Here is a 56,629-nt window from a genome sequence, read left to right as displayed (position 1 = left end):
CGGCTCCGAAGAACGGGAACACCAGCGGTTCGCCGTCGGTGCCGGTCACGGGGTTGTCGGCATCGGAGCAGTCGACCAAGCCCCAGAGGTCTACGACCAGCACTCCGGGCTCTCCTGGTACGGGCACCACTCTGTAACGCCGCCGGGGCACTGTCGGCATGGGCCGCTCCTCCGTCCGTACGATCCGCTTCCGCGCCCACACTGGCGCGTGCTCTCGGACGAAAGCGGCACGTACGCAGGACAGTTGGACTGTCGCGGCAGTAGGTTCGGGAAAGGTCCAAACGTCCCTGGGGGAAGTCTTGAACGCTGCCTTACGATCGGCTATGTCCGCCGCCGGTCTTTCACCGCGTCAGTTGGCGGGCCGGGTAGGGGTGTCGGGCAAGACCGTTGAACGGTGGCTGTCCGACAGCCGACTGATCCCCCACGCCCGCAATCGCGAGGATGCCGCCGAGGCGCTGGGAGTTGACGCAACGATGCTGTGGCCGAAGGCCGTCCGGGACGCACTCAAGACCGGCCCGGACCGGGAGATCATCCGTAGCTACCCGTACCGGTCCTCCTGCCCCTCCACGGTGTGGGGGGATCTGATCAAGAGCGCCCGGACGGATCTCTACTTCGCCGGCTACACCAACTACTTCCTGTGGCTGGAACAGCCCAACCTGGTCGAGAGCCTGCGGCGGAAGGTGGAGGCCGGGTGCCGCGTGCGGTTCCTGCTCGGCGACCCCGACGGTGAGGTGACCCGGCAGCGGGAAGCGATCGAGGACGTGGCCCTGACGGTCTCCACGCGCATCAGGATCACCCTGGAGCACCTGGCTCGCCTCGGGCCCCTGGAGGGCTTGGAAGCCCGCTTCTCGGCCCCGCAGGACGCCATGAACCACGTCAGCCTGTCCGTGTTCCGGTTCGACCGTGACGCCCTGGTCACGCCGCACCTGGCCCGGCTGGTGGGCCACGACTCCCCGCTGATGCACCTGCGCGGGCAGGAGAAGGACGGCATGTGGTCCCGGTTCACCGACCACGCCGAAGAACTCTGGGGGCGGGGCACGCCCGTTTCGCCGGTCTGACGGACGGACGGCCGGGCGAGACAGCCGCACCGACAGTAGATCAGCGGCTAACATGCGCATCAGGCTTGATCGCTTGCACGATCAGCGGTCCGTCCACGCTGTGCATCCCCTTCCGCGCGGGCCAAACCTCCAGTGTGCCGCATCGGCGCGGCAGGTGGCGGGGCGGTCCCGGGCCGGGCGACGGGCCGGGCGGGGGAGTGACCTGCGGGGGGTTCGCTCGTTGGGCAGGGCATGATCAAGCCCAACCGATTCCTGGCCGGCCTGGCGCTCTCCGGCGCGGCCCTCGCCACCGCCCTCGGGGCGGCACCCGCCCACGCCGCGGACACCGAGGCCATGGCCCTCGACCAGGTCGCCGACATCGGCCAGCCCGGTGGTCTGATCGGCACCGTCGCCTTCACCGGCACCGGCCTGCTGACGGGCGTCGAGCCGAAGATGCCGGACCCGCACGCGATCGTGGACGAGGCGAAGAAGCAGAAGGCGGAGGAGGACGCGAAGCAGGCCGCCGGCAAGTAGGCGGGCGCGGGGCGGGCTACTCCTCGACCTCGGCGACGCCGGTGATCCGGTGCAGCGCGAAGGTGCGGACCTCGTCGGAGAGGTGGTCGTAGGCGGTGACGAAGCCGCCCTCGACCTTGACGGGGTCGATGACGCGCTGGGAGGAGAGTCCCTCGGCGTTGATGTAGCCGATCCACGTGCGTTCGCCGAGCAGGACGGCGGTCTGCAGGGCGGCGAGGGTGTCGGCGGCGGCGGTGCGCGGGACGGCCGCGCTCGCCGCGGGGCCGGCGACGGCGTCCTTGCGGACGGCGGTCGCGGCCCGGTCGCCGGCCCGGATGGCGCGGACGGCGGCGGCGAGCAGGGCGTCGTCGGGGCGGGCGGGGCCGTCCGGGACGGGCAGGGGCGGGGTGCGCGGCGGGGTGCGGCGGCTGTCGGGGCGGGTGATCACGACGTCGCCCTCGGCGGACTCCGCGGCGGGCGCGTAGCCCATGGTGCGCAGGACGGAGAGCAGGGTCTCCGGCCCGGCCTGGGCGGCGAGCACGGTGGGGGCGAGCAGCCGCAGGCGCAGTTCGGCGGCGCGCCGGTCGGCGAGGACCTCGTCGAGCAGCCGGGGGTCGTCGCAGCGCAGGTAGGAGGAGGCGGCGCCGACCCGGAGGATGCCGTGCCGGCGGGCCACGTCGTCGATCAGGTAGGCGAGCGGCTGCGGGACGGGCGTGCGGGAGTGCTGGGCGAGGAACGCCCGCAGGTCGGCGGCGGTGCGTCCGGCGTCGAGGGCGCGGCGGACCGAGTCGGGGGTGAAGCGGTAGACGGTCGCGCCGCCCTTGGACTCGATGTCGGCGGCCAGCGCGAGGGCCTGGGCGAGCGGGGTGAGCAGCGGGCCGGGGGCGATCGCGGTGAGGTCGGGCTGCAGGATGACGTGGTCGAGCGGTTCGGGCAGCAGCGGGGCGAGGGCGGGCGCCGGGTCGGTGCCGGCGAGCAGGGCGCGGGTGTGGGCGGCGAGGGCGCCGCGGCCGGTGGCGCCGAGCAGCTCGGCCTCGTGCAGGGTCCACTCGGCGAGCTGGTCGCGCAGGTCGCGGCCGTCCGCGCCGACCGGGCCGCCGCGCAGCGGGCGGTGCCAGCGCAGGGCGGGCAGCAGGGCGTCGGCGCCGGCGGCGGTGCCGGGCGGGAGTTCGGCGAGCCGGGTCAGGACGGCGCGGCGCACCGACGGGGCGAGGGTGCGGTCGAGTTCGGGGCCGAGGGCGGCGCGCGGGCGGCCCTTGCCGTCGGGGGTGCCGGTGAGGCGTCCGACCCGGGTGGCGGCGAGCCAGGCGCGGGCGAGCACGGTCCAGCGTTCGGCGGTGTCCTGCTGGAGCCAGGCGTCGTACCCGGGGGTCGGCGCCCAGACCTCGTCCGCCTCGCCGTCGGGGGCCAACAGGCCCGCGGTGTGGGCGAGTTCGATCCAGAACGCGGCGTCCGGCTCGGAGCTCTCCAGCAGGGCGGCGGCCCGCTTGAGGTCGCGCACGCCCAGGCCGCCGGCCCGCAGGGTGGGCGGCGGGGTGAGGCTCCAGGCTTCGAGGAGTTCCTCGACCACGCGGACGGCGGTGCCGGCCTGCCCGGCGGCGGTGCGGTCGGCGGTGGCCGGATCGCGCTCGACGACGGGGGCGACGGCGGGCGGGGCCGGGTCGACGCCGCGGTGGGTGCGTCCGCCGCGCAGGTGCAGGGCGAGTTCGCGGGGCAGCACGACGGAGCCGGGGCTGGAGGGCAGCAGCAGGCCGCGGGCGAGCAGCCACTCGACGGGGCCGCGGGCGTCCTCGGCGGTGACCTGCCGGGCGGCGTCCGGGACGGTGCCGGTGGGCGGGCCCCAGACCAGCCGTTCCAGCAGCCCGAGGGCGGCGGGCGGGGCCTGGTCGAGCAGCGCGCCCAGCCGCTTGCGGTCGCCGAGCAGGGCGGTGAGCGCGGCGACGGCGGTGACCGGGTCGGGGGTGGGCGGCAGGCCGGTGCCGGCCAGCAGCTGCTGGAGGCGGGCGGGCGACATGCCGACGGTGGCGTCGGCGAAGGTCGGGCCGAGGCCGGTGCGGCCCGGGTTGAGGGCGCTGGGGGCGAGCGCCTCGCGGACGGCGAGGACCAGGCGCAGCGCGGAGTCCGGGCCCCACAGCAGGGCCTGTTCGCGCAGCCGGGCGAGCGCGGCGGGCAGCGCGGCGGTGACGGCGGCCCGGTCGACGGGTGCGGCGCCGGGGTGCGGCTTGACCCGGGCGGGCCCGGCCAGCAGGTTCCGCACGGTGGCCTCGGACGCGCCCTCGGGGGCGGCGGCCAGCGCCTCGGCGACCTGCAGGGTGAACCGGTCGAGCCGCTCCAGGGCGCGCAGCACGGACGCCCGGCTGGAGAGCCGCGCGGACAGCTGGGTGAGGTCGGTCGGCACCGGGTTCAACAGGTCGGGGCGGGCCCGGAGCAGCGCGGCGACGGCCCCGTCCTCCCGGCCGCGGAGTTCCTCGGCCAGGGTGCGGGGTGCGGCGGCGCGGGTGCCACGCGGCGCGCTCTGCGGTGCGGTCATCCGGTCCAGACTAGTCAACGCCCCCCGTCGCGGCCCAGAACGGCGGTGGAACTCGGGCTGAACCGGTCCCCGCTCAGCGGTGCGGGCCGCACCGGGCCCGGGCGTCCGGGGTCCGGCGGGCCGTGCGCCCGGGGGCGGGCGTGGCCGGGCGGGGCTCGCTTCCGGCGGTCCGGGGTGGGTACCGTCTCGGTGGGCGGCGGGTACGTGGACGTGAGGGCGGGTGGCGGGGCGATGGCGGACGGCTCGTGGTGGCGCGAGGGCGGATCGGCGGACGGCTCGACGGACGGCCCGGAGGGCGGGGGGAGCGTGTACCTGCCCCGGCCGGCGGCGACCGCGCCGCCCGTCCCCCCGGCTCCGCCGACCCCTCCGGCGGTGCCGGCCCAGGCGCCGCCGAAACCGACGCGGGCACCGGCACCCGCACCCGCGCCCGCCGCGCCCGCCGAACCGGACAAGCCGAATCCGCCGACCGCAGCGGGCGGGTCCGGCGGGTCCGGCGGGTCCGGCGGGGCGTTCCGGGCCGGGTCGTCGTCGCTGTCCGAGGCCGAGTGGGCCTTCGCGTACTCGGAGAACCCGGACGCCCCGGACTTCGGGATCGGGCAGCCCGGCTGGACCGCGCAGTACTTCGACCTGGCGGAACCCGAGCCCGAACCGGACCCCGAGCCCGAACCCGAGGCGGACCCCGGACCCGAGCCGCCCGCGCCGGAGGCCGGACGCCCCCGCCCCGGCCTGGGACGCCTCCTGCTGGGCGCGCTGTTCGGCAGGCCCCCGGCCGCGCCCGAGGCCCCGCCCGCCCCCGCGGTCGCGGCGGGTGCGGCGGGTGCGGCCGCCGGGGCGGCGGGCGCCCGCAAGCCCGCGCCGCTGCTGCTGCTCGGCGCGGGGCTGCTGCTGGCCGGGGCGGTGACCGGCCAACTGCTGGTGATGCTGCTCGGCTGGGCGGCGGCGTACCTGTCGAAGGGCTGGACCGACCTGATGAAGAAGTTCGCCGTGCTCGGCATCCCGCTGATCACGGTGACCGGCCTGACGGTGTGGAACTGGGGCCGCGAGAAGGGGCGTTGGGGCAGCGCGCTGGCCCCGGGCAGCGACGCGGGCGCCACCACCTGGGCCGCCGCGCCGACCGTGCTGCGGGCCGCGGCGGTGCTGTCGGCGCTGTTCGTGCTGGCGGTGACGCTGCGCCGCCGCAAGGGGTAGCGCCGGGGCGGACGGCAGCGCGGGGCCGGGGCGGTGACGGCGGGTCGGGTGCGTCCCGGGCCGCTCCCCGCCTCTCGGTCCCGCCCGTTCCGCCGGGTCAGTTCGCGCCGAGGACGTGCAGCAGTTCGGCGATCAGGAAGTGCGCGCCGGTGTAGCCGATGCCCTGGAACCACAGCTGGTCGTCGACCCGGAAGGCGCGGTGGGCGCGGACGGCGCCCAGGGCCCGCCAGGCGGGGGAGGCGAGGGCGGTGGCCAGGCCGTTGCGGGCGGGGTCGCCGTAGCCCGCGTACAGCAGCAGGTCGCCGTCGGCCGGGGCGAGCTGGTCGGGGGCGGCCCCGGTGTCGAAGCGGTCGGCGTCCTGCGGGCCGGGGCGGGGCAGGCCGAGGTCGGCCAGGACGCTGCCGGGGAAGTTCTGCCGGGCGTACAGCCGGACGGCGGGGGAGCCCTCGACGAACCGGACCAGGCTGATCCGCTGCCCGGCGGCCCCGGCCGCGGAGAGCGCGGCCTTCGCCCGGTCGACGTGCCGGTCGTACGCGGCGACCACGGCGGCGGCCTGCTCGCGGCGGTCCAGGGCGGTGGCGTGCAGCTGGAAGTTCTCCTTCCAGGGGGCGCCGGTGGTCCGGGTGGCGACGGTCGGGGCGATCGCCCGCAGCGCCTGGAGGTGGTCGGTGTCGCGGGCCAGGTTGGTGAGGATCAGCTGCGGTCGCAGGGCGGTGACCGCGGCGGTGTCGGGCGCGGCCCCGATGCCGCCGACCACGGCGACCCCGGCGAGCCGGGAGGCGGGCCAGTAGCCGGGCGGCCCGGCGTCCAGCGGGGCCTTGGCGGCGCCGACCGGGGTGATGCCGAGCGTCATCGCGGAGTCCAGCTCGGCGGTGTCCAGGGCGACCACCCGGCGCGCCCCGCCGGGCACGGTGACCGGCCCGTCCGCGGCGTCCACGGTGACGTCGGGGCGCGGGACGGGGCTGGGCGGCACCGGTGTCGGTGTCGGCGTCGGCGGACCCGTGCGGACCCCGTCGTCGTCGGCGGTGGGCAGCGGCGAGGCGGTGGGCAGGACGTGCGGGCCGCAACCGGTGAGCAGGGCGGCACCGAGCCCGGCGAGGGCGGCCCGGCGGGACAGCGGGGGTGGCACCTGGGACCTCCTCCGGCGGCACGGTCGGATGCCAGCCAGTATGTCCGCGATGCGGCTCTCCTCCCGGCTTTTGCGACCGGAAACCCCGCCGCTACCCCGCCCGGGTGGCCCCGGCCCCACCACCGGGCCCACCACGAGGACCGGCACCGGCCCGCGGGGGCCCGCCCGCCGCAGCCGGGCGCACCCGGGCGGCGGAGGGGCCCGCGGAGTGCTGGTTAGGCTGGCCGCATGGCTCTCACCGTCGGTTTCGACCTCGACATGACGCTCCTCGACACCAGGCCCGGCATCAAGGCCACCTACGACGTGCTGGCGGCCGAGACCGGGACGGTCATCGACTCCGACCTGGTGGTGAGCCGGCTCGGTCCGCCGCTGGTGCGGGAGTTGGCCAACTGGTACCCGCCGGAGCGGCTGGACGCGGTGGTGGCGCGGTACCGGGAGCTGTACGTCGAGCACGCCATCGCGCCGGCGCGCGAGCTGCCGGGGGCGCTGGCCGCGGTGGCCGCGGTGCGGGCGGCGGGCGGGCGGGTGCTGGTGATCACCGGCAAGTGGGAGCCGAACGCCCGGCGGCACCTGGACGGCATCGGGCTGGAGGTGGACGCGCTGGTCGGCGACCTGTGGGCGGAGACCAAGGGCGAGGCGCTGCGGGCGCACGGCGCGGACGTCTACGTCGGGGACCACCTGGGGGACGTCCGCGGGGCCCTGGCCGCCGGAGCCGTCGCGGTCGGCGTGGCCACCGGCCCGTACGGCGCCGCCGAGCTGGCCGCCGCCGGGGCGGACGCGGTGCTGGGCGACCTCACCGAGTTCCCGGCCTGGCTGGCCGGGCACCTGGGCTGAGCGGCCGGGGGACCGGGGGCCCGGGGGGCGCTACCCCGCGGTGGCGGCCTCCCGGGCGCGCCGCCGCCGGGTGTTGGCCCGGGCGGTGACGAACAGGCCGGCCAGGGCCACCAGCAGGCCCAGCGGCATCAGCATCGACAGCCAGTACGCGAACGTGGGCAGCCTGGTCAGGTCGAGGAAGAGCGGCACGAAGGTGGCGACGGTGGCCAGCATGCCGACGCCGAACACGACGCCGCCGACCCGGACCAGCAGGTCACCGGGGTCGCCCGGACGGTCGCCGGGACGGACACCAGGACGGTCGCTCACTCTCACCACTCCTTCGCGCGGACCACTCCCCCCGATTGTCCCACCGCGCGCCCCCTCCGATCGGCGGGGGCGCGGCGACACACGTTCCGACTGAACGCTCAGGATTCCCAGGAATCCCTCAGGCATGCTGAGGGAAACGGCATCCGGAACGGGCGAGCGGGGGCGTGCGGGCACATGGGTCTGACCAGTCACAAGGTGCTGGCGCTGTCCGCGCTGCTGTCGGCGCTGGCGGTGGCCGGCACGGTGTGGCTCTGGCCCCGGCTGGCCGGGCGCGGCTGGCGGGCGGTGCTGGGGCGGCTCGCCACCATCGTCGGCACCCAGCTGGCGGTGCTCTGCACGCTGGCCCTGCTGGCGAACAACTCCTTCGCGTTCTACAGCAGTTGGGACGACCTGCTGGGCACCGCCGAGGACGGCCCGGTGACCATCCAGAACCAGCTGCTCGGCCGCACCCCCGGCGTGCAGCGGCTGGCCACCGAGAACGTCCGCGACACCGGTGCGACCGGCCGCGCCCCCGAGCAGGCCGGCCGGCTGGAGCGGGTCCGGCTGCCCGGGGCGAGCACCGGGCTGGCCACCGAGGGCTACGTCTACCTGCCGCCGCAGTACTTCCGGCCCGAGTACCGGGACAGGCGCTTCCCGGCGGTGATCGCCATCACCGGCTTCCCGGGAGACGCCAAGAACCTGGTCACCAAGCTCAACTACCCGTCCGTGCAGCTGAAGCTCACCGAGCAGGGCCGGGCCAGGCCGACCGTGCTGGTGCTGATGCGGCCCTCCCCGGCGATGCCCCGCGACACCGAGTGCGAGGACGTGCCGGGCGGCCCGCAGGCCGACCGGTACTTCAGCGCCGACGTGCCCGCCGCGCTGCGCACCTCGTACCGGATCGCGGACGGGCCGGGCAGCCTCGGCGTGATCGGCAACTCCACCGGCGGGTACTGCGCGTTGAAGCTGGCGATGCGTCACCCCGGCGTGTTCGCCGCCGCGGTGTCGCTGTCCGGCTACTACCGGGCCGCCGAGGACCCGACCACCGGGGACCTGTTCGGCGGCGACCAGGGCCGCCGCGACCAGGCCGACCTGGAGTGGCGGCTGGCCCACCTGCCGGCCCCGGCCACCGCGCTGCTGGTCGGCGGCAGCCGGGAGGGCGACGGCGACTACCACGCCCAGACCGAGCGGTTCCTGGCCGCCGCGAAGGGCACCGCGACCAGGGTCTCGGCGATCACCCTGGACAGCGGCGGCCACAACTTCACCACCTGGTCCCGGATGCTCCCGGCCTCGCTCGGCTGGCTCTCCGACCACCTGGCCGACCCCGTCTGACCGGCCCGGCGTCACAGCGCGCAACTCCGTGCGCGCAAGGAGTTTCGACCCGCGCCGGCCCCGGGTATGCAGCCATCGCGCGGGCGGACCTGACGGATGGTCCACGAACGCCCGCCCGGTACCGATCGGGGGTGTGAGCCAGTGGGAGGCGCAGCAGACGCGGGGCACGGCCGCGCCCCGGTCCGGAATCCCGTCGCCGTTCCGGTGAACGCTGAGGGATCATTGCTCGACTGAGCGAAACCGGCCGCCCGCCCAGGGCGTCCGCCGCACATCCACCCGCGGCCCGACGGGGGCCGCACGCACCCGATACCGAGGACTGTTCGAGATGCCCACCGGCCAGGTCAAGTGGTTCAACGAGACGAAGGGCTACGGCTTCCTGTCGCGCGACGACGGCGGCGAGGTCTTCGTCCACACCAAGGCGCTGCCCGCGGGCGTCACCACGCTGCGGCCGGGCCAGCGGGTCGAGTTCGGCATCGCCGCGGGCCACCGCGGCGACCAGGCGATGAGCGTGACGCTGCTGGACGCGCTGCCCTCGGTGGCCGCCGCCCAGCGCAAGAGCGCCGACGACATGGCCCCGATCGTCCAGGACCTGATCACCAAGCTGGACAGCGTGCTGCCGGGCCTGCAGCGCGGCCGCTACCCGAGCAAGCCGGAGGGCCAGAAGATCGCCATGGTGCTGCGCGCCATCGCCGACCAGTTCGACGTCTGACCCGGGCTCAGGGGAAGGCCAGCGCGCCCGGGTCGACGGCGGGGACGAGTCCCTGCCCGGCGGCCCGGGTGAGCAGGCCGCGCACCGCCGCGTAGCCCTCCTCGCCGAGGTCCGCGGTGAACTCGTTGACGTACAGCCCGATGTGCTGCTCGGCGACGGCCGGGTCCATCTCCTGGGCGTGCGCCAGCACGTACGCCCGGGACGCCGCCGGGTCCGCCCAGGCCGCGCGCACCGACGCCCGTACGGTGTCGGCCAGTTCGCGCAGCCGCTCGGCGCCCAGCGAGCGGCGGGCCACGATCGCGCCCAGCGGGATCGGCAGCCCGGTGGCCGCCTCCCACGCCTCGCCCATGTCGGCCAGGCGGTGCAGCCCGTACTCCTGGTACGTGAACCGGGCCTCGTGGATCACCAGTCCGGCGTCCACCTCCCCGGCCCGGACGGCCGGCATGATCTCGTGGAACGGCAGCACCACGATCTCGCCGAACCCGCCCGGCACCGCCCCGGCCGCCCACAGCCGGAACAGCAGGTACGCCGTGGAGCGCTCGCTGGGCACCGCCACCCGCCGCCCGGCCAGCGCCGCCGCCTCCAGCGGGCCGGCCGTCAGCACCAGCGGCCCGCAGCCCCGGCCCAGCGCCCCGCCGCACGGCAGCAGCGCGTACTCGTCCAGCACCCAGGGCAGCTGCCCGTAGGAGATCTTCAGGACGTCCAGCTCGCCGCGCTCGGCCAGCCCGTTGGTGACGTCGATGTCCGCGAACCGCACCTCGGGCGCGTCCGCGCCCGGCACCAGGCCGTGCGCCCAGGCGTGGAAGACGAAGGTGTCGTTCGGGCAGGGCGAGTACGCGACGGTGAGCGGCTCGGCCATCTCAGACCTCCTGGAGCAGACGGGACAGCGGCGGCAGCGCCGCGAAGGCCCGTTCCAGGGCCGCCAGCGCCTCGCCGATCCGCCAGGCCGCGCGGTCGCGCGGCCCGACGGCATTGGACACGGCCCGCAGCTCACCGGCCGCGAGCCCGAACCGGGCGGCCGCCTCGGCCACCCCGAAACCCTCCATCGCCTCGGCCAGCGCCCGCGGGTGGCGCTCCCTCAGCGCGGCGGCCCGTTCGGCCGAGCCGGTCACCGTGGACACCGTCAGCACCTCGCCGACCGCCCCGCCGGTGGCCCCGGCCAGCGCCGCCACCAGCGCGGGCGGCACCGGGTGCCGGACGGTGCCGAAGCCCAGCTCGGTGACGTCCGCGAAGCCGTCCGGCGTCTCGGCGCCCAGGTCGGCCGCCAGCACGGCGTCCGCCACCACCAGCGACCCGACCGGCGCCCCGGGCGCGAACCCGCCCGCGATGCCCGCCGACAGCACCAGCCGGTACCGGCCGCGGGCCAGCGCCGCCGCCGTGCCCGCCGCCGCGGCCGCCGGGCCGACCCCGGCCGCCAGCACCACGGCCCCCGGGCCCGGTCCGAGCCCGCGCCGCACCGCCTCGGCCTCCGCCTCCACGGCGACGACGACGAGCAGCCCGGCGGCGGGGCCGGGCTGCTCGTCGGTGCGCTCAGCGGTCATCGACCGGCGGTTCAGCTGCTCTTGTTGTCCAGGTCGAAGGCCCAGACCGCGTAGTACTCCTGGGACGACTTGTCCTGCGAGACCACCGTCACCGAGGTGACGTCGTTGCTCGACATCAGGGCGCCGGCGCTCTTCGAACCCGAGTAGGTCACCCCGGTGAGGACCTCGCCCTCGGCGCCGCCGGCCAGCGGCACCTGGCCGCTGGAGCCGCCGTTGGTCAGCGCGAACCAGCCCTTGTCGGCCAGCTCCCTGGGCACCCCGACGCCGATCCGGTCACTGGCGCGGACGTCCAGCTTCGGCAGCTTGTCGTCCTTGCGCGCCTGCTTGATGTCCGACAGGCACTTGGTGAGGTAGTCCTCGTCGAGCGGCTTGCCGTCGTTGTAGCAGAAGGGGGCGGCGGTGGTGGTCGAGGTGCCGACGACCATCGTCGCCACGTTCTCACGGGGCTTGCCGGCGTCGTTCGCCCAGTAGATACCGGTACCGAGGGAGGCGGCGCCGACGACGACGACGCCGGCGATACCGGCGATGGCACGGGTGCTGAGGCTCATGCGCAAGAGGCTACTCGCCTTCCGTGATCACATGACGCCGGGGTGCCCGAGTCGCCCGAGGTTACGCCGTGCGCGGGCGCGCCGCGCACCGCCGGGAGCCGGGCCGGGCCCGGGCCGCCGGGCCCGCCGCTCAGGCCACCCGGGGCCGGGCCGCCGACCGGTGCGGCCCGACCCGCAGCAGCGAGCGGAACGTCCACAGCAGCATCAGCGTCATCACCGCCGCCGCCACCGTCAGCCCCAGCACCGGGTTCAGCGGCAGCGAGATGCCCACCGCGCCGCCCGCCACCCAGCTCAGCTGCAACGCCGTCTCGGAACGGGCGAACGCCGAGGTCCGCACCGCCTCCGGCACGTCCCGCTGGATCAGCGCGTCCAGCGCCAGCTTGCCCAGCGAGGCCGACATCCCCGCGACGGCCGCCACCACCGTCACCGTCACCGCGCCGTACCAGAGCGCCGACGCGCCCGCCGCCGCCGTCGCCAGCGCCAGCACCGCCGTCACCGTCACCTCCGAGCCGCGGGTGCGCAGCCACGACCCCAGCACCGACCCCAGCGCGTTGCCCAGCCCGGCCGCCGCCGCGACCAGCCCCAGCGCCACCGTCCCGGGCAGGCCGCCCGGCGGGTCCTTGCGGATCAGGAACGCCAGGAACATCACCAGGAACCCGACCAGCCAGCGCAGCGCCGCCACCCCGCGCAGCGCCATCACCACCGACGGGCCGACCGCCCGCAGCACGCCCTTCGGCCGCGGCTCCTCCTGCGGCCCGGCCAGCAGCTGCGCCCGCTGCTCGCCCCGCGCCGAATCCACCTGGTGCGGCAGGTGGAAGGCCATCAGGGTGCCGATCACGAACACCACGAACGCCCCGCGCAGCGGCCACCCCGGCCCGAGCAGCTGGAGCAGCCCGCCCACCCCGCCGGCCACCAGCGTGGTCAGCAGACCCGCCAGCGTCACCCGCGAGTTCGCCTTCACCAGCGACAACTGGGCGGGCAGCAGCCGCGGCACCACCACGCTGCGCACCACCCCGTACGCCTTCGACGCGACCAGCACGCCCAGCGCCTCCGGATACAGCGCCAGCCCGCCGCCGGTCACCACCCCCGCCATCACCCAGGCCAGCGCCGCCCGGGCCAGCATCGACATCGCCATCGCGGAACGGCGGCCGTTGGGCAGCCGGTCCAGCAGCGGGCCGATCACCGGGGCGAGCAGCGCGAACGGGGCCATCGTGATCAGCAGGTACAGCGCGACCCGGCCGCGGGCCTCGCCGGTCGGCACCGAGAAGAAGATGGTGGACGCCAGCGACACCGTGATCAGCATGTCGCCGAACGAGTTCAGCGCGTGCAGTTCGATCAGCTTCGCCAGGCCGGACTCGCCGGCGCCCTCCGCCGAGGTCGCCCGCCGGATCCGCCGGCCCGTCCCGTTCACCACCCGGCCGGTGCGGGCGCCCACCGCGGACGCGCCGCGGGCCCAGAAGCCGCGGGCCTTCACCGTCGGCTGGTCCGCCGGGCGGTCGGCGTCCGGGGAGCCGGCGTTCTCGGCGCCGGTGTCCGTGGAACCGGTGTCCTCGGAGACGGTGTCCGTGGAACCGGTGTCCTCGGAGACGGTGTCCGCGGCGAGGGTGCTCCCGCCGCCGGTGCGGCCGGTGCACCCGGCGGGCCCGGGGTCCTTCGAGAGGTCCGGGCCCGGCTGACGGGGCGTCGGACAGGGGGCATCGGCCTCCGGCTCACCGGGGGCCACGGGATGCTGCCGCGACACGGCGGACGCTCCCGAACGGCTCTCGGCCTGCTCGGGACGCGGCCCGTGCCGCAGCGGGTTCTCCTCCGCCACACACCCATCCTGCCCGAGAATCGCCGACCTAACGAGTGATTGTCCGGGCGTCGGCGCGCCCGTCCCCACGGCCCGGACTGTGCTGCACCACCGACCGGCGGGTAGCCTGCACTACGCGCATGCCCGGCCTCCCACAGGGGGGCGGCCGACCTGGGCGGCGCGGCCCGGCCACGGACCGGCCCCGGGTCTAGCAGAATGGACCGGCCCCGTGCTCGCGGGGGTCGCCCCCAAGACGTGGCAGCGGGAGCCGACGCGGGCCCGCCCACCGGGTGCTGCCGCGGGACCGCAGGATGACAGGACTGGGAGAGAACCGACGCCGTGAGTGCTGCGATGCGAAGCCGTACCCCTGACCGGCTCTGTGCAGAGGCCGTCGACCTCGCCCGCCAGGCAGTGGTGGACAGCGTCGGGGAGGCCGTCGTCGGCCCCCACGTGAAGGCGAGCGCGGACGCCGAGCGCGTCGTCACCCACACCTTCGAATGCCTCGACCCGGCCTACCGGGGCTGGCACTGGGCGGTCACCGTGGCCCGCGCCCCGCGGGCCAAGAACGTCACCCTCGACGAGGTCGCCCTGCTGCCCGGCGAGGGAGCCGTCCTCGCCCCGCAGTGGGTGCCGTGGAGCGAGCGCCTGCGCCCCGGCGACCTCGGCCCCGGCGACCTGCTCCCCACCGGAGCCGACGACCTGCGCCTGGAACCCGGCTGGACCGGCGAGGACGAACCCGCCCCCAACTCGGTGCTCGTCGAGGCCGCCGAGGACGACGCCCCGGCCGAGGACATCCAGCCGGCGCCCGCCCGCGCCAAGATCAGCGCGATCGCCGAGGAGCTCGGCCTGGTCCGCCCCCGGGTGCTGTCCCGGCACGGCCTGCACCAGGCCGCCGAGCGCTGGGAGACCGCGTACGGCCCGCAGACCCCGATGGCGCAGTCCGCCCCCGCCTCCTGCGACACCTGCGGCTTCCTCGTCCCGATCGGCGGCTCGCTCGGCCAGGCGTTCGGCGTCTGCGGCAACGAGTTCGGCCCGGCCGACGGCCAGGTCGTCTCGCTCGCCTACGGCTGCGGCGCGCACTCCGAGGCCGCCGTCCTGCCGGCCCCGCCCGTCCCCAGCGAGCTGATCCTCGACGAGACGGTCGTCGAACCGCTCCCGCTGCACCCCGACCGCACCTCCGGCTCCGTCGAGCCGGACGCGCCCGCCGAGGAGCTCGGCCACGCGTGACGCCGCGCGCCGAGCGGCGCGTGCGAAACCGGGGGCGCGGGGAACCGCGCGCGGCGTGAGGACGAACGCCGGCAAGGTCGCGGCGACGGGAGTGACCCGACGTCACCTCGCGACCTCGCGGTGCGGGTGTGCCCGTCCGCGCAGTTCCGCAGTCCCCGTGCCCCCCGTCGGGCGCGTCCTGACCGCGCGTCCGTCGCGTACGGCGCCGTCGGGGACGACTGGCAGAATGCCGACTCGTACGCGGACCACACGAAGGGCGGCTCGGCACGTGGAGTCTCGGATCATCGGCAGCGCGGCGTCCCCCGAGGAATCGGACGTCTTCGACACGGCCCGGCTGCGGCACACCGTGCTCGCGGCCTGGACGGCCGCGCCCGCCCGGTTCCGGGAGGACGCCAACGCCGAGGAGGAGCTCGCGCTCGGCGGCTACCGGGACCGGCTCATCGTCGAACTCGCCCAGAACGCCGCCGACGCGGCCGCCCGGGCCGGAGTCGCCGGCCGGCTCCGGCTGACCCTGCGCGACGGCGTGCTGGCCGCCGCCAACACCGGCGCCCCGCTGGACGCCGCCGCGGTCGAGTCGCTCTCCACCCTGCGGGCCTCCGCCAAGCGCGGGGACGAGCGGGAGGTGGTCGGCCGGTTCGGCGTCGGCTTCGCCGCCGTGCTGGCCGTCAGCGACGAACCCGCCGTGCTCGGCCACCCCGGCGGGGTGCGCTGGTCGCTCACCGACGCCCGCGCGCTGGTCGCCGCGATCCCGCGGCTCACCGAGGAGTTGACCCGCCGCGAGGGCCACCTGCCGGTGCTCCGGGTGCCGTTCGCGGCCGAGGGCGAGCCCCCCGCGGGCTACGACACCGTGGTCGTCCTGCCGCTGCGCGACGCCGCCGCCGAGGACCTCACCCGCCGCCTGCTCGCCGGGATCGACGACGCCCTGCTGCTGACCCTGCCCGGCCTCGCCGAGGTGGTGGTCGACACCGCGGAGGGCGTGCGCACCCTGACCCGCACCGCGCACCCGCCGCGCCCCGAGCAACTGCCCGCCGTCACCGTCACCGACGGGGAGCGCAGCACCACCTGGCAGACCGTCAGCGCGGCCGGCACCGCCGCCCCCGAACTGCTGGCCGACCGCACCACCGAGGAGCGCGCCCGCCCGTACTGGACGCTCACCTGGGCCGTCCCGGTCGACGAGCGGGGCCGCTCGCAGCGCCCGCGCACCGCCGCCGTGGTGCACGCGCCCACCCCCAGCGACGAACCGCTCGGCCTGCCCGCGCTACTGATCGCCTCCTACCCGCTCGACCCGACCCGGCGGCACGTCGCGCCCGGCCCGCTCACCGACTTCCTCACCGAGCGCGCCGCCGACGCCTACGCCGAACTGCTGCGCGCCCGCGGCGCCGACCCGGGCTCGCTGGACCTCGTCCCCGCCCCGCTCGGCCAGGGCGCCCTGGACAGCGCGCTGCGCACCGCCGTGCTGGAGCGGCTGCCCGAGACGCCCTTCCTGCCGCACCCGCCCGGCACCGAGGCGGGCACCCCCGCGCTGCGCCCGCGCGACGCCGTCCTGCTGGAGGGCGCCGACCACGAGGTGGTCGAGGCGCTCGCCCCGATCTTCCCCGGCCTGCTCCCGGCCGGCCTGGAGCGCCGCACCGAACTGCGCACCCTGCGGGTGCGCCGCGTCCCGCTCGCCGAGGTGGTCGACCAGCTCGGCGGCCTGGAGCGCGAACCCGCCTGGTGGCGCGGCCTGTACGCGGCCCTGGCCGGGGCCGACCCGGAGTCGCTGGGCGCCCTGCCCGTCCCGCTCGCCGACGGCCGCACGGTCACCGGCCCGCGCCGCGTCCTGCTGCCCTCCGACGCCGCCGACTGGGCCGGCTACGAGGGCTACCCCGGCGCGCTCGCCGAGGCGCTCGACCTGCTCGACCTGCGGCTGGCCCACCCCGACGCCGCCCACCCGCTGCTCGCCAAGCTCGGTGCCGGCACCGCCACCCCGGCCGGCGTCCTGGACACCCCCGAGGTCCGGGCCGCCGTCGCCCGCTCGCTGGAGGTCGGCGAGGACGACTACGACGCCGCCGTCGACCTCGCCGACGCCGTCCTCGCCCTGGTCAGGGCCGCCGCGCCCGCCCCCGGCGAGCACCCCTGGCTGGCCCGCCTGGCCCTGCCCGACGACGAGGGCGAACTCGCCCGGGCCGGTGAACTCCTGCTCCCCGAGAGCCCGCTGGCCCACCTGGTGGACGAGGACGAGGCCGCCTTCGTGGACGAGGACCTGCTGGAGCGCTGGGGCCCCGAGGTCCTCGCCGCGGCCGGCGCCCTCACCGCCTTCACCCTGGTGCGCGCCGAGGACGTCGTCCTCGACCCCGACGACCTGGAGCGCCTCGACCCCACCGCCCCCGCCGACCGGGCCGCCGGCGGCCGCCCCACCGGCCTGATCGACGAGGCCCCCGACGGCCTCGCCGAGTGGTGCGAGGACGCCCTGGAGGCCCTGCACGCCGACGACGCCGGGGAGTTGGGCGTCCCGCCGGTCGCCGCCGAACTGCTCGCCGTCCGCGACCTCGACCTGGTCGCCGACGACGCCTGGCCCGAGGCGCTCGCCCTGCTCGCCCGGCCCCCGTACCGGGACGCCGTGGTGGCGCCGGTGCGCACCCTGCTGCCCGACGGCAGCTACACCGACCTGCCCTCGTACACCGCCTGGTGGCTGCGCGACCACCCCGTCCTGGACGGCCGCGAACCGGCCGGCCTGCGCGCCGCCGGGGCCGACCCGCTGCTGCGCGGCCTCTACGACGAGGCCCGCACCACGCTCGACCCGCAGTTCCTGCACGCGCTCGGCGTGCGCACCACGCTGAACGCGCTGCTCGCCGAACCGCACGGCCCCGACGAGCTGATCGACCGCCTCACCGACCCGCTCTCCGAGGTCAGCCACCGCCAACTGCACGGCATCTACAGCCTGCTGGCCGCCCTCCCGGCCGAGCGCGTCGAACCGCTCGACGTGGTCCGGGCGCTGGCCCCGCTGGACGACGCCACCGGCCGCCGCGACGACCGCACCGTCATCGTGGACGCCGCCACCGCGGTCGTCGCCGACGCCCCCGACCTGGTCGAACTCCTCCACGACCACGCCGTGCTGCCCGTCCACCCGCTGCTCGCCCCGGCCCTGGCCGAGCGCCTGCACGTCTCGCTGGCCAGCGAGGTGGCCGGCGGCCGGGTCCTCTCCGAGGGCACCCTGCACCGCGTCCCCGCGGTGGTCCGCGAACTGCTGCCCGGCTGCCCCGCCGTCTACGAGGAGCACGAGGAACTCCTGGTCGTCGGCCCCGACGGCGAGGAGGCCCACGTCGCCTGGCGCTGGGACACCGCCGCGACCGCCCCCGAACTGCCCTACGACCCCGACGAGGCCGAAGCCGCCGACGAGGACGACGAGTTCGACGTCCCGCCGGTCCCCGGCCTGCTGCACGCCGCCACCCCCGAGGGCCTCGCCGCCGGCCTGGCCTGGTCCGTCCACCAATGGCACCGCCGCTTCGAGGTCCTGGCCGCCCTCACCGAACCCGACCGGGCGTACGAGCTGCTGGCGGCCCGCGACTACGAGTAGCGGTCCGGGGCCGGGCCCGCCGTTTCCCGGCCCCCGGCCCGTTCCCCGCCGGCCTTCTAGGAGCTCTTCTCGGCGAAGACCCGGGCGCTGATCTCCAGCAGGCCGCCCGCGATCAGGGCGATCGCCACGCCGGTCAGCGGGTCGCGCCAGCCGACCAGGTGGAGCTGGAAGAAGTCGGCGAGCCAGGGCACCACCAGGACCAGCGCGAAGGCGCCGGACATGGTGCCGATCAGCAGCAGGCGCCACCAGGTGTAGGGGCGGGCGACGATGGCGAGCACCCAGACGGCCACGATGAAGAGGGTGAGCGTCGCGACCGAGGTGTCGGCCTCCAGGGTGGTCTCGTCGTCGCCGCGGGCCAGCGCGTAGGCGGTGAAGGTCGCCGCGCCGCAGACGATCCCGCCGGGGACGGCCAGCCGCAGGACCCGGCGGACGAAGCCGGTGCGGGCGCGCTCGTTGTTGGGGGCCAGGGCCAGGAAGAACGCCGGGATGCCGATGGTCAGCGAGGACAGCACCGTCGAGTGCCGGGGCAGGAACGGGTACGGGACCTGGGTGAACACCACCAGCAGGGCCAGCAGCACCGAGTAGACGGTCTTGACCAGGAACAGCCCGGCGACCCGCTCGATGTTGCCGATCACCCGGCGGCCCTCGGCGACCACCGAGGGCAGGGTGGCGAAGCGGTCGTCGAGCAGGACGATCTGGGCGACGGCCCGGGTGGCGTCCGAGCCGGTGCCCATCGCGACGCCGATGTCGGCGTCCTTGAGGGCGAGGACGTCGTTGACGCCGTCGCCGGTCATCGCGACGGTGCGGCCCTTGGACTGCAGGGCGCCGACCAGGGCGCGCTTCTGCTGCGGGGTGACCCGGCCGAAGACGGCGGTGCGGTCGGCGGCCTCGGCCAGCTCGGCGGGGTCGGCGGGCAGGGTGCGGGCGTCGGTCGCGGTCTCGGCGCCGGGCAGGCCGAGGTGGGCGGCGACGGCGCCCACCGAGACGGCGCTGTCGCCGGAGATGACCTTGGCCCGGACGTCCTGGGAGCGGAAGTAGCGCAGGGTGTCCGCGGCGTCCTCGCGCAGCCGCTGCCGGAGCACCAGCAGGGCGAGCGGCCGCAGCTCGGCGGCCGGGTCGGGGTCGTCCAGCGGCAGCGGGCTGCGGCCCAGCAGCAGGACGCGCAGCCCCTTCGCGCCCAGCTCGTCGACCTCGGCGAGCGCGTCCGAACCGGCCGGCAGCAGCACGTCCGGGGCGCCGAGCAGCCAACTGCCCTCGGTGCCGCCCGGTTCGAGCAGCTGGACGCCGCTCCACTTGCGGGCGGAGGAGAACGGGATCGCCTCCAGCACCCGCCAGCGGCCCTCCGGCGGCGGCCCGTACGCCTCGATGACGGCCCGCATGCTGGGGTTGGGGCGGGTGTCGGCGGCGCCGATCGCGCCGAGCGCCTCGGCCAGCACCGCCGGGTCGGCCTGCGGGGCCTGCCGGGGGTTGGCCAGCGGGCGGAGGTCGACCAGGTCCATGCCGCCCTCGGTGAGGGTGCCGGTCTTGTCGAGGCAGACGGTGTCGACCCGGGCCAGCCCCTCGATCGCGGGCAGCTCCTGGACCAGGCACTGCTTGCGGCCGAGCCGGACCACCCCGATCGCGAAGGCCACCGAGGTGAGCAGCACCAGGCCCTCGGGCACCATCGGCACGATGCCGGCCACCATCCGGCGGACGGCCTCCCTCCAGTCGTTGCGCTCCACCGCGAGCTGGCTGATCACCAGGCCGAGCGCGGTGGGGACCAGCAGGTAGGTGATGAACCGCAGGATCCGGTCGATGCCGGTGCGCAGCTCGGACTTGACCAGGGTGAACCTGCTGGCCTCCTCGGCGAGCCTGGCGGCGTAGGCGTCCCGGCCGACCTTGGTGGCGGTGAACGCGCCCGCGCCGGCCACCACGAAGGAACCGGACATCACGCGGTCGCCGGGGTGCTTGAGGACGGGGTCGGGCTCGCCGGTCAGCAGCGACTCGTCGATCTCCAGGCCGTCCGCCTCGGTGACGGTGCCGTCCACCACGGCCTTGTCGCCGATGCCGAGCAGCACGGTGTCGTCCAGCACGACCTCGCCGGTGCCGACCTGCACGGCGGCGCCGTCCCGGCGGACCTGGGGGCGGGCCTCGCCGATCAGCGCGAGGCTGTCCAGGGTCTTCTTGGCGCGGGTCTCCTGGATGATGCCGATCGCCGTGTTGGCCACGATGACCAGGCCGAACAGGCCGTCCTGGATCGGTCCGACGACCAGGATGATGCCGAACATCACCCCGATGAGCGCGTTGAACCGGGTGAACACGTTGGCCCGGACGATCTCCCGCACCGACCGGCTGGAACGCACCGGGACGTCGTTCACCTGGCCGCGGGCGACCCGCTCGGCGACCTCGGCCGCGCTCAGCCCGGGCTGGTACGCGCCGCCCGCGCCGGTGGGGTGCGCGCCGGGGGCCTGATCCGGGGCCCGGCCCGGGGCCGGATCGGGGTCCGGACCGGGGCCGTGCGCGGCGGTGCCTTCCGCTGAGTGCGTCATGGCACCGACTCTAGGTGGGCGATTTGTCCGGCGCGTCCCGCCTCGGGGCGGTGTCGGGCCGGACGGGTGGCGGGGGCCGGAGCCTCAGCGGGCGGCTCCGGTGCCGCTCCCGGCGCCCGTGCCGTTGTCACTGCCGTCGTCGCCGCCGGTGCCGCTCCCGGTGGCCTCGGCCGCCTCGGCGGCGCGGGCGCGGCGGATCGCGGCGCGGCGGGCGGTGCAGTACTTGAGGCCGATCAGGCCGAGCAGGCCGCCGGACAGGCAGATCCACGGCCAGGTGCCGTGGCCGTGGTCGGACAGTCGGCCCTGGAACGGCACCAGCGCCACGAAGCCGACGAACCACAGCACCGTGCCGGTGCCGACGATGGCGACGTCGTTCCCCTCGAGGGGCGGGGGAGCGGAGCGCAGCGCGGTCTTGGGCATGGGCCCTAGCCTACGGGGCGGGCCCGGCGCTCCGGGAGAGGCGGTCCGGTCCGCCGCCGCCACCCGGAGTCGTCCGAACGTGATCGAGCGTGACCGTAATGGCCTTGCTCTACGCGCGAAGATGGCGCGTGCACGACCGGCGTCGACATACTGAAATGCCCCCACCCTGGCTTCCCCCCCCTGGCCCCCCGGCCTCTCCCGATCGAGGACCCCCGACATGTCTCCGCAGGCCCAGTCGACCACCGCGTCGCCCGAGCCCTCCCAGAACCCGCCGCAGCCCCCGTCCGGCGCCCTGGACCGCTTCTTCAAGATCTCGCAGCGGGGCTCCACCCTGCCCCGCGAGATCCGCGGTGGTGTCGCCACCTTCTTCACGATGGCGTACATCCTGGTGCTCAACCCGATCATCCTGGCCTCGGCCACGGACATGAACGGCACCCACCTCGCCGGCGGGCAGCTGGTCACCGCGACCGCGCTCACCGCCGGTCTGACCACCCTGCTGATGGGCGTCATCGGCAACGTCCCGATCGGCCTCGCCGCCGGCCTGGGCGTCAACACCATCGTGGCGCTCCAGCTCGCCCCCCAGATGACCTGGCCGGACGCGATGGGCATGGTCGTCCTGGCCGGCTTCGCGATCATGCTGCTGGTCGCCACCGGCCTGCGCGAGCGGGTCATGAACGCCGTCCCGCTCGGCCTGCGCAAGGCCATCGCGATCGGCATCGGCCTGTTCATCACCCTGGTCGGCCTGGTCGACTCCGGCTTCGTCTCCCGCATCCCGGACGCCGCCCACACCACCGTCCCGCTCCAGCTCGGCGTCGGCGGCCACCTGCACGGCTGGCCCGTGCTGATCTTCATCCTCGGCCTGCTGCTCACCATGGCCCTGGTCATCCGCAAGGTGCCCGGCGCGATCCTGATCTCGATCGCCGTGATGACCGCCCTCGCGGTGATCATCCAGCAGTTCGCCGACCTCTCCGCCGAGACCTGGGGCCTCACCGTCCCCGCCTGGCCCGGCAACCCGGTCGCCACCCCCGACTTCGGCCTGGTCGGCCACTTCAGCCTGTTCGGCGGCTTCCAGCACGTCAGCGTCCTGACCGGCATCCTGTTCGTCTTCACCGTGCTGATGAGCTGCTTCTTCGACGCGATGGGCACCATCCTCGGCGTCGCCGACGAGGCCCACCTGCTCGACGAGAAGGGCGACCTCCCGGGCATCAACAAGATCCTGATGGTCGACGGCATCGCCACCGCCGCGGGCGGCGCGACCTCCTCCTCCGCCAACACCTGCTTCGTCGAGTCCACCGCCGGCGTCGGCGAGGGCGCCCGCACCGGCTTCGCCTCGATCGTCACCGGCGCGCTCTTCCTGCTCGCCCTCTTCCTCACCCCGCTGGCGACCATGGTCCCCGCCCAGGCCGCCACCCCCGCCCTGGTCACCGTCGGCTTCCTGATCCTGGCGAACTCCATCAAGGAGATCGACTGGTCCGACTTCACCATCGCGATGCCGGCCTTCCTCACCATCGTGATGATGCCGTTCACCTACTCCATCACCAACGGCATCGGCTTCGGCTTCATCACCTTCTGCCTCCTGCGCATCGTCGCCGGCCGCGCCCGCACCGTCCCGATCGCGATGTACGGCGTCGCCGCCGTCTTCGCCTTCTACTACCTGATGCCGGCCCTCGGCCTGCTCTGACGCCGCCCGGCCCCACGACGGCCCCGCACTCTGCTGTGAGTGCGGGGCCGCTCGCGTCCGGTCTTCCCGATCCGGTTCACCAGGAATCGAGCGAGACGCCGGGGTCGTTCCGGAGGTAGTGGTCGAGGGCCGCCCCCGTGGTGGAGACGAACTCCTGGGGGAGTGCCTCGGTGCTCACCCAGGCGACTTCGGAGTGCTTCTCGGGCTCCCCGTTGTGGAGGCTGCCGGACCACTCGTGGGCGGCGAACACCACGGTCAGGAAGCCATGGGGGGCTTCGACGCCCCGTGCTCCGTGGATGACGTGCACCAGGTGCAGGGCGTCGGGCGACACGACGAGTCCGGTCTCTTCGGCGAGTTCGCGCACAGCGGTCTGGGTGATCGGCTCGCCCGGCTCGTTCTTGCCGACGGGGAGGTCCCACCTGCCCTGGGCGAACTTGGCCTTCGGGCCGCGCCGGAGGAGGGCCACTCGTCGGGCCTCGCGGTCGTGGACGATCACTGCGGCGACCAGCAGTGTCATCGACTCCGTGGCGGGCTCGAGTGCGATGGGCCGATCGGTGCTTGTCTGGGCCACGGGTTCGGTTCCTTCCGGCGGTATGGCTGGCGGCGGTGTCGGCGGCCGGGCCGTCCCCTGCGGTCGGTTCGGTGCTGGTGGGCGGGGGTCAGCGGACCGCCGGGCCTCGTCCGGAGCGCCAGTCGGCGAGGCGTTTGCGGATGCTGGGGACCATGGGCAGGGCGTCGATGTCGGCCGGGTCGAACCAGGCGACCTCGGAGGACTCGTCCGAGGTGCGGAGGTCGCCGCCGACGGGGCGGGCCAGCAGGCAGACGGAGAACTCCTGGCGCACCTCGCCGTCGTCGTAGGCGAAGACGTGGCCCGGGTTGGTGTACGTGCCCACGATGCCGGTGATCTCCACCCGGATGCCGGTCTCCTCGAAGGTCTCCCGGATGCCGCAGCCCGCCAGCGACTCGCCCAGTTCCATCCGGCCGCCGGGCAGCGCCCACATCCCGTTGTCGACGCGCCGCTGGAGCAGGACGCGGCCGGTGTCGTCCACGACCACCACCGAGGCGGCCGGGACGAGGCTGTTGGCCTTCGGCGCGCGCGGGTCGTCCTCGTAGTCACGCCTGGCCACGCGGTGCCTCCTCCCAGATGTCGCGCCCACGGCCCCAGAGTTCCTCCACGTGCTCGGCGAACCGGTCGAACATGCCGTCGTCCTGCGCGCGCCTGAGGTGCATCATCGGCGAATCGTGACCGACCCGGCGGGCCAGGATCGGCGTCACGATCATCTCGTCGTCGAAGCGGAAGACCGAGAGGCTGACGTGCCCGGTCTCGAAGCGCCCCTCGACGTTCCCGACGCCCCGGAGCCGCTGCAACTCGCTCATCGTCACGGCGATACGCGTGGACAGGGTGAGCGGAACGCCCTCCTCGGCTTCGCGGGCCTGCGTGACGGAGCTGTCCGGATCGCCGATCAGGAACCTGACCCGGCACCCGGCCAGGGCCTTGCGCCGCAGCGCGCCGGCCAGGTTCGCCTGCTCCAGCCAGAGGAAGTAGTTGGTGTAGCCGGCGAAGACCAGTTCGTGCCGCGCCTTCGTGATGAGCGAGCGCCAGAGCGACGCGGGTGCCGCCGACCGGTACGGGAAGACCTGGACGACCTCACGGTCCGGTCCGGTTCTGAGCGCCGAACGAACGGCTGTGGGCCACAACGTAGCTTCCTCCTCTCCCAGCGCTTCGCATGCCGCCCACCTGTGTCGGGCGCGGGGAACGCGGGCCGGGTTGACGATCCATCGGTTGACCGTCTTGCCGTCGACGCCGCACACCTCTGCGAGCTTCGCTTCGGTCATCTTGGCACTTGCCATCGCATGGCGGAGAGCGTGGTTCAAAGTTCACCCCTTGAGCCTGTGCGGGACGAGACGAAACGTACCGACGGAACGTCCCGAACGTCCCGCGAACGCAGTGGGAACGTCCGGAAAGGCGGCAGATCATCTGAGAGTGACGGCGTGTTAACCAGAAGTGATCGCCGTTGGCCCATTCACTGTGAGAGACAGGTGAGCGACAAGTGCTGCACGCTGATGCGCCAATGGGTGCGAGGGGTGTGCTCCGGCGTTTCCTGCGGGAGGGGTTCGCGGAACCCGAAGCGGCAGCGGAGTTGTTGGGGCGGGCGTTTCGGATGGCGCGGTTGGAGCCGCCGCCGGGGCTGTCGCCGGTGCGCCAGCCGGACGTGCCCAAGGAGTTCGTCGGTGCCACACTGGGGTGCGCGGGGTTGCCGTGGATGCGGCAGTTGGCCGAGTCGTTGCTGGAACTCGCCTTCCTTCGTGGTGAGTTGCATGCGGTGGTGGTGGCGTTTCCGGAGCTGGATCTCGGCAGTCTGTCGGACAAGTACCTGGAAGTCCTCAGGCTGATCACCCCGGACGGGGCACTGCACGTACTGGACGGTGTCTCGTGAGCAGCGGACAACCAGGGTATCCGGCGGAGGACTTGCGGCACCGGGCGTGGGCGGTGGCCGATCGGCTGGCGAAGGCTTGCGGCCAGGAGGTGAGGGTGGCGGAGATCCCCGGCGGGTACCGGGTCTCCGTCCGCCTGTACGGCGACGGGATCGACGACCGGGAAGTCCTGGACACCTTGGCCGCCGGCGACCGCTTCGGGCACTCCGGCTCCCACCGCCCGCAGGGCGACAGCCGGGACAAGGGTGCCGTGTGGTGCGAGGTGTACCTGGAACCGCCGCCACGCCCGGGCGTTGTGCGACCGGAGACCGTTCGGACCGGGTGTCACGGTAACTGGCCGGAGTAGGGGCGGTCCCGCTCGAAGCCGCCGGGCCGGGCTGTCGGACAGCGTTCGCGGGCGCTGTGGCCGGTGGGGAGTTCGGCCTCCTCGACGAGGCCGGGAGGCTTGTCCGGCGTCCGGTCAGGGGAGGCGGCCGGTGCGGGAGGAGCCGGGGGGCCACAGGACGTCGACCGGAAGGCCGGCGGCTCGGGCGGTGGCGACCATGTCGGCCGTTCCGCCCGGGCCGTTGCCGGGGCGGCCGTCCCAGACTGCGATCAGGCGGTCGGCGAGGCGTAGCAGTCGGTCGTTGGCGGCGACGTACGCGGCCGGGTCGAGCCGGGCGGCGGGCAGGACCAGGACCCGGTGTGCGGCGGCCCGGAGGCGGTCGAAGGCGGCGCGGTCGGCCGGGTCGGTCGGTGGGGGTGGGTAGTCGGGGGCGGGCAGGACGGCGAGCAGGCGGGCGCCGCGGGCCAGGACGGCCTCCGCGAACAGGGTGTCGGCGCCCGGGGCGAGGCAAGAGACGCCGGTCAACTCCGTTGCGGGGTACGGCGCGAGGAGGGCGTCCAGGGCGGTGCGGACGGCGCAGGCGGTGTCCGGGGCGAGGTCGAGGTGCCCGGTCACGGCGATCACGGGCATGGCGGGCGCTCCCCGGGCTGGACGTCGGTGCTGTGCCGGATCCTGCCAGGACGGCGGCCCGGTGGGCGGGAGTTGGCGCGGATCGGGCCGAAAACCGTCCGGCCGTACGGGAGTCGGTCCTGTCCTCCGGAGCGGGGCCCGCCGCGTGCTGGACAGTGCGGGTCGCCCGCCCGACAATCACGCTATGGCCGCTCAGGAGTTCAGCACCCAGCTCGCCCGCCCCTCGCAGGCCGAGCGGGACAGCGCGCTGGAACTGCTGCGGGACGGGGTCGGCAGCGGCCGGCTCTCGCACGACACCTTCATCCGCCGGATGGAACTGGTGCTGACCGCCCGCAGCCGCGCCGAACTCGCCGAGGTGGTCGGCGACCTGCGCACCTACGGACCGGTCTCCCGGGCGCTGCTGCGCACCGTCGCCAGGGTCTCCGCGCTCCAGGTCCGGCTGCGGCAGACCTGGCACGCCGAGCAGCTGACCAGGCTGCGGCTGCCCGATCCGGGCGTGCGGCGGCTGCGGATCGGCCGGATGACCGGCTCCGACCTCCGGCTGGGCGACTCGACCGTCTCCCGGCGCCACGCCGAGCTGCGCTTCGAGACCGGCGACTGGGTCCTCTACGACCTGGGCTCCAGCAACGGCACCTACGTCAACGACCGCCGGGTGGCCGGCGGCACCGTGGTCCGGGCCGGCGACCGGCTGCGCTTCGGACGGCTGGGCTTCCACCTCACCGCGGACTGAGCGCGCGCCGGACGGGGAGGAGCGGGCGGCCGGCGTCGAGTCGAACGGACGGATGCCTCGCGCGCGTGTGGTCGAAATCAATTTTCCTTAGACTCGGTAATGACGTAGGCTAAGGACATGCCCGAGATGTACGAGGACGACCTGCTGGCGGTCAGCCAGCTGCGGTCGGCCGCGATGCGCCTGGCCCGCCGGTTGCGACACCAGCGGGTCGAGGAGTCGCTGAGCCCCACCGAGATGGGGGTGCTCGGCACGCTCGCCCGCTGCGGCAAGGCGACGCCGGGCGAGCTGGCCCGCAAGGAGCACGTCCAGCCGCCGTCCATGACCAGGATCATCGCGATGCTGGAGGAGAAGGGCCTGGTGCGGCGCGAGCCGCACCCGGAGGACCGCCGACAGGTGGTGGTCAGCAGTACGGAGCAGGCCGAGGAGATCCTCAACGAGTCCCGCCGCCGGCGCAACGCCTGGCTGGCCGGGCTGGCCGAGGGCCTCGACGCGGAGGAGTGGGAGCGGCTCAAGGCGGCCGCGCCCGTGCTCTACAAGCTGGCCAACCTGTAGCACCGCCCCGATCCCGCCCGACCCGTCCCGGGTGAACGAAGGAGAACCGCATCACCGCAGGACCCACCAGTGCCACAGACCGCACCGCGACCGCCCGACCGGTCGCGGTGCGCCGAGGGGAGACCATCTTGACACCGCCGGCCGCCCGCGCCGCCGCGATCCGCACCGCGACCATCCGCACCGACCTCCGTACCGACACCCGGCGCCCGGTCACCCGCCCCGCGGGCCCGCGCCACGAAGAACCGCTCGTCGACGAAGCGGCCGCCACCACCGGGGCGGCGCCCGCCGGCGCCCCCGCCGCGCAGAGCCAGGCACCCGCCTCCGCGGGCCTGCCGGGCAGCGGCGACGACGACCCCGACGAACGCACCGCGGCGGTGACCCCCGCCGCTTCGCCGGGCCGGTTCACCCGCCCGGGAGGGATGTTCTCGTCCCTGCGCATCCGTAATTACCGGTACTACTTCGCCGGCCAGGTGGTCTCCAACACCGGCACCTGGATGCAGCGCATCGCCCAGGACTGGCTGGTGCTCAGCCTCACCGGCAGCCCGTTCGCGGTCGGCATCACCACCGCCATGCAGTTCCTGCCGATGCTGCTGCTCGGCCTGTGGGGCGGCGTCCTCGCCGACCGGCTGCCCAAGCGCCGCCTGCTGATCGCGACCCAGGGCGCGATGGGCCTGCTCGCCGCCGTCCTCGCCGTGCTCACCGTCACCGGTGCCGTCACGCCCGTCGTGGTGTACCTGTTCGCGCTGCTGCTCGGCCTGGTCACGGTGGTCGACAACCCGACCCGGCAGGCGTTCGTCAGCGAGATGGTGCCCGCCAAGGACCTGGCCAACGCGGTCAGCCTGAACGCCGCCAACTTCCAGACCGCCCGCCTGGTCGGCCCGGCCGTCGCCGGCGCGCTGATCGCCGCGGTCGGCAGCGGCTGGGCGTTCGCCGTGAACGCGTTCTCCTTCGTCGCGGTTATCGGCGGCCTGCTCGCCATGCGCAGCAGCGAACTGCGCCCCGTCGAGCGGATCGCCCGCGAGCGCGGACAGCTCCGCGAGGGCCTGCGGTACGTCAAGGAGCGCCCCGAGCTGCTCTGGCCGATGGTGCTCGCCGGTTTCATCGGGACCTTCGGCTTCAACTTCCCGACCCTGCTCTCCGGCTTCGCGCACGACACCTTCCACGTCGGCGCGGGCGCGTACGGCCTGCTCAACACCGCGATGGCGGTCGGCTCACTGACCGGCGCCCTGCTCGCCGCCCGCCGCGGCGCGCCCCGGCTGCGCCGCCTGGTCTTCGCCGCGTGCGCCTTCGGCGCGCTGGAGGTGCTGGCCGCGTTCGCCCCGGGCTACTGGACCTTCGCCCTGCTGCTCACCCTGATCGGCGTGTTCGGTCTGACCTTCAACACCTCGGTCAACTCGGCCCTCCAGCTCGGCACCGACCCCGAGATGCGCGGCCGCGTCATGGGCCTGCTGGTCCTGGTCTTCACCGGCGGCACCCCGATCGGCGCCCCGCTGGTCGGCTGGATCACCGCCCAGTACGGCCCGCGCTTCGGCCTGCTCGCCTGCGGCCTGGTCTCCGCCGCGGCGGCCGGCGTGGTCGCCCTGGTGCTCGGCCGGATCAGCGGCCTGCGCCTGCGCCTGGACCCGCACCCGGTGCGGACCCGGGGCCGGGTGTTCTCGGTGGTGCAGAAGGACGACCTGGCGACCGCCTGCTAGTCCCTCGGCGGGTCAGTCCGCGGGCCGGTCCGCCGGCGGACCGGCCCGCCGGCCCGGGTGGACGCGCAGCTCCAGCAGTTGCCCGGGCCACGGGCCGGTCGGCCGGTCCTCGGTGAACGCGGCGGTGCGGGTGAACCCCAGCCGCTCGTACTGGGCGACCAGCCCGCCGTCGCCGCCCGCGTAGCAGTCCACCCGCAGCAGGCCGGCGCCGCGCTCGCGGGCCAGGCGGCGGGCGTCGGCGACCAGGGCCGCCCCGACGCCCGCCCCGCGGTGGGCCGGGTCGGTCACCAGCCAGCGGACGAACAGCTCCGGCTCGCCCGCCGCCGGGAGGCCCGCGGGGGCGCGGTCGGCCAGCACGCAGATGCCGAGCGGACCGCCGTCACCGCCGCCGCTCTCGCCGTCACCGCCGCCGCCGCCGTCACCGCCGCCGCCGTCATCGCTACCGCCCTGGCCGCCGCCGTCGTCGGGCCAGGCGATCCGGACCAGGTGCTCCGCCGTGACCCGCCCGGCCCGTTCGACCGCGCCCGGACGCCGCGACCAGGGCACCGGGCCCCACTGGTCGGTGCGGCCCCGGGCGGCCAGCCAGGCGACCGCGCCGTCGAGCAGGGAGAGCAGGACGGCGGCGGATTCCGGTCCTCCGGTACGGATGCGCATGACCTTCTTTCTATCCGACTTCCCGGCCGACCCGCGGACAGGGGGTGCGGCAGGATGACGGGATGAGGCTCTTCGTCGCCGTGAACCCGCCGGCCCGCGTCAAGCAGGAACTCGTCGACGCCGTACAGCCCCTGCGCGCCCTCCCCGGCGCGGACCGGCTGCGCTGGACCGAACCCGCCGGATGGCACCTCACGCTGGCCTTCCTGGGCGAGGTCCCGGCCGACGAGGTGACCGCGCTGGAACGGGAGCTGGCCCGGCTCGCGAGCACCCACCCGGTGCACCGGCTGCGCCTGGCCGGGGCCGGCACCTTCGGCGAACGGGCGCTCTGGGCGGGCGTCGAGGGGGACGTCCAGGCCCTGCGCCGGCTGGCGGCGGACGTGCGGACGGCGCTCGACGCCACCGACGAGGAACGCGGCTTCCACCCCCACCTGACCCTGGCCCGGGCCGCGACCACCCGCGGCCGCGGACCCGCCGGCCCGGGCGGGCCGCAGACGCTGGCCGTCCCCCTGCGGGACTTCCGGGGCACGCCGTGGACGGCCGCCCGGATCCAGCTGATGCGCAGCGAGACGGGCTACGGCCCGGCCCGCTACACGGTGGTGGAGGGCTGGCCGCTGGGCACGTGAACGGCGGCCGGGACGCGGGGCCGCACGGCGGGTCTCAGCCCAGGTCCGGGGCGTCGCGGAGGACGACGCGGGCGGGGGCGGTGGTGCCGAGTTCCAGCAGGGCGAGGGTGTTGGGCCCCGGGCGGAGGAGGGGCCAGGGGCAGTACAGGGTGTGCTGGGGGCCGCGGGCGTCGTAGCGGCCGAGCAGGAAGCCGTTGACCCAGAGGTAGCCGTGCCCGCCCTCGGGGACGGCGAGGAAGGCGTCGCCGGGGGCGTCGAGGTGCAGGGTGCCGCGGGCGAGGAGTTCCGGGGCGGGGGTGCCGGGGGACCAGGTGCCGGGGTCGGGGAGCGGGTCGAGGGCGAGCGGTTCGGCCTGCCAGCCGTGCAGGTACTGGCGTTCGTGGCGGACGCCGGTGAGGCCCTTGGCCTCGCCAGTCGGCGGCCCGTAGTTGACCCGGCCGAGCGATTCGACCAGCAGCCGGACGCGGGCGCCGCCGCCCGCGGCGACCGGCTCGGCGGGGACGCCCCGTTCGAGCGAGGCGACGTGCTCGCCGTCCACCCGCAGGGCGGCCCGGTCGCACAACCCCTCGACGGTGAGCGGGAGTTCGGGGCTGAGCGCGGGCACCGTCGCGGTGTAGCGGACCAGGCCGTGCTCCAGCCCGAGCTCCTCGAACGACGGCGGCACGGGGGCGGTGACGGCGGGCCCGAACGGCAGCTCGGCGCACTCGTCGAGGAGCACCTCGCGGGCCGCCAGCAGCGGTGCGGGGGCGGGCAGCACGGGTTCGCGCTCGTCCAGGTAGCGGACGAGTTCCGGCTGTTCGGCGGCGAACTCGGCGATGACCTGCCGGAAGGCGTCGAACTTGGCGGTGGGCAGGCCGCGTTCGTCGAGCGGGGCGTCGTAGTCGTAGGAGGTGGTGGTCGGCTGGTACGGGGAGTGCGTCCAGTCGGTGGAGTTGAACGGCGGGTCGGCGTGGTTGGCGCCGGCGGTGGTGCCGAAGTTGGTGCCGCCGTGGGCCATGTAGAGGTTGACCGAGCCGCCGGCGGCGAGCAGGCGGCGCAGCGTGTCGGCGGCGTCGGCGGCGTCCCGGGTGTGGTGCGGCTCGCCCCAGTGGTCGAACCAGCCGTTCCAGAACTCCATGCAGAACGGCGGGTCCTCGGGGCGGTGGCGGCGCAGCACGGCGAAGGCGCCCTCCGGGTCGGAGCCGAAGTTGACGGTGGCCAGCACGCCGGGGACGGTGCCGGCCGCGAGCAGGTGGTCCTCGGGGCCGTCGGAGGTGAACAGCGGGACGGCGATCCCGCGCTCGCGCAGCCCGCGGGCCAGGTGGTCCAGGTACGCGGCGTCGCCGCCGAACGACCCGTACTCGTTCTCGACCTGCACCATCAGCACGCCGCCGCCGGGACGGCCCCACTGCCGCCCGACCACCTGCGGCAGCAGCGCGTCGAAGTAGGCGTCGACGGCGGCCAGGTACTCCGGGTCGCTGCTGCGGACCCGCCGGCCGAGCCGGGCGGTGAGCCAGCCGGGCAGCCCGCCGTTGTCCCACTCGGCGCAGATGTACGGGCCGGGCCGGACGATCGTCCACAGCCCCTGCCGGTGCGCCTCGTCGAGGAACGCCCCGAGCTCGTCCAGCCGCGCGTACCGGCCGGGCGCGGGCTCGTGCAGGTTCCACGGCACGTACGTCTCGACCGTGTTCAACCCCATCGCCCGCACCGCCGCGAGCCGGTCGGCCCACTGCTCGGGGCGGCTGCGGAAGTAGTGCACCGCGCCGGACAGGATGCGCAGCGGCCGCCCGTCGAGGCGGAACCCGGTCGAGTCGTAGGTGAGCATGCCCCCAGCCTGCCCAACGCCACGGCCTCCAGCCGCGGAGACATGCGGAACATCCGGGGCGCGCCTCCCGGAGCCCTTCCCCGGCTCTTCCCCGGGCTCTCCCCGGGCCCCTGATCGCGGGGCCGGGCGTTCGACCGGCTAGTCTCGAAGGGTGGACCCGAAGACCCGTATGCGGATCGTCACCGGCGCGTTCGTCCTGCTGCTCGCCGTGGTGATCGTCAGCGCCATCGTGCAGAAGTAGCCGCCGTCCGGCCCGCCGGGGCGGCCCCGGGACGCGTCGAGGGCCCCGGTCCGGTGGACCGGGGCCCTCGACGGAGGCGGGCGGGTCAGTCGTTCAGGTGCTCGACCACGTAGTCGATGGCGCCGGTGAGCTTCTCGACGTCGGCCGGGTCGACGGCCGGGAACATCGCGATGCGCAGCTGGTTGCGGCCCAGCTTGCGGTAGGGCTCGGTGTCCACGATGCCGTTGGCACGCAGTGCCTTGGCGACCGCGGCGGCGTCGACCGAGTCGTCGAAGTCGATGGTGCCGACGACCTGGGAGCGCTCCTCGGGCTTGGCCACGAAGGGCTGCGCGAAGGAGGACTTCTCGGCCCAGGAGTACAGGATCGAGGAGGACTCCGCGGTGCGGGCCACCGCCCAGTCCAGGCCGCCCTGGCCGTTCAGCCACTCCAGCTGGTCGGCCAGCAGGAAGAGGGTGGAGATGGACGGGGTGTTGTACGTCTGGTCCTTCGAGGAGTTGTCGATCGCGGTCGGCAGGTCGAAGAACGGCGGGACGTACCGGCCGGAGCCGGCGATCTCCGCGGCGCGCTCCAGCGCGGCCGGCGAGAAGGTGGCCAGCCAGAGGCCGCCCTCGGAGGCGAAGGACTTCTGCGGGGCGAAGTAGTAGACGTCCGTCTCGCGGATGTCGACCGGCAGGCCGCCGGCGCCGGAGGTGGCGTCGACCAGGACCAGCGAGCCGGCGTCCGCGCCCTCGGGGCGGCGGATCGGCATCGCGACGCCGGTGGAGGTCTCGTTGTGGGTGAGGCCGTAGACGTCCACGCCCGCCTCGGCGACCGGCAGCGGGTGGGTGCCCGGGGCGGTCTTGATCACCGTCGGCTCGGCCAGCCACGGGGCGGCCTTCACGGAGGAGGCGAACTTGGAGGAGAACTCGCCGAAGTCCAGGTGCTGCGACTTCTCGCGCACCAGACCGAACGCGGCGATGTCCCAGAACGCGGTGGAGCCGCCGTTGCCGAGCACGACCTCGTAGCCCTCCGGCAGCGAGAACAGCTCGGCGACGCCCTGGCGGACGCGCTTGACGATGTTCTTGACCGGGGCCTGGCGGTGGGAGGTGCCCAGCAGGGAGGTTCCGGTGGCGGCGAGGGCACTCAGGGCCTCGGGGCGCACCTTGGAGGGGCCGCAGCCGAAGCGGCCGTCGTTGGGCAGATTGTCGGCGGGGATCTGAATCTGAGCCACCCCCGCAGCCTATCCCCCGGACGCGCGGCGGCGGAACGTCCGTCCGGCCGCTGAGACGTGATCTTGCCCGCCCCGGACAGCCCGCACCGGGGCGCGTGACCCCTGGTCAGGGGGCGTGCGCGCGCCCGGCGGCGGACGTGTCCGAACTGACGCTCCGTCAGCTTTTCACCCGGAAGTGGCTCCGGGAGCGGCTCCGGAGGCGGGTCAGCCGGCGATCTGGTCCCAGCCCTCGATCTCCTGCGGCTTGCGGGAGCTCGGGCCGATGTAGCGGGCGGCCGGGCGGACCAGCCGGCCGGTGCGCTTCTGCTCCAGGATGTGCGCCGACCAGCCGGCGGTGCGGGCGCAGGTGAACATCGAGGTGAACATGTGCGCCGGGACCTCGGCGAAGTCCAGCATGATGGCCGCCCAGAACTCGACGTTGGTGGCCAGGACGCGGTCCGGGCGGCGGTTGTGCAGCTCCTCCAGCGCGGCCTTCTCCAGCGCCTCGGCGATCTCGTAGCGCGGCGCGCCGAGCTCCTTGGCGGTGCGGCGCAGCACCCGGGCGCGCGGGTCCTCGGCGCGGTAGACCCGGTGGCCGAAGCCCATCAGGCGCTCGCCCTTGTCCAGGGTCTTCCGCACGTAGGCGGCCGCGTCGCCGGTGCGCTCGATCTCCTCGATCATGCCGAGCACCCGGGAGGGCGCGCCGCCGTGCAGCGGGCCGGACATCGCGCCGACCGCGCCGGACAGCGCCGCCGCGACGTCCGCGCCGGTGGAGGCGATCACCCGGGCGGTGAACGTGGAGGCGTTCATGCCGTGCTCGGCGGCCGAGGTCCAGTACGCGTCGACGGCCTTGACGTGCTTCGGGTCCGGCTCGCCGCGCCAGCGGATCATGAACCGCTCGACGATCGTCCCGGCCTTGTCGATCTCGCGCTGCGGGACCATCGGCAGGCCCTGGCCGCGGGCCGACTGGGCCACGTACGACAGCGCCATCACGGCGGCCCGGGCCAGGTCGTCGCGGGCCTGCTCGGCGGAGATGTCCAGCAGCGGCTTGAGGCCCCAGACCGGGGCGAGCATGGCGAGGGCGGACTGCACGTCGACCCGGATGTCACCGGAGTGGACCGGGATCGGGAACGGCTCGGCGGCCGGCAGGCCGGGGGCGAACTTGCCGTCGACCAGCAGGCCCCAGACGTGCCCGAAGGAGACCTGGCCGACCAGGTCCTCGATGTCCACCCCGCGGTAGCGCAGCGCCCCGCCCTCGCGGTCGGGTTCGGCGATCTCGCTCTCGAAGGCGACTACACCCTCAAGGCCGGGTACGAAATCCGACATCAGAACGGCTCCTTCAGTGATCCGACGCGGCGGGCGGCCGTGGTGGGGCGGCACGCCGGTGGCCGATGGTGGTTGGCACTCGGTGTCAGATTGTCAGGCACGGAGTGCATTGCGCCATACACCGTGACGGTGATGTTTCCCCCACGGGCCGCTCGAACCCCTGTCGTCTCCGGCTTCCTCGACGGATTTTCGGGACGTCCCGGGCGCTAGCCGGACGATTTCCCGCGCAGCGGGCCGTGGAGCGGTGGCGAGCCACCCTATCCCCAGCCGTTCGCCCGGACGCGGCGGCGCCCGGCGCTTGTCGTACGGGATGATGGAGGGGTGCCTACCGCGGAACGCCACCCGAACGCCGAGCCGAGCGCCCCGTCCCTGCCCGCCGGGCCCGCCGGCCCCGCCGCGCCCCCTGCGGCTGCCGCGCCCGTCGCGCCCGTCGCGCCCGCCGGGCCGACCGGGCCCGCCGGGGAGCGGCCCGGGCCGGACCCGTCCGTGATGCGCGAGCACTACCGGCACGCCGGGCTGGCCGAGGAGCAGCTCGCCGACGACCCCTACCAGCAGTTCACCCGCTGGTTCCACGAGGCGGGCGAGGCGGGCGTGGCCGAGCCGAACGCGATGGTGCTCTCCACCGCCGACGCCCTGGGGGTGCCCTCCGCGCGCACCGTCCTGCTCAAGGGCTACGACCGGCGCGGCTTCGTGTTCTTCACCAACTACGGCTCCCGCAAGGGCACCGACCTGGCGGCCAACCCGAACGCCGCGCTGCTCTTCCCGTGGATCACGCTGGCCCGCCAGGTGATCGTCGCCGGCCGGGTGGAGAAGGTCGGCCGGGACGAGACCGCCGCCTACTTCCGCACCCGCCCGCACGGCTCCCAGCTCGGCGCCTGGGCCAGCGAGCAGTCCAGCCCGGTGGCCGACCGCGAGGTGCTCGAACAGCGCTACGCCGACCTCGCCGCCCGGTACCCGGAGGGCGAGGGCGTCCCCGTCCCGCCGTTCTGGGGCGGCTACCGGGTCGTCCCGCGCAGCGTGGAGTTCTGGCAGGGCCGGGAGAACCGCCTGCACGACCGGCTGCGCTACGTCGCCACCGCCGACGGCTGGCAGGTCGAGCGGCTCTTCCCCTGACGGGCGCCGGTTCCCCAGTTCGAGTCCCGCTAGCACGGGCGGTCGAACGGCGGTACCGCCGAACGGGCGAAAACACGGCGACTGACCCTCCCTCAACTGCCGTACGGAGTACGGTCGGCGGTGCCGATCGCGGGTTTTCGAGCGGGGGTTGCCGGTAACCGGCGGGGGCTATGCTGTGCATCGGTGTCAGGCCGCAGTGACTCACGACACTGTCTTCCGGCTGCGGCGATCCCCCGTCCGCACGCCTCAGTGAAGAAGGCAACGCCGATGACCACTGCCCTCGCCGAAGACCTGACCGAGCCCCGGGTCGCCCTCCAGCGCGCCGCCCTGGCCGACCTCGCCGCGCTGGACGCCGAGGACCTCGCCGCCCAGATCGCCCGGGTGCTGCCGGACGCGGCGGCCCGCCAGGTGGCGGTGGCCGCGTTCCAGTCGTCGATCTGACCGTACGGGAACAGCCGGATCGGTTCGCCCGCGATGTCCGCCACCGTGCCGTTCAGCCAGTTCGTGCTGAAGGTCCACAGCCGCTGTGACCTGGCCTGCGACCACTGCTACGTGTACGAGCACGCCGACACGAGCTGGAGCCGCAAGGCCAGGGCGGCCTCGGACGAGGTGCTGGAGCGGACGGCCGGACGGATCGCGGAGCACGCCAGGACCCACCGGCTCCCCGCCGTGCACGTCGTGCTGCACGGCGGGGAGCCGCTGCTGGCCGGCCCGGACCGGCTGCGCCGGGCCGCCGAACTGCTGCGGGCCGCCCTGCCCGCCGGGTGCGCGCTGGACCTGCGGATCCACACCAACGGGGTGCTGCTGGACCGCCGGTTCTGCGAACTCTTCGCCGAGCAGGACATCAGGGTCGGGGTCTCGCTGGACGGCGACCGGCTCGCCAACGACCGGCACCGCCGCTTCGCGGACGGCCGCTCCAGCCACGCCAAGGTGCTGGCCGCGCTGGCCCTGCTGCGCGAACCGGAGTTCCGGCACCTGTACGCCGGGCTGCTGTGCACCGTCGACGTGGCCAACGACCCGGTCGCGGTGTACGAGGCGCTGGTCGCCGAGCAGCCGCCGCGGATCGACTTCCTGCTGCCGCACGCCACCTGGGACCACCCGCCGGCCCGCCCCGAGGGCGCGGGGCCGACCCCCTACGCGGACTGGCTGCTGGCGGTCCACCGGCACTGGACCGAGCGGGGCCGCCCGGTGCCGGTGCGGATCTTCGACTCGGTGCACCGCACCCTGCGCGGCCGCTCCAGCCTCACCGAGTCGCTCGGGCTGGACCCGGCGGACCTGGTGGTCGTCGAGACCGACGGGACGCTGGAACAGGCCGACAGTCTCAAGACCGCCTACGACGGCGCGCCCGCCACCGGCTTCGACGTGTTCGCGCACAGCCTGGACGAGGTCGCCCGGCACCCGGGGATGCTGGAGCGGCAGTCCGGCCTGGCGGGCCTGGCGGCCCGGTGCCGGGCCTGCCCGGTGGTCCGCAGCTGCGGCGGCGGCCTCTACGCCCACCGATACCGGACCGGCGGGGGCTTCGACCAGCCGTCGGTGTACTGCGGGGACCTCTTGAAGCTCATCACCACCATCCGCGACCGGGTCTCGGCCCGGGCCGCCGCGCCCGCCCGGCCGCGGCAGCCGCTGACCGACCGGCACCTGGACGAACTGGCCCACGGGCTCGGCGGCGCGGACGCCGTCACCGCCCTCGGCCAGGCCCAACTGGAGCTCTCCCGACGGCTGGTGACCGCCGCCGGGGCGCCCGGGAACAGCGCCGCCTGGCAGCTGCTGACCACCGTCGACCGCGCCGCGCCCGGTGCGCTCGACGCGGTGCTCGCCCACCCCTACACCCGGACCTGGGCGGTGCGCCGCCTGGCCCGGGACGGGCGCGGCGACCAGGGCGACCAGGGCGGGCTGGCCGAGCTGGCGGCCGCCGCCGCGGTTCGCGGGCGGACCGGGTTCGAACTGGTGCTGCCGGTCCGCGCGGGCTGGCTGCACCTGCCGACGCTCGGCCGGCTGCGGCTGGACGGCCGGACCGAGGCGGTGCTGCGCGGCGACGCCGACGGGCTGTCCTGCGCCGGGCACACCGTCCGCTGGGACCGGCCGGGCGACCACCTGTGGCAGCCCGTCCGCAGGGTCGCGCTGCCCGGCTGGACGCTCGCCCTGGAGGACACCGACCTGCGGCGCGACAGCCACCAGTGGCCCGCCGCCGACCGGCTCTCCGACGCCGAACTGCTCGACTGGACGGGCGCGTTGCGCGAAGCCTGGGAGCTGCTCGGCCGCGACCTGCCCGACTACGCGGCCGGCATCGCGGCCGGCCTGGGCACCGTCACCCCGCTCGCCCCCGGCCCGAACGGGCGCGACGTCAGCGCCGCCGCCCGGCAGGCGTACGGGGCGGTCGGGATCGCCCGGCCGACCACCGCCCCGGTGCTGGCGCTGCTGCTCGCCCACGAGTTCCAGCACGTCAAGCTCGGCGCGGTGCTCGACCTGTACGACCTGCACGACCAGGCCGACGACCGGCTCTACCACGCCCCCTGGCGGCCCGACCCGCGCCCGCTGGAGGGCCTGCTGCAGGGCACCTACGCGCACCTCGCGGTCGCCGCGTACTGGGCGGGCCGGGTGCGGGCCCACGACGGCCTCCGGGACGACGCCGCCACCGCCGCCCGGCTCCAGCTGGCCACCTGGCGGGCGCACACCGCGGACGCGATCGGGACGCTGGAGCGCTCCGGCTCGCTCACCCCGCTCGGGCTGCGCTTCGCCGCCGGGATGCGCGCCGCGCTGGCCCCCGCCCTGGAGGTGCCGGTCGGCGCCGCCGCCGAGCGGGCCGCCCGGGAGGCCGCCGCCGCGGACCCGGCCGCCCGGCAGGCCGCCGCGGGGCGGCGGTGACCGACACCGCGCTGCTCCGGACCGGACCGGGGCGCACCCGGCCGGAGCCGGGGCCGCCCCGGTCGGTCGGGCAACTGGCCGGCCAGCTGCGCGAGCTGGGCGTCCGGGAGGGCGGGACGCTGCTGGTGCAGTCCTCGCTGCGGGCGGTCGGGCCGGTGGCGGGGGGCGCGCACGGGGTGGTGCGGGCGCTCCTCGCGGCGCTGGGGGCGCGCGGCACGCTGGTCGTCTACACCGCTACGCCCGAGAACTCCCGCACCTCCCCGTACTACCGGGCCCGGACCGCCGGCCTGACCCGCGCCGAGCTGGCCGAATACCACGACCGGATGCCCGCCTGGCACCCCCGCACCCCCGCCTCCCCGACCGTGGGCCGGCTCGCCGAGGTGGTCCGGCAGTGGCCCGGCGCGCTGCGCAGCCCGCACCCGCAGACCTCGTTCGCCGCGCTCGGCCCCGCCGCCGGGGAGCTCACCGCGGTGCACCCGCTGGACTGCCACCTCGGCGACGAGTCGCCGGTCGGCCGGATGTACCGCGCCGGGGCCCAGCACCTGATGCTGGGCGCGCCGATGCGCCACTGCACCCCCCTGCACCTGCTGGAGTACTGGCAGCCGGACCGGCCGCAGCAGCTCTACACCTGCGTCCGGCGCACCGACGGCGCCGCCCGGGCGGTCGAGGAGTTCACCGCCACCCGGCTGGACGACGGGCACTTCGAGGAGATGGGCGGGATGCTGCTCCGGGAGCTGGCGGAGCTGCGGCAGGGCCCGGTCGGCGCCGCCCGGAGCGTCCTGCTGCCGATCCGGGAGGCGGTCGACCTCGCCGCCAACTGGTATTCGAACAGGCGAAGTTGAGACCGGATCAGATCAAGGCCCTATTCCATTCGGACCGCCGGTCTTCCTACACTTGAGACCCTTTCGGGGGAACAGTGACAGGCGGGCTCGGGGGAGGCGCGTGTGAGCAGCGGTGCGGGCCAGCGCAAGGACGCGCCCAGGCCGTACTTCTTCCTCAGCTACGCGCACACCCCGCGGATCAACTCGCGCGGCGCCGCCGACCCCAACCTCTGGGTGGCCAAGCTCCACCAGGACCTGTGCGAGGCGATCCTGCAGATCACCGACGCGCCGTCCGGCCACCCGGTCGGGTTCATGGACCGCTCCATGCACCAGGGGCAGAAGTGGGCCGAGCGGCTGTCGCGGGAGCTGGCCACCTGCCGGGTGTTCGTGCCGCTGTACTCGCCACGCTACTTCAAGTCCGAGGCGTGCGGCCGGGAGTGGCACCTGTTCACCCGCCGCTCGGTCTACCAGCGGCGGCCCACCGCGGAGCGGATGACCGGCATCGTCCCGGCGCTGTGGGTCTCGATGGAGCACTACCAGCTGCCCCGGGTGGCCGGGGAACTCCAGTTCAACCACGACAGCTTCGGCGCCGAGTACGCCACCGAGGGCCTGTACGCGCTGATGAAGATCGCCGCGTTCAGCTCGCAGTACCACACCGCGGTGTGGCGGCTGGCCCGGCGGATCGTCGACGTCGCCGAGCAGACCGTCATCCCGGCCGGGCAGGTGCTCGACTTCGAGTCCCAGCCGTCCGCCTTCGACCCGCCCGACAGCGCCGACCAGGTCCGGATCTCGGTGTTCTCCTACCGGGAGCGCGAACTGCCGCCGCAGCGCAGCCCGCTCTGCTACGGCGAGCAGCGCGCCGACTGGCAGCCCTACCGCCCGGACTCCTCCCGGCCGCTGGCCCAGGACGCCGCCGACATCGCCCGCGGGATGGGGTTCCAGCCCACCGTGCGGGAGTTCGAGGAGGAGTCCGAGCACCTGCTGACCGGCGAACGGCCGGCCGCCCCCTGCGTCCTGCTGGTCGACCGGTGGGCGTTCCTGGACGGGCGGCGCTCCGAGGCGGTGCGCCGGGTGGACCGGCGCAACCACGGCTCGGTGGCCGTCATCGAGCCGTGGAACCGCGGGGACCAGCAGAACCTCGACCACGAGCGGATGCTCGACGAGCTCGGCGACAGCGTGCTGACCGTCAGCCGCCGCTCCCGGCGGCGGCCCACCCTGCGCGAGGAGGCCGCGGTCGGCACGCCCGGCAGCATCGAGGAGTTCCGCGGCGAGATGGAGCGCGCCGTGATGCGCGCCTGCACCGCCCACGAGCAGCAGCGGTACCAGAGCCGCCCGGAGGACGGCCCGGCCGACCGCAGACCCGGCATCGGGCCCTGAGCCGGGCCCACGACGGCAGCAGGACACCGGGCGGTCGGGACTCCGACCGGTGAGCACGGCGTGCGGTACCACGACGGGCACCCAAGGGCCCGGGGGAGGGAACGTCATGACCGAGAGGCCGACGAAGGGCCCGCAGCACCAGTCGCCCCGCCGCGACACCACCGAGGACCGGCGGGGCCGGATCGTCACCTTCTACTCCTACAAGGGCGGCACCGGCCGCACCATGGCGCTGGCCAACGCCGCCTGGATCCTGGCCGCCAACGGCCGCCGGGTGCTGGTCGTCGACTGGGACCTGGAGGCCCCCGGACTCGCCCAGTTCTTCCGGCCCTTCCTCAACCCCGAGGTGGTCGCCGCCACCACCGGCATCATGGACCTGTTCGGCGACTACCTGGAGGAGGCCCGCCGCCCGGTCGACCGGGACCCGGACTGGATCGAGGACTTCGCCCGGATCCACCCGCACGCCCTGTCGCTGGCCTGGCCGCACTTCCCCGGCACCGGCCGGATCGACCTCGTCCCCGCCGGGCAGCAGAACCGCGACTACTCCGTCGCCCGCCTCGACTGGGACCTGCTCTACGAGCGCTACGAGGGCCGCCGCTTCATCCAGTCGCTGCGCGCCGACATGAAGCGCCGCTACGACTACGTGCTGATCGACAGCCGCACCGGCCTCACCGACACCGCCGACATCTGCACCGTCGAGATGCCCGACGACCTGGTGGTCTGCTTCACCCTCAGCGACCAGTCGATCGACGGCGCCTCCCGGGTCGCCCGGGTGATCGAGGACCGCTACGGCGACCGCGGCATCCGCATCCTCCCCGTCCCGATGCGGATCGACGAGGGCGAGAAGGAGAAGGCCGACGCCGGCCGGGCGCTGGCCCGGGTCAAGTTCGCCGGCCTGCCCGCCGACCGCGGCGAGGCCGACCTGGCCCGCTACTGGGCCGGGGTGGAGATCCCCTACCGGCCGTTCTACGCCTACGAGGAGATCCTCGCCCCGTTCGGCGACCAGACCGGGCTGCCCGGCTCGATGCTCGCCGCCAACGAGCGGCTCACCAAGGAGATCACCCGCGGCGAGGTGCTCGGGCTGCCGCCGATGCCCGAGGACCTGCGGCTGCGCTTCCTCGACGGCTTCGCCCGCCGCCGCCCCACCGCCCCCGCCGACCTGTACCTCAGCTACGTCCCCGAGGACCGGGCCTGGGCGGACTGGATCTCCGCGCTGCTCGCCGACGCCGGCTACCGGGTCGTCCCGCGCGACGTCGGCGCCGGGGCCAACCCGCGCGAGGCCACCGGCCGCGGCATCGACTCCGCGTACCGCACCGTCGCCCTGCTCTCCGCCTCCTACCTGCAGTCCCCGCAGGCCCAGGCGCTGTGGGACCGCACCGTGCTGGCCGACCCGGCCGGCGCCCGCCGCCAGCTGATCCCGGTCCGGGTCTCCGACGTCCGGCTCAACGCGCCCTACAACAACCGCAACCCGGTCGACCTGATCGGCCGCGACGAGGCCGCCGCCGCCACCGCGCTGCTGCGGGCGCTCGGCCGCACCGAGGCCGAGCTGCCCGAGCGCAGCCCCGGCGCGCCGCGCTTCCCCGGCACCAAGCCCACCTACTGGGAGGTGCCGCAGCGCAACCACTCCTTCACCGGCCGGGTCAAGGTCCTCGACGACCTGCGGGCCCAGCTCGCCGGCGGCACCACGGCGGTGCTGCCCCCGCCGCAGACCCTGTACGGCCTCGGCGGCGTCGGCAAGACCCAGGTGGCGCTGGAGTACGCCCACCGGTACATGTCGCACTACGACCTGGTGTGGTGGATCGACGCCGAGCAGAGCGAGAACGTCGTCTCCGACCTCGCGGACCTCGCCGGGCGGCTCGGACTGCGGGTCGGCGACAACGTCAGCGAGGCCGCCCAGGCCACCCGCGACGCGCTCCGGCAGGGCATCCCGACCCCCAACTGGCTGCTGATCTTCGACAACGCGGACGAGCCCGCCGAGATCCGCCGGTTCTTCCCCGACGGCCCCGGCCACATCCTGGTCACCTCCCGCAACCAGGGCTGGTCCGGGCAGGCCGGCGTGCTCAACGTCGACGTCTTCGACCGCACCGAGTCCGTCGACCACCTCACCCGCCGGGTCCGCGGCCTGGCCCGCGCCGACGCCGACCGGGTCGCCGAGGCGGTCGGCGACCTGCCGCTGGCCGTCGAGGTCGCCGCCGCCTGGCTGGAGACCACCCGCACCCCCGTGGAGACCTACGTCAACCAGCTCAAGGCCGAGGCCACCAAGGTCCTCGCGGCCGGCGAGACCCCGGTCGACTACCCCACCCCCGTCGGCCTCACCTGGAACGTCTCCATCGCCCGGCTGCGCGAGCAGTCCCCCGCCGCGGTCCGGCTGCTCGAACTGTGCGCGTTCTTCGCGCCCGAGCCGATCTCGCTGCGGCAGTTCTTCTTCTCCGAGCAGATGCGGCTCGCCCTCCACCCGTACGACGAGGAACTCACCGACACCTTCCTGCTCGGCAAGGTGCTGCGCGCCGTCAGCCGCTACGCGCTGGCCAAGACCGACGCCGGCTCCGACTCCTTCCAGGTCCACCGGCTGGTCCAGGCCGTCGTCCGCAGCGGCATGAGCGAGAGCGAACGCAACCTCGCCATGCACCAGGTGCACCGCATCCTGGTCAACGCCCGGCCCCCGCGCGGCGACACCGACGACCCCGCCAACTGGCCGACCCTGGAGAAGATCTGGCCCCACCTCACCCCGTCCCGGGCCCAGGACTGCGACGAGCGCGAGGTGCGCGAACTGCTCATCGACCGGGTCCGCTACCTGTGGAAGCGCGTCGACCTCGACCAGGCCCTCCAGCTCGGCCACCAGCTCGACACCGCCTGGACCAGCCGCTCCGAGAACGAACCCGACCCGGTCGAGCAGAAGATCTGGCGCCGGCAGATCCTCAGCCTGCGCCTGCAGATCGCCAACGTGCTGCGCTCCCAGGGCTCCTACGGCGAGTCCCTGGCGCTCAACCAGGCCACCCTGGTCGGCCAGCGCGAACTGCTCGGCGAGCACCACCCGTACACCCTGATGACCGCCAACTCGATGGCCGCCGACCTGCGCTACCTCAACCGCTTCCAGGAGGCGCTCGCCCTCGACCAGGACACCTACGATCAGTTCGTCGAACTCTTCGGCGAGGACGACCCGCGCACCCTCACCGTCGCCAACAACCTCGCCATCGACCACCGCCTGGTCGGCAACAGCCTCGCCGCCCGCGACCTCGACCAGGACACCGTCGAGCGCAACGCCGCCGTCCGCGGCCCGCACCACCCCTACACCCTGGGCACCAAGTCCAACCTGGCCCGCGACCTGCGCGAGATGGGCGACTACAAGGGCTCGGTGGAACTCCTGCGGGAGGTCACCGAGGCCTTCGCCGACCTCCAGCAGTCCGACCTGCCCGAGGAGCTGCGCAACGCCAAGTCGCTGGCCGTCTCGCTGCGCCGGGCCGGCCAGTACACCGAGGCCCGGGAACTCACCGAACGCACCTACGAGCGCTACGTCGACCTGTTCGGCCCCGACTTCGCCGACGCCCTCGCCTGCCGGCTCAACCTCGCCGCCGACCACAGCGCCGCCGGCGACAAGGAGACCGCCCGCGACATCGCCACCGACGCCTACGAGGGCCACCGGCGGCTCTTCGGCGACCAGCACCCCTTCACCTTCGCCTGCGAGAACAACCTCTCCATCTACCTGCGCGGCTCCGGCGACATCGAGGGCGCCATCACCCACGGCCGCACCGCGGCGGCGGGCCTGGCCCGGGTGCTGGGCGACGACCACCCGTTCGTCCTCAACGCCATGATCAACCTCGCCAACGCGCTCGGCGAGAACGGCGAGCACCGGGAGGCGGAGGCGCTCGGCCGCACCGCGTACGAGGGCCTGGTCAACCGCTACGGCGCCACCCACCCCGACGCCCTGGTCTGCCAGGCCAACCTCGCCATCACCCTGCGCGAGGCCGGCCGCCGCAACGAGGCGGAGGCGCTGCGGATGCAGGCGGTCGCCGGGCTGGTCGAGCTCTTCGGCGAGGACCACCCGTCGGTGGTCGCGGCCCGCGGCTGGCAGCGCAGCAACCGCGACCTGGAGCCGCAGCCGCTGTGAGGGCGGGCGGGTGCGGGCGGGGGCGGGCGTCGTCGGGCGTCGGCGGGGGCGCGCGGGTGGCCGCGCGCGCCCGGTGGCGCCCTACGCGTGGGCGGCCCAGCGGATCGCGTCGGTCATCTCCTTGAGCGCGCCGAAGTGGGCGGCACCCGGTTCCAGGTAGAGCTGGGCGCCGGGGATGTGGTCGGCCAGCCAGGAGGAGTGGCCGACCGGGGAGAACCTGTCCTCGGCGCCGTGCCAGAGGCGGACCGGGGCGCGGATGCTCTCCACCGCGAAGCCCCAGTCGGCGATGAAGGCCAGCACGTCGTCGATCCAGCCGTCGGCGCCGTAGCGGAACGCCTGCCGGTAGGTCGAGTGCAGCATCCGGCGGATGCCGATGTCGGCGACCACGGTGCGGTCCGGCGGGGTCAGTTCGGGGACCAGGTTGCGGATCAGCTGGGCCGGGTCGCGGCGGATCACCCGGGACCGGAGCTGGAACTGGCCGGCGATCCGGGGCTGACCCAACTCGGCCTGCCGGTAAGCCTGTTCGTTGGACGGGGTCATGCCCTCGAACCAGTCGAGGCCGTCCGCGTGGCGCGGGGCGAGCGAGACCTGGGTGGCCGCCCGGCGCACCCGGTCGGGCAGCAGCGCGGCGCAGGCGAGCGCGTGCGGGCCGCCGCCGGAGCGGCCGACCACGGCGAAGCGGTCGAGGCCGAGCGCGTCGGCGATGACGGCCACGTCGGTCGCGGCGGCGGCCACCGCGCGGCCGGGCAGCCGGGTGGAGTCCCCGTAGCCGGGCCGGTCGAAGGAGATCAGCCGGACCCGCATCCGGGCCAGGACGGCGCTGCGCGGGGCCGGGCCGACCCGGCTGCCCGGGGTGCCGTGCAGCAGGAACACCGGCCGGCCGGACGGGTCTCCGGACGTCTCGACGGCGAGGACGCCACCGTCCGGGGTCTCGATCCTCCGTGTCGCCACGCGGCGGCCCTCCTGCTCAGCTGGGGATGTCGAGGCTGCGCACCTCGCGGCGCGCCTGCCAGGTGGTGTGCTCCCGGGAGATGGCGTCCTCGGCGTCCCGGGCGAGCCGGGCCCAGGTCTCCTCGGCGTCCGCCGCGTTCAGGTCGGCGGAGGCCAACAGGGCCTCCACCTTGGAGAGTTCGGCCGCGGCCAGGGTGTAGGCGGCGGCCTGCGGACGGTACTGGCGCAGCTGGGCCCAGGCGGAGACCGAGGCGGCGACGGCCGAGATCGCGCCGAGCGCGTCGAAGCCGAACTGGCCGAGCGCGCGCAGCACGGCCAGCAGCAGGCCGAGCGCGGGCAGCACCACGGCGAGCCGGCCGACCCGGCGGGTGGCGTTGCGGCACTGGATCGCCTTGGCCTGGTACCACTGGCGCTGGCTCTGCACCCGCTCGCGCAGGTAGACCTCGCGGCGCACCGGCAGCGGCTGGTCGCGCAGCCGCTCCATGGTGTCGGTGATCTGCGGGTGGCGGGCCGGGGCGCGCCAGGTGCTCAGCTCCTCGGTGACCCCGGGGGAGACCAGTTCGGTGTCGAACTCGCCGAGGATGCCCGAGAGCTGGACGTCGTAGAGGCGCTCGGCGTCGGGCAGCTTGCGCGGCGGCGGCTGGTAGGAGTCGGCGCGCACCGCGTACTTCCACACCAGCGTCTTCACCGACTCGGCGACCGCCCGGCCGTCGTACCAGAGCCGCTGCGGGTTCTGCCGGGCGACGGTGAGGGCGATGAACAGCGCGCCCAGGTAGGCGAGGGCGGCGGCCCAGGCCCAGGCCGGGCCGTCCGCGGAGCCGGCGAAGGCGGCGCCGACCAGCAGGAGCAGCTCCCAGCGGGAGAGCGCCACCGCGCGGGCCTGGCCCTGCAGGGACGCGCCGTCGGCGGCCCAGAAGACGCCCGGGAGCAGCTCCTGCTCCCGCACGAAGCCGATCGAACGCCCCGCACCAGCCGCCATCCCCGCCCCCCGCAGCGCAGTCCCACCGGTCTCGGGAGTCCTTCCCCGTGCCGGGTGAACTTACGCGAACGGCAACGGAGTTGGCCGAATGGGACGGGTCCGCGGGCGGGGTGGCGGGGCGGGGCGGGCGGCGGGCCGGGCGGCGGTGCGGGGCGGGCCGCCCGCCGGGTCACCAGGCGTAGAAGATCCGGTCCGCGTTGTCGGCGATCACCTTGTTGTTCCACTCGGTGCCGCCGTCCACGTTGCCGGAGCGGAACAGCGGCGGGGTGATGCCCCGGTCGGCGAGCTTGGCGATCGCGGCGGCCGTGACCGACTGCATCAGGGCGCTGGTGGTGATGGTGGACACCGAGCCGAACGGGGCGCCCGCGCCGGGGTGGTCGAGTTCGCCGTCGCCGATCCCGATCTTGCTGTCCAGCACCACGTCGCAGTGGTCCTTGAGGTAGGTGCCGGACGGGTGGTTGGAGGTGACCGCGCCGGGATAGGCCAGCGAGGTCACGCCGATCACCTTCAGGCCGCGGTCGCGGGCGTGCTGGGCCAGCTCGACCGGCATCACCTGGCGGCCGGAGAGCGAGATCACGAACAGCAGGTCGCCGCTGCGGGCCGGGGTGAGGTCGAGCGTGGTGGTGGCCAGCCCGGAGACCCGCTCCAGGGCGCTGCCCAGGTGCGCGGGCATCACGTTGACGCCGGTCATCCCGGGCACGTTGAGCAGGTTCATCACCACCAGGCCGCCGGCCCGGTAGACCACGTCCTGGGCGGCCAGCGAGGAGTGCCCGGCGCCGTAGGTGAAGATCCGCCTGCCGTGCTCGACGGCCTCGGCCAGCAGCTCCGCGGCGGCCTCGATGTTCTCCCCCTCCTCGGCGCGGATCCGCTCCAGGTGGGCCACGGCGGCGTCCAGGTACCGGCCGACCAGCTCGCTCATCTCTGCTCCGTCCGAGCTCGGTGGTGGCCCAGTGGTTTGGACCACACTGTGGAGAAAGCTACGGCGTGCACGGTGGCCCGTGCCGGACCCGGCTGTCAACCGGCGCGGAAAGGGGGCGGGCATAGCGGGCGGGCGCAGCCGGTTGTCATTCCCATGCGTCAGAATTGGCGGTGAGGACACCGAAGAACGGAGCCAGGCGCGATGTCAGGGCTGATCGACACCACTGAGATGTACCTCCGCACCATCCTGGAGCTGGAGGAGGAAGGCATCACCCCGATGCGCGCCCGGATCGCCGAGCGGCTGGAGCAGTCCGGCCCGACGGTGAGCCAGACGGTGGGCCGGATGGAGCGGGACGGGCTGCTCCAGGTCGCCGAGGACCGCCACCTCGAACTGACCGGCGAGGGACGCAAGTTGGCCGTCCGGGTGATGCGCAAGCACCGGATCGCCGAGTGCCTGCTGGTCGACGTGATCGGCCTGGAGTGGGAGCAGGTCCACGAGGAGGCCTGCCGCTGGGAGCACGTGATGAGCGAGACGGTCGAGCGCAAGGTGCTCGCCATGCTCGGCCACCCGACCCAGTCCCCGTACGGCAACCCGATCCCGGGCCTGGACGAGCTCGGCGACACCAAGGCCGAGGGCGAGGGCTACGACGCCGGGCTGATGACGCTGGAGACGGTCGCCGTCGCGGACGGCGCGGACGGCGCGGACGTGGTGGTCCGCCGGATCGGCGAGCCGATCCAGACCGACGGCGAGCTGATGCGCACCCTGCGCCGGGCGGGCGTCCGCCCGGGGGCGACGGTGCGGGTCGCCCCGGCCTCCGGCGGCGTGCTGGTCGGCACCGGCGAGAGCGCAGCCGAGCTCGGCAAGGAGATCGCCGCGCACGTGTTCGTCGTCCAGGCGTAGGACGTAGCAGAAGGCGAGAAGGCCGGGCGCGGGTCGCGGCACGGCGCACGGCGGCAGGGCCCGGTGTCCCCACACCGGGCCCTGCGCGTTCCCTCCCGCTCCCCCTGCTCCCCTCCGGTCCCTCCCTGCTCCCCTCCGGTCCCCACCCGTCGCGGGGTGGTCGTGCGCGGCTCCCCGGCCGCGCCCGGCCGTCCCTCTCCCTCCCGCCCCGGTCTCCCTCCCGCTGCCGCATCCGGCTTCCCCGTCCGAACGCCCTCCCGGCAGCCCCCCGCGCTCTCGGCCCGCCCGCTCCTTCCGCTCCGTCCGTTCCGTTCCGTGCCGACGCTGAGGATGATCCCCTCGGCAACCGCGGCCAATCCTTGAGCGATGTCACCCGATCGGTGGGCTTCCCCCGTTGACCTGCGGGTATGACGACCGGTTCCGGAAGATCACGCTCCGGACGGCCGCGACGGACGAACGGCGGGCCCGGCGGTGCACGAACGGCGGGCCCGGCCTCCGGATCGGGAGGCCGGGCCCGCCAGGGCCGCGCGGGGTGTCGCGCGGGCTGCCCCCCACCGGATCGGCCGGGGGCACGCTCGGGAGGTCAGCGCACCGCCGCCGCCGGGCGCTGCGCGGAGCGCGGGGCGCCGGCCTCGCGCCCGCAGGCGTACGCGAGCGGGCTGACCAGCTCCAGCGCGTCCGGCAGCCAGCGGTTCAGCGCGGACGGCGGCCGGGCCCACTGCGCGGACGCGTACCCGCCGACCCGGGACGGCGGGGCCACCACCCAGTCGCCCTCGCCGCGCGCCACCAGGTCGAGGCGGTCCGGGGACCAGCCGATCTGCCGGAGCATGTCCGGCAGCTTGCCGACCACCCCGGGCAGCACCAGGAAGTGCAGCCGCCGCCCGCTGCGCCCCGGCGCGGCCGGCACCGCCACCACCGGGCCCAGTTGCAGCCCCATCCGCTCCATCCGGGCCAGCGCCAGGCAGCCCGCCACCTCCGGCACGTCCAGCACGTCGAACGTCCGGCCGGTGGGCAGCAGGATCGAGGCCGCCGGGTTCTCCGTCCACCACTTCCGGACCACCCCGGGCCCGGCGCTCGCCCGGCCCCGCCAGTCGTCGCCGACGGGGTGCGCGCCGGGGAGCGCGCAGCGCTCCTCGCCGCACGAGCAGCGGGCCGGGCCGTCGCCGTCGCCGTCGAGCAGCCAGGCGCCCGGCGCGACCTCCCAATGCCGGTCCTCGGCGTAGCGGACGGCTTCGATCAGCAGCGGCGGCAGGTTCGGTTCGGGGGCTCCCGGGGTGTTGTCCACGTGCAGCACAACTACCGTCCGTGAGTGCGGGTTACGGCCCGGGGCCGAACGCTTCGAACGGGACGCGCCCTGTCACCCGGGACGGTGATCCTGGTCGGAAACCCTCGGCCGGACAGGGGCGGTAACGGGCGCAGTGGGGGCGCACAGGGGCATTCACCCGGGCGCGTGGGGAGCGGGTACGTCACCGTGGGTATTCCGCATGGTGTTGCACAGTCGTCGCCCTCCGGTCGGGTCCGGACGGCGTTGGGGAGGCGGAAAAATCCCATGGCCGCGAGACCACTCGTCGCACGAGAGCCGAACGAGCGTCTGCAGCAGCTGATCCAGGAGGCGGGCTGCTCCAACGCGGGCCTGGCCCGCCGGGTCAACCTCTGCGGCGCAGAACACGGACTTGACCTTCGCTACGACAAGACCTCCGTCGCCCGCTGGCTGCGCGGGCAACAACCACGCGGGCAGGCGCCCGCGGTGATCGCCGAGGCGCTGGGCCGCAAGCTCGGCCGCGGCGTGACCGTGGACGAGATCGGCATGGCCGACGGCAAGAGCCTCAGCTCCGCCGTCGGCCTCCAGTTCGCGCCCAGCCTGGGCGCCGCGCTGGAGCAGATCTGCGAGCTGTGGCGCAGCGACGTCGGCAAGCGGGACTTCCTGGCCGGGACCACCGTCGCCGCCTCCGCCCTGGTCGAGCCCAGCCGGGACTGGCTGATCACCCCGCCGGACCCGGTGGTCGCCCGCACCGGCGGCACCCGGGTCGGCCTGGCCGACGTCGCGGCGATCCGGGCCACCACCCAGATGCTGGTCGACCTCGACCACCGCTTCGGCAGCGGCCACGTCCGCCCGGTCGTGGTGCACTACCTCAACAGCGTGGTCTCCGGCTTCCTCGGCGGCTCCTACCGGGACGAGACGGGCCGTCAACTCTTCGGCGCGGTCGCCCGGCTGACCGAACTGGCCGGCTACATGGCGGTCGACACCGGCCAGCCCGGCCTCGCCCAGCGGTACTACATCCAGGCGCTGCGCCTCGCCCAGGCCGCCGACGACCGCGGCTACGGCGGCTACGTGCTGGCCGCCTCGATGAGCCACCTCGCGGCGACCCTCGGCAACCCCCGGGAGATCGCCCAACTCGCCCGCGCCGCCCAGGAGGGCGCCCGCACGGTGGCCACCCCGACCGCGATGGCGATGTTCTACGCCGCCGAGGCCCGCGGCCACGCCCTGCTGGGCGACGCGTACGCCTGCGAGAGCGTCGCCGCCAAGGCGCTGGCCGCGATGGAGCGGCGCAACCCCGCCGACGACCCCGACTGGATCGTGCACTTCGACGAGGCGTACCTGGCCGACGAGTTGGCGCACTGCCACCGGGACCTCCAGCAGGGCGAGCGGGCCGAGCACTACGCCCGCACCGCGCTCGAACTGCACCCCGCGCACCGGGTCCGCCGCCGCGCCGTCGACCTGGTCCTGCTCGCCACCGCCCAGCTCCAGCAACGGGACCTGGAACGCGCCTGCGAGACCGGCACCGAGGCGGTCCGGCTGCTCAGCGGGCTGCGCTCCAACCGGGGCGTGGAGTACCTGGACGACTTCCGCACCCGGCTGGAGCCGTACCGCGGCCACCGGGCGGTGCGGGAGTTCCACGCCCGGATGGACGGGGAGGCCGCGTAGGGCCCGCGCTCCGGGCCCGCCCCGGCGGGCCGCGGAACGTGAAGCGATAGCACAGAACAGCAGCCCACGTAGTCACCTGTGCCGGTGAACCGGTACCGTGGCCTCGCAGTTGTGGTCCGCCGTCAGCAATCCGGCGGGGCAACCGAAAGGCCCGGGATCCCGGTGCCGTGCACAGGTGAGGAATCGCGTTGAGCCAGCGCCGCTCGTATCCCAACTCCGGCGAGTTCAATCTGGACGACCTGTTCCGCCCGGAGCCCGCCGCAGACGGCCAGGGCAGTCCGGCGCAGGCCGCCGCGCAGCCCCCGTACGCCCAGCCGCAGCCCCCCGCGCCCCCGCAGGCCCCCGTCCCGCAGCAGCAGTCCGCGCCGCCGCTGGGCCAGAGCGGCAGCCCCGAGTACTGGGGCGCGCCCGGGCAGCAGGCCCAGGCGGCCCCGCAGGCCCCGGCGGGCGACGAGGGCGCCACCCAGTACCTGCCGCCCTACCCGGCCGGCGGTCCGGCCGTCGGCGGCCCCCCGCCGGGCTACCCGCAGCAGCCGCAGCCGGGCTACTCCGACGCGACCTTCGGCGGCCAGGGCGCCCCGCAGCAGCAGGCGTACGCCCCGCAGCCCTCCTACGGCGGGAACGGCGGCTACGGCGCCCCGCAGCCGGCGTACGCCCCGCCGCAGCCCGCCCGGGACGGCGGCCGCCGCAAGCCGAACCCGAAGGTCCTGATCGGCGCGGGCGTGGCCGGCGTCGCGCTGGTCGCGGTGCTGGTCGGCGTGCTGGCCGGCGGCGGGGACGACAAGCCGAAGGACACCGCGAAGAGCGGGGCCCCGGCCGCCCAGAGCGCCGCCCCCAGCGCGAACGGCGGCGACGCCGGGGTCACCCCCGAGGCGAAGGCCCAGGCGCAGGCCATGTCGGACCTGCTCGGCACCGCCAGCTCCAGCCGCACCTCGGTGGTCAACGCGGTCGCCGCGGTCGGCAAGTGCCAGAACCTGCCGGACTCGCAGGCCGCGCTCACCGCGGCCGCGGGGCAGCGGCAGGACCTGCTCACCAAGCTCGGCGCCCTGAAGGTCGACAAGCTGACCGACGGCGCGAAGCTGGTCACCCAGCTCCAGCAGGCCTGGCAGGCGTCCGCCACCGCCGACTCCGAGTACGCGCAGTGGGCGGGCGACCTGACCGGCGGCTGCGACCCGGCCAAGGCCAAGGACAACGACCACCTCCGCAACGGCGACGCGGCGAGCGGCACCGCCACCACGGCGAAGAAGCAGGCCGCGGAGCTGTGGGGCGCGATCGCCGGGAAGACCGGGCTGCCGAACAAGAGCGCCGGCGAGCTCTGAGCCCCCGGCGGGGCCGGAGCACCGGGAAGGGCCGGAGCGGGGGAGTCCCCGGTCCGGCCCTTCCGCGTGTCCCGCCCGCGTGTCCCGCCCGCGTGTCCCGCCCGCGTGTGCCGCCCGGCGCGCTACGCCGGGGGTGTGTCGCCGGTGAGCACCCAGCGGACGTCGGTGAAGCCCTGGTGCTGCTCGGTCAGGCGGCCGTTCTGGACCCGCTGGAAGGTGACCGAGGTGTTCACCAGGCGGGGGGAGTCGGCGCTGGGCAGCATGTCGGCGACGCCCCAGCTGAGCGGCGGGGTGGCGCCGGCGGTGTCGATCGGGTCGCCGCTGTCGAGGACCACCTGGAGTGCCTTGGGGGTGACCGGCCGGCCCGGGCCGATCCGGTCGGCGGCCTGGCGGAGCACCTCGTAGGCGACCCAGGTGGTCTGCACGCCGGGGTCGGCGACGTCGATGGTGGCGCCGTTGCCGTAGCCGCGGACGGTGGCGCGCAGGCCGTCCCAGACGGCGGAGGACTCGGCGGGGAACCAGCTGGTGGCGTACGCGCCGCGCAGCGGGCCGTTGTCGCCGCCGGTGGAGTCGACCACGGACTGCTGGAAGGAGCCGATGACGGAGGCGAGCTGGGTGTTCTTCGGGTTGGCGCGGCGGTACGGGTCGAGCAGGTTGGCGGTGGGCTCGGCGCCGAGCGCGGAGAGCAGGCAGTTGCCGGGCCTGTCGTCGCCGATGGCCCGGCGGGCCTCCTGCGAGTAGTCGTTGGACTTCTCGGGCGCCTTGATGTCGACCACCTTGATCCCGGCCCGCCCGACCGCGCCGCCGAGGTGGTTGACCAGTCCGTCGCCGGCCCGGGTGTCCGGGCGGATCAGCGCGATCTGCTTGCAGCCGGCCTCGACCAGCTGGCGTCCGCTGCCCGCGACCAGGGCGGGCAGGCCGCCGTTGACCGGGTAGGAGAGCGGGCTGCTGAACTCGGGGCCGGAGAGGCCGTAGCCGCCGACGAACGGGATGCCGGCCTGTTCGAGGACCGGCATGAAGGTGCTGCCGTACTGGCTGGCGGAGCCGACCACGGCGACCGCGCGGGCGTCGACGGCCTGTTCGGCGCAGGCGGTGGCGCCGTCGGTGGTGTCGTGCTCGTTGCAGGTCAGGACGCGGACCCGGCGGCCGGCCAGGCCGCCGTGGTCGTTGAGCTCGCGGCCGACGGCCTCGGCGAGCGCGGTCATCCCGGGGCGGTCGGCGGCGCCGGTGTCGGCCGGGGCCCAGGTCATCACGGTGACGTCCTGGCCGGCGGCGTCGGCGGCGGCGGGTCCGCCGCAGGCGGAGGCGGCGAGCAGGGCGGGCAGCAGCGCGGCCGAGGCCGCGAGGGCGGCGGTGGAGCGGCGGCGTCCGCTGACGGCGGGTGGCGGCTGGGGGGTTCCGTTCCGCGTCATGACGCTCTTTCCTCCCTGGACGTGCTGCTGCGGGTGGTCCCGTGCTCCGTTGCGCAGGCTCGGCGGATCAAGGGTGGTGGCCACCGGGCACGTCGGGAGGGACGCGGCGTGAACGGACCGCCAACGCGGGAGTAACACGGAGCGCCCCCGCCCGGCGGCGCACGTGGAGGGGGTGGCGGGGGCCCCGGCGGGGGCGGGTGTGGAGCCGGGCCCGGTCGGGAACGTACGATCGGCTCCCGTGTCCGACAGCATCGATTCTCCGCACCGGTCTGCCCGAAACACTTCTCGAACGGGCGGCCGCTCCAGCACGATGGGCGGCATGCCTCTGAGTGATCTGCCCTGGTGGCGCTGGCGGGCCCGGATCCGCTCGGCGCTGCACATGTTCTCCGACCCGGTCTTCCAGCGGGCGGCCTGGCTGGACGGCTCCGGCGGGTACGGCGACGTCACCGACGCCGTGTACCGGCTGGTCGAGGACACCTGGCTGGACCGCTGGTCGGCGGAGAAGTACGTCGGCTCGATCTTCCGGGACTCCGCCGAGGCGGTCGCGGTGGACGGCGCGGTGCTGCGGGTGCTGCGGATCGTGCACCAGGTCGGCGCGGACGCCCCGGCCGCGGCCTACCTGGGCCACCCGGACTGGCCGGAGGCGGTGCGGGCGGCCCGCGAGGCGCACCACCGGCTGGCTGCCGGCGACGGCGAGGACCCGGACCTGCCGCCCCGCTCGCTGGCGGAGCTCCGGCGGCTGACCGCGCGCGGCTGACCGCCCGGCGCGCTGACGGCGGGCTGACCGGGCGGTCCCGGATGCCGGTCGGCGTCCACGTGCCGGGTCGATCTGTGCCAGGCTGGGCCGTCGCCGTCACCCACCCGAGCCGAGAAACGGGGCCCCGCACGATGGAAGAGACCGCCCGCTCCCAGTACGTCCTGACGCTGTCCTGTCCCGACAAGCAGGGCATCGTGCACGCGGTCTCCAGCTACCTGTTCATGACGGGTTGCAACATCATCGACAGCCAGCAGTTCGGCGACGCGGGCACCGGCCTGTTCTTCATGCGGGTGCACTTCTCCGCCGAGCAGCCGGTGACCGCGGAGAAGCTCCGGGCGAGCTTCGCGGCGATCGGCGCCTCGTTCCGGATGGAGTGGCAGATCCACGCCTCCGCCGAGCGGATGCGGGTGCTGCTGATGGTCTCCAAGTTCGGGCACTGCCTGAACGACCTGCTGTTCCGCACCCGGATCGGCGCGCTGCCGGTGGAGATCGCCGGCGTGGTCTCCAACCACACCGACTTCCGCGAGCTGACCGAGTCCTACGGCATCCCCTTCCACCACATCCCGGTGACCGGGGACACCAAGGCGGCGGCCGAGCAGCGGCTGCTCGACCTGGTCGACGAGGAGCGGGTCGACCTGGTGGTGCTGGCCCGCTACATGCAGGTGCTCTCGGACGACCTGTGCAAGGCGCTGTCCGGACGGGTCATCAACATCCACCACTCCTTCCTGCCGAGCTTCAAGGGCGCCAAGCCCTACCACCAGGCGCACGCCCGGGGCGTGAAGCTGATCGGCGCGACCGCGCACTACGTCACCGCCGACCTGGACGAGGGCCCGATCATCGAGCAGGAGGTCGCCCGGGTCACCCACGACGTCACCCCCGAGCAGCTGGTGGCGCTCGGCCGGGACGTCGAGTGCCAGGCGCTGGCCCGCGCCGTGAAGTGGCACAGCGAGCGCCGGGTGCTGCTGAACGGCACCCGCACGGTGGTGTTCGCCTGACCGCGGACCGCGCCTGACGCCCGATCGGCTCCCCGTCCGCTCCTGCTCGCTCCCGTCCGCTCCCGTCCGCCCCGGCCCGCTCCCGTCCGCCGCGGTCAGCTCCCGCGCGTCCGGCGGCGTTCGAGTGCCGTTGGACATT

Annotated in this window: 48 protein-coding genes (1 of these 48 running past the window's edge); 25 read left to right on the top strand and 23 right to left on the bottom strand. The window is 75.0% G+C overall.

Translation table 11 applies throughout. The annotated features are described in order from the left end of the window. Positions 1–103 carry the 5' portion of a hypothetical protein gene (locus ACIP60_RS11905; protein ID WP_400682486.1) on the bottom strand. It extends 29 nt beyond the left edge of the window, so 103 of the gene's 132 nt are visible here — the first part of the coding sequence; the start codon lies at positions 101–103; its stop codon lies off the left edge, out of view. A gap of 220 nt (positions 104–323) precedes the next feature. Between ACIP60_RS11905 and ACIP60_RS11900 the strand changes: the two genes are divergently transcribed. Both ACIP60_RS11900 and ACIP60_RS11895 read left to right on the top strand, forming a co-directional pair. Beyond that, the gene (locus ACIP60_RS11900) at positions 324–1,058 is read left to right on the top strand and encodes a helix-turn-helix domain-containing protein (RefSeq protein WP_400682485.1); all 735 of its coding nucleotides are present in this window, start codon (positions 324–326) and stop codon (positions 1,056–1,058) included. Positions 1,059–1,289: 231 nt separating this feature from the next. Beyond that, entirely contained in the window at positions 1,290–1,571 is a 282-nt protein-coding gene (locus ACIP60_RS11895) for a hypothetical protein (RefSeq protein ID WP_033250540.1), read from the top strand. A gap of 16 nt (positions 1,572–1,587) precedes the next feature. On the opposite strand, the gene ACIP60_RS11890 is transcribed toward ACIP60_RS11895, so the two are convergent. After that, the gene (locus ACIP60_RS11890; RefSeq protein ID WP_400682484.1) at positions 1,588–4,080 is read right to left on the bottom strand and encodes a helicase-associated domain-containing protein; all 2,493 of its coding nucleotides are present in this window, start codon (positions 4,078–4,080) and stop codon (positions 1,588–1,590) included. Positions 4,081–4,311: 231 nt separating this feature from the next. On the opposite strand from ACIP60_RS11890, the gene ACIP60_RS11885 reads away from it, so the two are divergent. Continuing rightward, positions 4,312–5,268, top strand: coding sequence for a hypothetical protein (locus ACIP60_RS11885; RefSeq protein WP_400682483.1), 957 nt, complete (start codon positions 4,312–4,314; stop codon positions 5,266–5,268). 97 nt (positions 5,269–5,365) lie between these two features. Here ACIP60_RS11885 and ACIP60_RS11880 read toward each other — a convergent pair whose 3' ends face one another. Then, positions 5,366–6,397, bottom strand: coding sequence for an ABC transporter substrate-binding protein (locus tag ACIP60_RS11880; RefSeq protein WP_400682481.1), 1,032 nt, complete (start codon positions 6,395–6,397; stop codon positions 5,366–5,368). Positions 6,398–6,625: 228 nt separating this feature from the next. Here ACIP60_RS11880 and ACIP60_RS11875 point away from each other — a divergent pair, with 228 nt between their 5' ends. Continuing rightward, on the top strand, positions 6,626–7,231 hold the full coding sequence (locus tag ACIP60_RS11875; RefSeq protein WP_400682479.1) for an HAD family hydrolase: 606 nt from the start codon (positions 6,626–6,628) through the stop codon (positions 7,229–7,231). Between the two features lie 30 nt (positions 7,232–7,261). Here ACIP60_RS11875 and ACIP60_RS11870 read toward each other — a convergent pair whose 3' ends face one another. Beyond that, positions 7,262–7,537: a hypothetical protein gene (locus tag ACIP60_RS11870; protein ID WP_400682478.1), complete on the bottom strand. Its 276-nt coding sequence runs from the start codon at positions 7,535–7,537 to the stop codon at positions 7,262–7,264. 174 nt (positions 7,538–7,711) lie between these two features. Here ACIP60_RS11870 and ACIP60_RS11865 point away from each other — a divergent pair, with 174 nt between their 5' ends. Both ACIP60_RS11865 and ACIP60_RS11860 read left to right on the top strand, forming a co-directional pair. Continuing rightward, entirely contained in the window at positions 7,712–8,845 is a 1,134-nt protein-coding gene (locus ACIP60_RS11865) for an alpha/beta hydrolase (protein WP_400682477.1), read from the top strand. A gap of 325 nt (positions 8,846–9,170) precedes the next feature. Next, complete coding sequence (locus ACIP60_RS11860) at positions 9,171–9,554, top strand: cold-shock protein (RefSeq protein ID WP_100836787.1); 384 nt, start codon at positions 9,171–9,173, stop codon at positions 9,552–9,554. 7 nt (positions 9,555–9,561) lie between these two features. On the opposite strand, the gene ACIP60_RS11855 is transcribed toward ACIP60_RS11860, so the two are convergent. From ACIP60_RS11855 to ACIP60_RS11840, 4 genes are all read right to left on the bottom strand, one after another. Beyond that, positions 9,562–10,413: a 1,4-dihydroxy-6-naphthoate synthase gene (locus ACIP60_RS11855; RefSeq protein WP_111554778.1), complete on the bottom strand. Its 852-nt coding sequence runs from the start codon at positions 10,411–10,413 to the stop codon at positions 9,562–9,564. Between the two features lies 1 nt (position 10,414). Continuing rightward, positions 10,415–11,095 carry a futalosine hydrolase gene (locus tag ACIP60_RS11850; protein WP_400682476.1) on the bottom strand — a complete coding sequence of 227 codons (681 nt, stop codon included), beginning with the start codon at positions 11,093–11,095 and terminating at the stop codon, positions 10,415–10,417. A gap of 11 nt (positions 11,096–11,106) precedes the next feature. Beyond that, positions 11,107–11,643: a hypothetical protein gene (locus tag ACIP60_RS11845; protein ID WP_400682474.1), complete on the bottom strand. Its 537-nt coding sequence runs from the start codon at positions 11,641–11,643 to the stop codon at positions 11,107–11,109. Positions 11,644–11,773: 130 nt separating this feature from the next. Next, complete coding sequence (locus ACIP60_RS11840) at positions 11,774–13,117, bottom strand: MFS transporter (RefSeq protein ID WP_400682707.1); 1,344 nt, start codon at positions 13,115–13,117, stop codon at positions 11,774–11,776. A 669-nt stretch (positions 13,118–13,786) separates the two neighbouring features. On the opposite strand from ACIP60_RS11840, the gene ACIP60_RS11835 reads away from it, so the two are divergent. Both ACIP60_RS11835 and ACIP60_RS11830 read left to right on the top strand, forming a co-directional pair. Further along, positions 13,787–14,662, top strand: coding sequence for a DUF3027 domain-containing protein (locus ACIP60_RS11835; RefSeq protein WP_400682473.1), 876 nt, complete (start codon positions 13,787–13,789; stop codon positions 14,660–14,662). 268 nt (positions 14,663–14,930) lie between these two features. Further along, entirely contained in the window at positions 14,931–18,218 is a 3,288-nt protein-coding gene (locus ACIP60_RS11830) for a sacsin N-terminal ATP-binding-like domain-containing protein (protein WP_400682472.1), read from the top strand. Positions 18,219–18,274: 56 nt separating this feature from the next. On the opposite strand, the gene ACIP60_RS11825 is transcribed toward ACIP60_RS11830, so the two are convergent. Beyond that, entirely contained in the window at positions 18,275–20,746 is a 2,472-nt protein-coding gene (locus tag ACIP60_RS11825; protein WP_400682471.1) for an HAD-IC family P-type ATPase, read from the bottom strand. Positions 20,747–20,830: 84 nt separating this feature from the next. Continuing rightward, complete coding sequence (locus ACIP60_RS11820) at positions 20,831–21,166, bottom strand: DUF2530 domain-containing protein (protein WP_400682470.1); 336 nt, start codon at positions 21,164–21,166, stop codon at positions 20,831–20,833. A gap of 217 nt (positions 21,167–21,383) precedes the next feature. Between ACIP60_RS11820 and ACIP60_RS11815 the strand changes: the two genes are divergently transcribed. Continuing rightward, positions 21,384–22,847 (top strand): NCS2 family permease, encoded by a 1,464-nt coding sequence (locus ACIP60_RS11815; protein WP_400682469.1) that lies wholly within the window; start codon positions 21,384–21,386, stop codon positions 22,845–22,847. Between the two features lie 76 nt (positions 22,848–22,923). On the opposite strand, the gene ACIP60_RS11810 is transcribed toward ACIP60_RS11815, so the two are convergent. The 3 genes from ACIP60_RS11810 to ACIP60_RS11800 all read right to left on the bottom strand — a co-directional run bounded on the left by ACIP60_RS11810 (position 22,924) and on the right by ACIP60_RS11800 (position 24,683). Next, positions 22,924–23,418, bottom strand: coding sequence for an NUDIX domain-containing protein (locus ACIP60_RS11810; RefSeq protein WP_400682468.1), 495 nt, complete (start codon positions 23,416–23,418; stop codon positions 22,924–22,926). Positions 23,419–23,506: 88 nt separating this feature from the next. Continuing rightward, on the bottom strand, positions 23,507–23,974 hold the full coding sequence (locus ACIP60_RS11805; protein ID WP_400682467.1) for an NUDIX hydrolase: 468 nt from the start codon (positions 23,972–23,974) through the stop codon (positions 23,507–23,509). After that, on the bottom strand, positions 23,961–24,683 hold the full coding sequence (locus ACIP60_RS11800; protein WP_400682466.1) for a DUF5919 domain-containing protein: 723 nt from the start codon (positions 24,681–24,683) through the stop codon (positions 23,961–23,963). Before ACIP60_RS11800 ends, ACIP60_RS11805 begins: the two co-directional genes overlap by 14 nt. Before the next feature lie 215 nt (positions 24,684–24,898). On the opposite strand from ACIP60_RS11800, the gene ACIP60_RS11795 reads away from it, so the two are divergent. Beyond that, the gene (locus ACIP60_RS11795; RefSeq protein ID WP_400682464.1) at positions 24,899–25,285 is read left to right on the top strand and encodes a hypothetical protein; all 387 of its coding nucleotides are present in this window, start codon (positions 24,899–24,901) and stop codon (positions 25,283–25,285) included. A gap of 458 nt (positions 25,286–25,743) precedes the next feature. Here ACIP60_RS11795 and ACIP60_RS11790 read toward each other — a convergent pair whose 3' ends face one another. Then, a complete protein-coding gene (locus ACIP60_RS11790) occupies positions 25,744–26,238 on the bottom strand; it encodes a hypothetical protein (protein ID WP_400682463.1) in 495 nt (164 codons plus the stop codon). Positions 26,239–26,422: 184 nt separating this feature from the next. Between ACIP60_RS11790 and ACIP60_RS11785 the strand changes: the two genes are divergently transcribed. From ACIP60_RS11785 to ACIP60_RS11775, 3 genes are all read left to right on the top strand, one after another. Then, positions 26,423–26,968, top strand: a complete 546-nt coding sequence (locus ACIP60_RS11785) for an FHA domain-containing protein (protein ID WP_400682462.1) — start codon at positions 26,423–26,425, stop codon at positions 26,966–26,968. A 117-nt stretch (positions 26,969–27,085) separates the two neighbouring features. Beyond that, a complete protein-coding gene (locus ACIP60_RS11780) occupies positions 27,086–27,520 on the top strand; it encodes a MarR family winged helix-turn-helix transcriptional regulator (RefSeq protein ID WP_100836774.1) in 435 nt (144 codons plus the stop codon). 419 nt (positions 27,521–27,939) lie between these two features. Then, positions 27,940–29,214 carry an MFS transporter gene (locus ACIP60_RS11775; RefSeq protein ID WP_400682704.1) on the top strand — a complete coding sequence of 425 codons (1,275 nt, stop codon included), beginning with the start codon at positions 27,940–27,942 and terminating at the stop codon, positions 29,212–29,214. Positions 29,215–29,226: 12 nt separating this feature from the next. Here ACIP60_RS11775 and ACIP60_RS11770 read toward each other — a convergent pair whose 3' ends face one another. Next, positions 29,227–29,868 carry a GNAT family N-acetyltransferase gene (locus tag ACIP60_RS11770; protein ID WP_400682461.1) on the bottom strand — a complete coding sequence of 214 codons (642 nt, stop codon included), beginning with the start codon at positions 29,866–29,868 and terminating at the stop codon, positions 29,227–29,229. 62 nt (positions 29,869–29,930) lie between these two features. Here ACIP60_RS11770 and thpR point away from each other — a divergent pair, with 62 nt between their 5' ends. Beyond that, positions 29,931–30,491, top strand: a complete 561-nt coding sequence (gene thpR / locus ACIP60_RS11765; RefSeq protein WP_400682460.1) for an RNA 2',3'-cyclic phosphodiesterase — start codon at positions 29,931–29,933, stop codon at positions 30,489–30,491. Positions 30,492–30,525: 34 nt separating this feature from the next. Here the strand turns inward: thpR and ACIP60_RS11760 are convergent, their stop codons facing one another. The 3 genes from ACIP60_RS11760 to ACIP60_RS11750 all read right to left on the bottom strand — a co-directional run bounded on the left by ACIP60_RS11760 (position 30,526) and on the right by ACIP60_RS11750 (position 35,051). Further along, positions 30,526–32,295, bottom strand: a complete 1,770-nt coding sequence (locus tag ACIP60_RS11760; protein WP_400682458.1) for a beta-galactosidase family protein — start codon at positions 32,293–32,295, stop codon at positions 30,526–30,528. 326 nt (positions 32,296–32,621) lie between these two features. Then, positions 32,622–33,746: a phosphoserine transaminase gene (gene serC / locus ACIP60_RS11755; protein ID WP_100836769.1), complete on the bottom strand. Its 1,125-nt coding sequence runs from the start codon at positions 33,744–33,746 to the stop codon at positions 32,622–32,624. A gap of 204 nt (positions 33,747–33,950) precedes the next feature. After that, entirely contained in the window at positions 33,951–35,051 is a 1,101-nt protein-coding gene (locus tag ACIP60_RS11750; RefSeq protein ID WP_400682456.1) for a citrate synthase 2, read from the bottom strand. Between the two features lie 321 nt (positions 35,052–35,372). Between ACIP60_RS11750 and pdxH the strand changes: the two genes are divergently transcribed. The 6 genes from pdxH to fxsT all read left to right on the top strand — a co-directional run bounded on the left by pdxH (position 35,373) and on the right by fxsT (position 45,332). Beyond that, positions 35,373–36,164, top strand: coding sequence for a pyridoxamine 5'-phosphate oxidase (gene pdxH, locus ACIP60_RS11745; protein ID WP_400682455.1), 792 nt, complete (start codon positions 35,373–35,375; stop codon positions 36,162–36,164). 267 nt (positions 36,165–36,431) lie between these two features. Next, the gene (gene fxsA / locus ACIP60_RS11740; RefSeq protein WP_400682454.1) at positions 36,432–36,605 is read left to right on the top strand and encodes an FxSxx-COOH cyclophane-containing RiPP peptide; all 174 of its coding nucleotides are present in this window, start codon (positions 36,432–36,434) and stop codon (positions 36,603–36,605) included. Positions 36,606–36,638: 33 nt separating this feature from the next. Beyond that, on the top strand, positions 36,639–39,029 hold the full coding sequence (locus tag ACIP60_RS11735; protein ID WP_400682453.1) for an FxsB family cyclophane-forming radical SAM/SPASM peptide maturase: 2,391 nt from the start codon (positions 36,639–36,641) through the stop codon (positions 39,027–39,029). Then, positions 39,026–39,871: an aminoglycoside N(3)-acetyltransferase gene (locus tag ACIP60_RS11730; protein ID WP_400682451.1), complete on the top strand. Its 846-nt coding sequence runs from the start codon at positions 39,026–39,028 to the stop codon at positions 39,869–39,871. Before ACIP60_RS11735 ends, ACIP60_RS11730 begins: the two co-directional genes overlap by 4 nt. Before the next feature lie 102 nt (positions 39,872–39,973). Further along, positions 39,974–41,227, top strand: coding sequence for a TIR-like protein FxsC (locus tag ACIP60_RS11725; protein WP_400682450.1), 1,254 nt, complete (start codon positions 39,974–39,976; stop codon positions 41,225–41,227). Positions 41,228–41,333: 106 nt separating this feature from the next. Next, positions 41,334–45,332 carry an FxSxx-COOH system tetratricopeptide repeat protein gene (gene fxsT, locus ACIP60_RS11720; protein WP_400682449.1) on the top strand — a complete coding sequence of 1,333 codons (3,999 nt, stop codon included), beginning with the start codon at positions 41,334–41,336 and terminating at the stop codon, positions 45,330–45,332. An 81-nt stretch (positions 45,333–45,413) separates the two neighbouring features. Here the strand turns inward: fxsT and ACIP60_RS11715 are convergent, their stop codons facing one another. The 3 genes from ACIP60_RS11715 to ACIP60_RS11705 all read right to left on the bottom strand — a co-directional run bounded on the left by ACIP60_RS11715 (position 45,414) and on the right by ACIP60_RS11705 (position 48,181). Beyond that, entirely contained in the window at positions 45,414–46,283 is an 870-nt protein-coding gene (locus tag ACIP60_RS11715) for an alpha/beta fold hydrolase (RefSeq protein WP_400682448.1), read from the bottom strand. Positions 46,284–46,299: 16 nt separating this feature from the next. Continuing rightward, on the bottom strand, positions 46,300–47,229 hold the full coding sequence (locus tag ACIP60_RS11710; RefSeq protein ID WP_400682447.1) for a DUF4231 domain-containing protein: 930 nt from the start codon (positions 47,227–47,229) through the stop codon (positions 46,300–46,302). Between the two features lie 202 nt (positions 47,230–47,431). Continuing rightward, a complete protein-coding gene (locus tag ACIP60_RS11705) occupies positions 47,432–48,181 on the bottom strand; it encodes a sugar isomerase domain-containing protein (RefSeq protein WP_400682445.1) in 750 nt (249 codons plus the stop codon). A gap of 201 nt (positions 48,182–48,382) precedes the next feature. On the opposite strand from ACIP60_RS11705, the gene ACIP60_RS11700 reads away from it, so the two are divergent. Further along, a complete protein-coding gene (locus tag ACIP60_RS11700) occupies positions 48,383–49,081 on the top strand; it encodes a metal-dependent transcriptional regulator (RefSeq protein ID WP_400682443.1) in 699 nt (232 codons plus the stop codon). A gap of 583 nt (positions 49,082–49,664) precedes the next feature. Here the strand turns inward: ACIP60_RS11700 and ACIP60_RS11695 are convergent. Next, positions 49,665–50,375, bottom strand: a complete 711-nt coding sequence (locus ACIP60_RS11695) for a bifunctional DNA primase/polymerase (RefSeq protein ID WP_282202264.1) — start codon at positions 50,373–50,375, stop codon at positions 49,665–49,667. A 255-nt stretch (positions 50,376–50,630) separates the two neighbouring features. On the opposite strand from ACIP60_RS11695, the gene ACIP60_RS11690 reads away from it, so the two are divergent. Together ACIP60_RS11690 and ACIP60_RS11685 are read left to right on the top strand one after the other, a co-directional pair. Beyond that, a complete protein-coding gene (locus ACIP60_RS11690) occupies positions 50,631–52,007 on the top strand; it encodes a hypothetical protein (protein ID WP_030910841.1) in 1,377 nt (458 codons plus the stop codon). Between the two features lie 188 nt (positions 52,008–52,195). Then, complete coding sequence (locus tag ACIP60_RS11685) at positions 52,196–53,326, top strand: hypothetical protein (RefSeq protein ID WP_400682442.1); 1,131 nt, start codon at positions 52,196–52,198, stop codon at positions 53,324–53,326. 122 nt (positions 53,327–53,448) lie between these two features. On the opposite strand, the gene ACIP60_RS11680 is transcribed toward ACIP60_RS11685, so the two are convergent. Next, complete coding sequence (locus ACIP60_RS11680; RefSeq protein ID WP_400682441.1) at positions 53,449–54,738, bottom strand: ABC transporter substrate-binding protein; 1,290 nt, start codon at positions 54,736–54,738, stop codon at positions 53,449–53,451. Positions 54,739–55,057: 319 nt separating this feature from the next. On the opposite strand from ACIP60_RS11680, the gene ACIP60_RS11675 reads away from it, so the two are divergent. Together ACIP60_RS11675 and purU are read left to right on the top strand one after the other, a co-directional pair. Next, complete coding sequence (locus ACIP60_RS11675) at positions 55,058–55,495, top strand: hypothetical protein (RefSeq protein ID WP_400682440.1); 438 nt, start codon at positions 55,058–55,060, stop codon at positions 55,493–55,495. Positions 55,496–55,626: 131 nt separating this feature from the next. Next, a complete protein-coding gene (purU, locus tag ACIP60_RS11670) occupies positions 55,627–56,490 on the top strand; it encodes a formyltetrahydrofolate deformylase (protein ID WP_400682438.1) in 864 nt (287 codons plus the stop codon). Positions 56,491–56,629: the final 139 nt, after the last annotated feature.

This window comes from Kitasatospora sp. NPDC088783 (assembly GCF_044750705.1).
GTDB classification, from domain to species: domain Bacteria; phylum Actinomycetota; class Actinomycetes; order Streptomycetales; family Streptomycetaceae; genus Kitasatospora; species Kitasatospora fiedleri.
The sequence above is the reverse complement of the archived record's forward strand: the minus strand, read 5'-3'. Positions and strand labels throughout refer to the sequence as shown.

Coding starts and splice junctions, on each gene's coding strand:
- ACIP60_RS11815 (WP_400682469.1), top strand. CDS start 21,384: ATGTCTCCGCAGGCCCAGTCGACCACCGCGTCGCCCGAGCCCTCCCAG.
- ACIP60_RS11785 (WP_400682462.1), top strand. CDS start 26,423: ATGGCCGCTCAGGAGTTCAGCACCCAGCTCGCCCGCCCCTCGCAGGCC.
- ACIP60_RS11800 (WP_400682466.1), bottom strand. CDS start 24,683: ATGACCGAAGCGAAGCTCGCAGAGGTGTGCGGCGTCGACGGCAAGACG.
- ACIP60_RS11875 (WP_400682479.1), top strand. CDS start 6,626: ATGGCTCTCACCGTCGGTTTCGACCTCGACATGACGCTCCTCGACACC.
- ACIP60_RS11690 (WP_030910841.1), top strand. CDS start 50,631: ATGGCCGCGAGACCACTCGTCGCACGAGAGCCGAACGAGCGTCTGCAG.
- ACIP60_RS11865 (WP_400682477.1), top strand. CDS start 7,712: ATGGGTCTGACCAGTCACAAGGTGCTGGCGCTGTCCGCGCTGCTGTCG.
- ACIP60_RS11855 (WP_111554778.1), bottom strand. CDS start 10,413: ATGGCCGAGCCGCTCACCGTCGCGTACTCGCCCTGCCCGAACGACACC.
- ACIP60_RS11885 (WP_400682483.1), top strand. CDS start 4,312: ATGGCGGACGGCTCGTGGTGGCGCGAGGGCGGATCGGCGGACGGCTCG.
- ACIP60_RS11900 (WP_400682485.1), top strand. CDS start 324: ATGTCCGCCGCCGGTCTTTCACCGCGTCAGTTGGCGGGCCGGGTAGGG.
- ACIP60_RS11760 (WP_400682458.1), bottom strand. CDS start 32,295: ATGCTCACCTACGACTCGACCGGGTTCCGCCTCGACGGGCGGCCGCTG.
- fxsT (WP_400682449.1), top strand. CDS start 41,334: ATGACCGAGAGGCCGACGAAGGGCCCGCAGCACCAGTCGCCCCGCCGC.
- ACIP60_RS11700 (WP_400682443.1), top strand. CDS start 48,383: ATGTCAGGGCTGATCGACACCACTGAGATGTACCTCCGCACCATCCTG.
- fxsA (WP_400682454.1), top strand. CDS start 36,432: ATGACCACTGCCCTCGCCGAAGACCTGACCGAGCCCCGGGTCGCCCTC.
- ACIP60_RS11775 (WP_400682704.1), top strand. CDS start 27,940: ATGTTCTCGTCCCTGCGCATCCGTAATTACCGGTACTACTTCGCCGGC.
- ACIP60_RS11750 (WP_400682456.1), bottom strand. CDS start 35,051: ATGTCGGATTTCGTACCCGGCCTTGAGGGTGTAGTCGCCTTCGAGAGC.
- thpR (WP_400682460.1), top strand. CDS start 29,931: ATGAGGCTCTTCGTCGCCGTGAACCCGCCGGCCCGCGTCAAGCAGGAA.
- ACIP60_RS11845 (WP_400682474.1), bottom strand. CDS start 11,643: ATGAGCCTCAGCACCCGTGCCATCGCCGGTATCGCCGGCGTCGTCGTC.
- ACIP60_RS11790 (WP_400682463.1), bottom strand. CDS start 26,238: ATGCCCGTGATCGCCGTGACCGGGCACCTCGACCTCGCCCCGGACACC.
- ACIP60_RS11680 (WP_400682441.1), bottom strand. CDS start 54,738: ATGACGCGGAACGGAACCCCCCAGCCGCCACCCGCCGTCAGCGGACGC.
- ACIP60_RS11770 (WP_400682461.1), bottom strand. CDS start 29,868: ATGCGCATCCGTACCGGAGGACCGGAATCCGCCGCCGTCCTGCTCTCC.
- ACIP60_RS11675 (WP_400682440.1), top strand. CDS start 55,058: ATGCCTCTGAGTGATCTGCCCTGGTGGCGCTGGCGGGCCCGGATCCGC.
- ACIP60_RS11820 (WP_400682470.1), bottom strand. CDS start 21,166: ATGCCCAAGACCGCGCTGCGCTCCGCTCCCCCGCCCCTCGAGGGGAAC.
- purU (WP_400682438.1), top strand. CDS start 55,627: ATGGAAGAGACCGCCCGCTCCCAGTACGTCCTGACGCTGTCCTGTCCC.
- ACIP60_RS11890 (WP_400682484.1), bottom strand. CDS start 4,080: ATGACCGCACCGCAGAGCGCGCCGCGTGGCACCCGCGCCGCCGCACCC.
- ACIP60_RS11850 (WP_400682476.1), bottom strand. CDS start 11,095: ATGACCGCTGAGCGCACCGACGAGCAGCCCGGCCCCGCCGCCGGGCTG.
- ACIP60_RS11825 (WP_400682471.1), bottom strand. CDS start 20,746: ATGACGCACTCAGCGGAAGGCACCGCCGCGCACGGCCCCGGTCCGGAC.
- ACIP60_RS11835 (WP_400682473.1), top strand. CDS start 13,787: ATGCGAAGCCGTACCCCTGACCGGCTCTGTGCAGAGGCCGTCGACCTC.
- ACIP60_RS11860 (WP_100836787.1), top strand. CDS start 9,171: ATGCCCACCGGCCAGGTCAAGTGGTTCAACGAGACGAAGGGCTACGGC.
- ACIP60_RS11705 (WP_400682445.1), bottom strand. CDS start 48,181: ATGAGCGAGCTGGTCGGCCGGTACCTGGACGCCGCCGTGGCCCACCTG.
- ACIP60_RS11895 (WP_033250540.1), top strand. CDS start 1,290: ATGATCAAGCCCAACCGATTCCTGGCCGGCCTGGCGCTCTCCGGCGCG.
- ACIP60_RS11780 (WP_100836774.1), top strand. CDS start 27,086: ATGCCCGAGATGTACGAGGACGACCTGCTGGCGGTCAGCCAGCTGCGG.
- ACIP60_RS11735 (WP_400682453.1), top strand. CDS start 36,639: ATGTCCGCCACCGTGCCGTTCAGCCAGTTCGTGCTGAAGGTCCACAGC.